At 61.0% G+C, this 57,671-nt stretch carries 50 protein-coding genes (1 of these 50 running past the window's edge); 40 read left to right on the forward strand and 10 right to left on the reverse strand.

The annotated features are described in order from the left end of the window. From V7E26_RS03615 to V7E26_RS03630, 4 genes are all read left to right on the forward strand, one after another. Positions 1-1,184, forward strand: a 1,184-nt coding sequence (locus tag V7E26_RS03615) for a pyridoxal-phosphate-dependent aminotransferase family protein (RefSeq protein WP_324413573.1), incomplete at its 5' end; no start/stop codon positions are given. 33 nt (positions 1,185-1,217) lie between these two features. Continuing rightward, a complete protein-coding gene (locus V7E26_RS03620) occupies positions 1,218-2,015 on the forward strand; it encodes an enoyl-CoA hydratase/isomerase family protein (protein ID WP_324413575.1) in 798 nt (265 codons plus the stop codon). A 19-nt stretch (positions 2,016-2,034) separates the two neighbouring features. Continuing rightward, the gene (locus tag V7E26_RS03625) at positions 2,035-2,481 is read left to right on the forward strand and encodes an arsenate-mycothiol transferase ArsC (protein WP_324413576.1); all 447 of its coding nucleotides are present in this window, start codon (positions 2,035-2,037) and stop codon (positions 2,479-2,481) included. Then, positions 2,478-2,918 carry an NUDIX domain-containing protein gene (locus tag V7E26_RS03630; protein ID WP_324413579.1) on the forward strand — a complete coding sequence of 147 codons (441 nt, stop codon included), beginning with the start codon at positions 2,478-2,480 and terminating at the stop codon, positions 2,916-2,918. The genes V7E26_RS03625 and V7E26_RS03630 overlap by 4 nt, the downstream gene beginning before the upstream one ends. Positions 2,919-2,998: 80 nt before the next feature. Here the strand turns inward: V7E26_RS03630 and V7E26_RS03635 are convergent, their stop codons facing one another. Beyond that, complete coding sequence (locus V7E26_RS03635; protein ID WP_324413581.1) at positions 2,999-3,373, reverse strand: hypothetical protein; 375 nt, start codon at positions 3,371-3,373, stop codon at positions 2,999-3,001. Positions 3,374-3,643: 270 nt separating this feature from the next. Here V7E26_RS03635 and V7E26_RS03640 point away from each other — a divergent pair, with 270 nt between their 5' ends. Further along, on the forward strand, positions 3,644-4,588 hold the full coding sequence (locus V7E26_RS03640; protein ID WP_442893350.1) for a tripartite tricarboxylate transporter substrate binding protein: 945 nt from the start codon (positions 3,644-3,646) through the stop codon (positions 4,586-4,588). Positions 4,589-4,602: 14 nt separating this feature from the next. Here V7E26_RS03640 and V7E26_RS03645 read toward each other — a convergent pair whose 3' ends face one another. Further along, positions 4,603-5,253, reverse strand: a complete 651-nt coding sequence (locus tag V7E26_RS03645; RefSeq protein ID WP_324413585.1) for an L-fuculose-phosphate aldolase — start codon at positions 5,251-5,253, stop codon at positions 4,603-4,605. Positions 5,254-5,344: 91 nt separating this feature from the next. Here V7E26_RS03645 and V7E26_RS03650 point away from each other — a divergent pair, with 91 nt between their 5' ends. From V7E26_RS03650 to V7E26_RS03670, 5 genes are all read left to right on the forward strand, one after another. Beyond that, positions 5,345-6,220, forward strand: coding sequence for an S-methyl-5'-thioadenosine phosphorylase (locus tag V7E26_RS03650; protein ID WP_324413587.1), 876 nt, complete (start codon positions 5,345-5,347; stop codon positions 6,218-6,220). Next, on the forward strand, positions 6,217-7,320 hold the full coding sequence (gene mtnA / locus V7E26_RS03655) for an S-methyl-5-thioribose-1-phosphate isomerase (protein WP_324413589.1): 1,104 nt from the start codon (positions 6,217-6,219) through the stop codon (positions 7,318-7,320). The genes V7E26_RS03650 and mtnA overlap by 4 nt, the downstream gene beginning before the upstream one ends. Before the next feature lie 60 nt (positions 7,321-7,380). Beyond that, positions 7,381-7,923, forward strand: a complete 543-nt coding sequence (locus V7E26_RS03660) for a tripartite tricarboxylate transporter TctB family protein (RefSeq protein ID WP_324413591.1) — start codon at positions 7,381-7,383, stop codon at positions 7,921-7,923. Between the two features lie 36 nt (positions 7,924-7,959). Then, positions 7,960-9,471: a tripartite tricarboxylate transporter permease gene (locus V7E26_RS03665; protein ID WP_324413593.1), complete on the forward strand. Its 1,512-nt coding sequence runs from the start codon at positions 7,960-7,962 to the stop codon at positions 9,469-9,471. 904 nt (positions 9,472-10,375) lie between these two features. After that, positions 10,376-10,741 carry a hypothetical protein gene (locus tag V7E26_RS03670; RefSeq protein ID WP_324413595.1) on the forward strand — a complete coding sequence of 122 codons (366 nt, stop codon included), beginning with the start codon at positions 10,376-10,378 and terminating at the stop codon, positions 10,739-10,741. 1,932 nt (positions 10,742-12,673) lie between these two features. On the opposite strand, the gene V7E26_RS03675 is transcribed toward V7E26_RS03670, so the two are convergent. Then, positions 12,674-12,964 carry a hypothetical protein gene (locus V7E26_RS03675; protein ID WP_324413597.1) on the reverse strand — a complete coding sequence of 97 codons (291 nt, stop codon included), beginning with the start codon at positions 12,962-12,964 and terminating at the stop codon, positions 12,674-12,676. 240 nt (positions 12,965-13,204) lie between these two features. Here V7E26_RS03675 and V7E26_RS03680 point away from each other — a divergent pair, with 240 nt between their 5' ends. Then, positions 13,205-13,444 carry a hypothetical protein gene (locus V7E26_RS03680; RefSeq protein ID WP_324413599.1) on the forward strand — a complete coding sequence of 80 codons (240 nt, stop codon included), beginning with the start codon at positions 13,205-13,207 and terminating at the stop codon, positions 13,442-13,444. Between the two features lie 1,154 nt (positions 13,445-14,598). Here V7E26_RS03680 and V7E26_RS03685 read toward each other — a convergent pair. The 6 genes from V7E26_RS03685 to V7E26_RS03710 form a co-directional block, all read right to left on the reverse strand. Further along, positions 14,599-14,805: a hypothetical protein gene (locus V7E26_RS03685; protein ID WP_324413600.1), complete on the reverse strand. Its 207-nt coding sequence runs from the start codon at positions 14,803-14,805 to the stop codon at positions 14,599-14,601. 250 nt (positions 14,806-15,055) lie between these two features. Further along, positions 15,056-15,715, reverse strand: coding sequence for a hypothetical protein (locus tag V7E26_RS03690; protein ID WP_324413602.1), 660 nt, complete (start codon positions 15,713-15,715; stop codon positions 15,056-15,058). 15 nt (positions 15,716-15,730) lie between these two features. Next, entirely contained in the window at positions 15,731-16,207 is a 477-nt protein-coding gene (locus V7E26_RS03695; protein WP_324413604.1) for a type II 3-dehydroquinate dehydratase, read from the reverse strand. A 54-nt stretch (positions 16,208-16,261) separates the two neighbouring features. Then, on the reverse strand, positions 16,262-17,542 hold the full coding sequence (locus tag V7E26_RS03700; protein ID WP_324413606.1) for a TRAP transporter large permease subunit: 1,281 nt from the start codon (positions 17,540-17,542) through the stop codon (positions 16,262-16,264). 27 nt (positions 17,543-17,569) lie between these two features. Further along, positions 17,570-18,094, reverse strand: a complete 525-nt coding sequence (locus tag V7E26_RS03705) for a TRAP transporter small permease (protein ID WP_324413607.1) — start codon at positions 18,092-18,094, stop codon at positions 17,570-17,572. 2 nt (positions 18,095-18,096) lie between these two features. Then, on the reverse strand, positions 18,097-19,104 hold the full coding sequence (locus tag V7E26_RS03710) for a TRAP transporter substrate-binding protein (RefSeq protein ID WP_324413609.1): 1,008 nt from the start codon (positions 19,102-19,104) through the stop codon (positions 18,097-18,099). A gap of 186 nt (positions 19,105-19,290) precedes the next feature. Between V7E26_RS03710 and V7E26_RS03715 the strand changes: the two genes are divergently transcribed. Beyond that, positions 19,291-19,965: a GntR family transcriptional regulator gene (locus V7E26_RS03715; protein WP_324413611.1), complete on the forward strand. Its 675-nt coding sequence runs from the start codon at positions 19,291-19,293 to the stop codon at positions 19,963-19,965. Between the two features lie 92 nt (positions 19,966-20,057). Here the strand turns inward: V7E26_RS03715 and V7E26_RS03720 are convergent, their stop codons facing one another. After that, on the reverse strand, positions 20,058-21,251 hold the full coding sequence (locus V7E26_RS03720) for a CaiB/BaiF CoA transferase family protein (RefSeq protein WP_324413613.1): 1,194 nt from the start codon (positions 21,249-21,251) through the stop codon (positions 20,058-20,060). Between the two features lie 300 nt (positions 21,252-21,551). Between V7E26_RS03720 and V7E26_RS03725 the strand changes: the two genes are divergently transcribed. From V7E26_RS03725 to V7E26_RS03860, 28 genes are all read left to right on the forward strand, one after another. After that, positions 21,552-24,668, forward strand: a complete 3,117-nt coding sequence (locus V7E26_RS03725; RefSeq protein WP_324413615.1) for a M10 family metallopeptidase C-terminal domain-containing protein — start codon at positions 21,552-21,554, stop codon at positions 24,666-24,668. Between the two features lie 151 nt (positions 24,669-24,819). After that, positions 24,820-26,631: an asparagine synthase (glutamine-hydrolyzing) gene (asnB, locus tag V7E26_RS03730; RefSeq protein WP_324413617.1), complete on the forward strand. Its 1,812-nt coding sequence runs from the start codon at positions 24,820-24,822 to the stop codon at positions 26,629-26,631. A 73-nt stretch (positions 26,632-26,704) separates the two neighbouring features. Continuing rightward, on the forward strand, positions 26,705-27,904 hold the full coding sequence (locus V7E26_RS03735; RefSeq protein ID WP_324413619.1) for a glycosyltransferase family 4 protein: 1,200 nt from the start codon (positions 26,705-26,707) through the stop codon (positions 27,902-27,904). 135 nt (positions 27,905-28,039) lie between these two features. Beyond that, positions 28,040-28,681 (forward strand): winged helix-turn-helix transcriptional regulator, encoded by a 642-nt coding sequence (locus V7E26_RS03740; RefSeq protein WP_324413621.1) that lies wholly within the window; start codon positions 28,040-28,042, stop codon positions 28,679-28,681. After that, complete coding sequence (gene nusG / locus V7E26_RS03745) at positions 28,678-29,193, forward strand: transcription termination/antitermination protein NusG (RefSeq protein WP_324413623.1); 516 nt, start codon at positions 28,678-28,680, stop codon at positions 29,191-29,193. Before V7E26_RS03740 ends, nusG begins: the two co-directional genes overlap by 4 nt. 140 nt (positions 29,194-29,333) lie before the next feature. Beyond that, the gene (locus V7E26_RS03750; protein ID WP_324413625.1) at positions 29,334-30,329 is read left to right on the forward strand and encodes an NAD-dependent epimerase/dehydratase family protein; all 996 of its coding nucleotides are present in this window, start codon (positions 29,334-29,336) and stop codon (positions 30,327-30,329) included. Between the two features lie 37 nt (positions 30,330-30,366). After that, positions 30,367-32,238 carry an asparagine synthase (glutamine-hydrolyzing) gene (asnB, locus tag V7E26_RS03755; protein WP_324413627.1) on the forward strand — a complete coding sequence of 624 codons (1,872 nt, stop codon included), beginning with the start codon at positions 30,367-30,369 and terminating at the stop codon, positions 32,236-32,238. A gap of 148 nt (positions 32,239-32,386) precedes the next feature. Next, positions 32,387-33,181, forward strand: a complete 795-nt coding sequence (locus V7E26_RS03760; RefSeq protein WP_324413629.1) for an ABC transporter permease — start codon at positions 32,387-32,389, stop codon at positions 33,179-33,181. 4 nt (positions 33,182-33,185) lie between these two features. After that, complete coding sequence (locus V7E26_RS03765) at positions 33,186-34,460, forward strand: ABC transporter ATP-binding protein (RefSeq protein WP_324413631.1); 1,275 nt, start codon at positions 33,186-33,188, stop codon at positions 34,458-34,460. A 5-nt stretch (positions 34,461-34,465) separates the two neighbouring features. Next, complete coding sequence (locus V7E26_RS03770; protein ID WP_324413633.1) at positions 34,466-35,254, forward strand: class I SAM-dependent methyltransferase; 789 nt, start codon at positions 34,466-34,468, stop codon at positions 35,252-35,254. A gap of 3 nt (positions 35,255-35,257) precedes the next feature. Beyond that, complete coding sequence (locus tag V7E26_RS03775) at positions 35,258-36,382, forward strand: lipid II:glycine glycyltransferase FemX (protein WP_324413635.1); 1,125 nt, start codon at positions 35,258-35,260, stop codon at positions 36,380-36,382. 110 nt (positions 36,383-36,492) lie between these two features. After that, on the forward strand, positions 36,493-37,323 hold the full coding sequence (locus V7E26_RS03780) for an FkbM family methyltransferase (RefSeq protein WP_324413637.1): 831 nt from the start codon (positions 36,493-36,495) through the stop codon (positions 37,321-37,323). Between the two features lie 18 nt (positions 37,324-37,341). After that, complete coding sequence (locus V7E26_RS03785) at positions 37,342-38,844, forward strand: hypothetical protein (protein WP_324413639.1); 1,503 nt, start codon at positions 37,342-37,344, stop codon at positions 38,842-38,844. Positions 38,845-39,108: 264 nt separating this feature from the next. Further along, a complete protein-coding gene (locus V7E26_RS03790; RefSeq protein WP_324413641.1) occupies positions 39,109-40,515 on the forward strand; it encodes a glycosyltransferase family 4 protein in 1,407 nt (468 codons plus the stop codon). An 8-nt stretch (positions 40,516-40,523) separates the two neighbouring features. Beyond that, positions 40,524-41,282: a sulfotransferase family protein gene (locus V7E26_RS03795; protein ID WP_324413643.1), complete on the forward strand. Its 759-nt coding sequence runs from the start codon at positions 40,524-40,526 to the stop codon at positions 41,280-41,282. 118 nt (positions 41,283-41,400) lie between these two features. Continuing rightward, the gene (locus tag V7E26_RS03800) at positions 41,401-42,321 is read left to right on the forward strand and encodes a class I SAM-dependent methyltransferase (RefSeq protein WP_324413645.1); all 921 of its coding nucleotides are present in this window, start codon (positions 41,401-41,403) and stop codon (positions 42,319-42,321) included. A gap of 17 nt (positions 42,322-42,338) precedes the next feature. Then, entirely contained in the window at positions 42,339-43,154 is an 816-nt protein-coding gene (gene cysD, locus V7E26_RS03805; RefSeq protein ID WP_324413647.1) for a sulfate adenylyltransferase subunit CysD, read from the forward strand. 39 nt (positions 43,155-43,193) lie between these two features. Next, a complete protein-coding gene (gene cysC, locus V7E26_RS03810) occupies positions 43,194-45,056 on the forward strand; it encodes an adenylyl-sulfate kinase (RefSeq protein ID WP_324413649.1) in 1,863 nt (620 codons plus the stop codon). 48 nt (positions 45,057-45,104) lie between these two features. Next, the gene (locus tag V7E26_RS03815) at positions 45,105-46,235 is read left to right on the forward strand and encodes a DegT/DnrJ/EryC1/StrS family aminotransferase (protein WP_324413651.1); all 1,131 of its coding nucleotides are present in this window, start codon (positions 45,105-45,107) and stop codon (positions 46,233-46,235) included. A gap of 176 nt (positions 46,236-46,411) precedes the next feature. Next, complete coding sequence (locus tag V7E26_RS03820; protein ID WP_324413653.1) at positions 46,412-48,547, forward strand: glycosyltransferase; 2,136 nt, start codon at positions 46,412-46,414, stop codon at positions 48,545-48,547. Continuing rightward, on the forward strand, positions 48,544-49,674 hold the full coding sequence (locus V7E26_RS03825; RefSeq protein ID WP_324413655.1) for a class I SAM-dependent methyltransferase: 1,131 nt from the start codon (positions 48,544-48,546) through the stop codon (positions 49,672-49,674). The genes V7E26_RS03820 and V7E26_RS03825 overlap by 4 nt, the downstream gene beginning before the upstream one ends. Positions 49,675-49,681: 7 nt before the next feature. Then, complete coding sequence (locus V7E26_RS03830) at positions 49,682-50,542, forward strand: NAD-dependent epimerase/dehydratase family protein (RefSeq protein WP_324413657.1); 861 nt, start codon at positions 49,682-49,684, stop codon at positions 50,540-50,542. 78 nt (positions 50,543-50,620) lie between these two features. Further along, positions 50,621-51,835 carry a glycosyltransferase gene (locus V7E26_RS03835; protein WP_324413659.1) on the forward strand — a complete coding sequence of 405 codons (1,215 nt, stop codon included), beginning with the start codon at positions 50,621-50,623 and terminating at the stop codon, positions 51,833-51,835. Positions 51,836-51,870: 35 nt separating this feature from the next. Further along, positions 51,871-53,406, forward strand: coding sequence for a glycosyltransferase family 4 protein (locus V7E26_RS03840; RefSeq protein ID WP_324413661.1), 1,536 nt, complete (start codon positions 51,871-51,873; stop codon positions 53,404-53,406). An 18-nt stretch (positions 53,407-53,424) separates the two neighbouring features. Further along, on the forward strand, positions 53,425-54,606 hold the full coding sequence (locus V7E26_RS03845; RefSeq protein WP_324413663.1) for a glycosyltransferase: 1,182 nt from the start codon (positions 53,425-53,427) through the stop codon (positions 54,604-54,606). A gap of 216 nt (positions 54,607-54,822) precedes the next feature. Beyond that, the gene (locus V7E26_RS03850) at positions 54,823-56,127 is read left to right on the forward strand and encodes a nucleotide sugar dehydrogenase (protein WP_324413665.1); all 1,305 of its coding nucleotides are present in this window, start codon (positions 54,823-54,825) and stop codon (positions 56,125-56,127) included. 23 nt (positions 56,128-56,150) lie between these two features. After that, positions 56,151-57,089 carry a Gfo/Idh/MocA family oxidoreductase gene (locus V7E26_RS03855; protein WP_324413667.1) on the forward strand — a complete coding sequence of 313 codons (939 nt, stop codon included), beginning with the start codon at positions 56,151-56,153 and terminating at the stop codon, positions 57,087-57,089. A 5-nt stretch (positions 57,090-57,094) separates the two neighbouring features. Then, on the forward strand, positions 57,095-57,671 hold the 5' portion of the coding sequence (locus V7E26_RS03860; protein WP_324413669.1) for an acyltransferase. It continues 5 nt past the right edge of the window; 577 of the gene's 582 nt are visible here — the first part of the coding sequence; it begins with the start codon at positions 57,095-57,097; its stop codon lies beyond the right edge, outside the window.

Consider the following 57,671-nt stretch of genomic DNA (forward strand, 5'->3'; position numbering starts at 1 on the left):
GAAGGCATTTTCTGCAGATTCCGGGACCGACCAACGTGCCGGACCGGGTGCTGCGCGCCATGGATATGCCGACCATGGACCATCGGGGTCCGGAATTCGCCGAGGTCGGGCACGCGGTGCTGGCGTCCATGCAGCGGGTTTTCCGCACCAGGCAGCCGGTCATCATCTATCCGTCGTCCGGCACCGGCGCCTGGGAGGCCGCCCTGGTCAACACGCTGCAGCCCGGCGACAAGGTGCTGATGGCGGAAACCGGCCAGTTCGCCGTGCTGTGGCGCGGTATCGCTGAGAAATTCAAGCTCGACGTGGATTTCATCCCGGGCGATTGGCGCCATGGCGCCGACCTCGAGCAGATCGAGGCGCGGCTGTCGGCCGACAAGGCGCACAAGATCAAGGCCGTGTGCGTGGTCCATAACGAGACCTCGACCGGCTGCGTCACCCATCCGCAGGACGTCCGCAAGATCCTCGATCGCGTCAACCATCCGGCGCTGTTGATGGTCGACACCATCTCCGGTCTCGGCTCGCTGGAATATGAACACGATGCCTGGGGTATCGACGTGTCGGTGGCCGGATCGCAGAAGGGCCTGATGCTGCCGCCGGGCCTCGGCTTCAACGCCGTCTCGGAAAAGGCGCTCGCGGTCGCCAAGGCCAATCCGGCGATGCGCTCCTATTGGGACTGGCAGGAAGTCATCGCCATCAACAAGGCGGGCACCTGGCCCTATACGCCGGCGACCAACCTGCTGTTCGGCTTGCGCGAAGCGGTGAAGATGCTCGAGGAGGAGGGGCTGGATAATGTCTTCGCCCGCCACAAGCGCCACAGCGCTGCCACCCGCGCGGCGGCCAAGGTCTGGGGTCTCGAAACGCAGTGCCAGGAGCAGGGCGCGCATTCGCCGGCGCTGACCGGTGTCGTCATGCCGGAAGGCCATGACGCCGATAATTTCCGCAAGGTCGTGCTGGAGAATTTCGACATGTCGCTCGGCACCGGCCTGAACAAGATCAAGGGCAAGGTGTTCCGCGTCGGTCATATCGGCCACTTCAACGACCTCATGCTGATGGGCACGCTGTCGGGCGTCGAGATGGGCCTCGATCTCGCCAAGGTGCCGCATCGCGGCGGTGGCGTGCTCGCTGCCATGGAAGTTCTCAAGGGACGTGACGCCGTGTCGATGCCGAAGGCGGCCGTTGCCTGACCGTTTGACCTGACAAGAACAGAGAGAGCCGCCATGAACGCTCCGGTAGCTGCGACCGAAGACCTGATCTATTCCGTCGAGGACGGCATTGCCCGGCTGACGTTCAACCGTCCGCAGGCTCGCAACGCGCTGACGTTCGCCATGTACGAGCAGATGGCGGCGATCTGCGAGACCATCAACAACGACCGCTCGATCAAGGCGATGATCCTGACCGGCGCGGGCGACAAGGCGTTCGCATCGGGCACCGACATCTCCCAGTTCCGCGCCTTCAAGACCGCGCAGGATGCGCTTGACTATGAGGGGCGGATCGATCGCGTGCTCGGTGCGCTGGAGTCGTGCAGGGTACCCACCATCGCGGCGATCGCCGGCGCCTGCACCGGCGGCGGCGCCGGCATTGCGGCGTGCTGTGACATCCGCATCGGCACCGAGTCGACGCGGATCGGCTTTCCGATCGCGCGCACGCTCGGCAACTGCCTGTCGATGTCCAATATCTCCCGGCTGGTGTCGCTGGTCGGCCCTGCCAGGACCAAGGACCTGATCTTCAAGGCCCGGCTGGTCGAGGCGCCGGAAGCGCTGGCGCTCGGCCTGCTCAACGAGATCGTGCCCGATGTCGAGACGCTGCAGCGCCGCGCCGACGAGACGGCAAAGCTCGTTGCAGGACACGCGCCGATCACGCTCGAAGTCACCAAGGAAGCGGTGCGCCGCATCCGCCGGACGTTGAGCCGCGACGAGGGCGAGGACCTGATCCTGCGCGCCTATATGAGCGAGGATTTCCGCGAAGGCATGGACGCGTTCCTCAACAAGCGATCGCCGAACTGGAAGGGCAAGTAGGTTTGAAGCGGCGGTCGGCATGGATGCGAAGAGCCAGATTCTGTTTCTTTGTACCGGGAATTATTACCGAAGCCGCTATGCCGAAGAGCTCTTCAATTTCCGCGCCAGACGCGACGGATTAGCCTGGTCGGCGTTCTCCCGTGGATTGGCTGAAAAGGGTTCGCCCGACAATGTCGGGCCGATGTCTCCCTTTGCGCTTGAGGCGCTTTCGGCAAGAGGTATTGAGCCCGAGGGCACGCGGCGTCTGCCGATCTCCTGCTCCGCGGCTGACTTTACGGCGGCCGAGCTTATCATTGCCCTGAAGGACGACGAGCATCGACCGTTCGTCGCGAGCCGGTTTCCCGACATGCTTCCGCGGGTCGTTTTCTGGGACGTCGACGATGTGGCGTTTGCGCCGCCGGCGGTCGCGCTGGCGCAGATCGATGATCTGATCGATGGTCTCATCTCGGGATTGCGCAAGGCATGAACCGCGACGGCGTACGAGAGAGCGCCGCAGCCATCTTGCTTGATGAGGACGGCCGTCTTCTCATGCAACTGCGCGACAATGTTTCGGATATTCGCGAACCGGGAAAGATCGGGCTGTTCGGCGGTCGGCGGGAAGGCAACGAGAGCTTTCTCGATTGTATCGTGCGCGAAATCCGGGAAGAACTCGGCTATTATCTGCCGCCGGCGCGGTTCGAGCACCTCGCGCGATGGTCCGGTCCGGACTACGCGTCGCCGGACGGCACCATTCACGCCGAGCTCTTTCTCGCGCGCGAAGTGCCTGTTGCAGAGCTGACGATCGCGGAAGGCACCTTGAAGATTGTTGCAGTCGATGAGTTGGAACTGGTTCGACCCTTGCTGTCGCTGCCGACGCGTTATGCCCTCGATACGTTTCTGCCGCGCATGCGATCGCATAAGTGAATGCGAGCGCGCCGCCCTGGTCGGATCGACCAGGCGCAGCGCTTCATGTTGTCGTCTGGGTTGTGTCGGGTTGGTGACGTCTACGGCTTTTTCAGGCAAAGCCCAACGGTGGGCGTTGTGCCGCACTTTGCGCCATCGGGGGCGCCGCCGGATGGACAGAACACCGACACCAGGGTTTCGCTTGCTTCGCAACTGATCTGGCCGTCGGCCTGCACCGACCGCAGCGAAGCGCCGGCCGGTCCGGGATCGCCCTTGGCGCCGGGGGCACCCTGCGGTCCCTGCGGCCCTTGGGGACCCTGTTGTCCCTGCGCGCCAGCCACGCCTTGCACGCCCTGTGCGCCCTGCGGGCCGGCAGGTCCTTGCGGGCCGGCTTCCCCTTTCGGCCCCGGATCCCTGCCGCAGCCAGCGAGCATCACTGCCGCGCTGACCGCAACGGCAATTAGAATACTTCTCATCGCGTCTACTCCTCCAGATTGCTCGGGAACATTAAACGGTTGCACCTTCAGGCTTGCAACCGAAAAGCCGGCGCAGATCGCTTCGCGGAGCGGAGCCAACTTTCCATCTAATGCGAAAGTAATAGGCTGCGCGTTGCACCGCAGCTTGAACTGGTGGTATTTCGCTCGCAGGATGATGCGAGAGGTCAAATCTCGTTTTCCGGGCCCTAGAAAACTACAGGGAAGAAGCACGTGGGACATATTCTGAAAGTGGCAGCCGCTGTGACGGCGATGATTGCAAGCGCTCCGGCGCTCGCCTGGGAGCCGACCAAGCCGGTTGAAATCGTGGTTGCGGCGGGCGCCGGCGGCGCCTCGGACCAGATGGCGCGGATGATGCAGGCGGCGATCCAGAAGAACAATCTGATGAAGCAGCCGATGGTGGTCTCGCTCAAGGGCGGAGCGTCCGGCGCCGAGGCGTTGATGTACATGAAGTCCAGCGACGGCGATGCCAACAAGGTGCTGATCGCCTATTCGCTGATCTACATGCTGCCGCTGTCGGCCAAGATTCCCTTCAACTGGCGCGACCTGACGCCGGTGTCGGTGGTCGCCCTCGATCAGTTCGTGCTGTGGGACAATGCCGAAGGACCGAAGACGGTGAAGGACTTCATCGCCGCCGCGAAGGCTGCGGGTTCGCCGTTCAAGATGGGCGGCACCGGCTCCAAGCGCGAGGACCACGTGCTCACCGTGTTCATGGAGCAGAAGACCGGCGCAAAATTCTCCTATCTGCCCTACAAGTCCGGCGGCGAGGCGGCGACGCAACTGGTCGGCAAGCACACCGAGGCCAACGTCAACAATCCGTCCGAGAATCTCGAAGTCTGGCGCGCCGGCCAGGTCCGCGCGCTCTGCGTGTTCGACAAGGAGCGCATCTCCTACAAGACCAAGGTCACGGAGACGCAGTCCTGGAACGATGTCCCGACCTGCAAGGAGGAGGGGCTCGACGTGCAGTACCTGATGCTGCGCGCGATGTTCCTGCCCGGCAAGGTGACGCCTGAGCAGCAGGCGTTCTATGTCGATCTGTTCCAGAAAGTGACGCAGACGCCGGAGTACAAGGAATACATGGAGAAGCAGGCGCTCAAGCCGATCTTCCTTACCGGCAAGGACATGCTGAAATTCCTCGAAGAGGACGACAAGCTCAACGCGCAACTCATGAATGAAGCGGGCTTCGTGGCGAAATAACGCCACGGCGATCGTTACTCCTCCGCGTGGCCGTAGCCGGCCATGCGGAGGCGAACCTTCTCGATTTCCTCCTTCGACAGCAATGGCGGCGTGCCGATCTGCAGGCAGCCGTGATATTGCCGCGCCAGCGTCTCGACCTCGACCGCCAGCCACATCGCCTTTGGCAGCGAGGGCCCCATCGCGATCATGCCGTGGTGCTCGAGCAGGCAGGCCAGCCGCCCCTCCAGCGCGCGCACGGCATGCTCTGACAGTTCCTGGGTGCCGAAGGTCGCATAGGGCGCACAGCGGATCGTGTCGCCGCCGGCGACCGCGACCATGTAGTGAATCGGCGGAATCTCCATGCCCATGATCGCCAGCATGGTGCAGTAGGGCGGGTGGGCATGGACGATCGCCTGCACCTCCGGCCGCGCCTTGAAGATGTCGCGATGAAATCGCCACTCGCTCGACGGCCGCTGCGACGGATCGTGGTTGCCGTCGAGGTGCATGTAGACGATGTGGTCGGGCTTCATCGCTTCGTAGGGCGTGCCAGTCGGGGTGATCAGCATGCCGTCGCCATGGCGCAGGCTGATATTGCCCGACGTGCCCTGATTGATGCCTGACGCATTCATGCGCAGGCAGGCATCGATGATCGACTGGCGTTTTTCCCGGTCCCTGGTGGCAGGCATGTCGAACCCTCTTGCAGGCTGCGGACAATGCTTGATTATTGCGCCGCAGTATAGTCGAACATCGGGGTATGATGGCTGACCGGGAGTGATCATGACGCGCGCTGTGCTTGGCATCATCGGCGGATCCGGCATCTATGATTTGCCGGGGCTGGAGAATATCAGCGAAGAGGCCATCGACAGCCCGTGGGGCGAGCCGTCGGCGGCGCTCACACGGGGCGTCATCGCCGGGCTGCCGATCGTGTTTCTGCCACGGCACGGCAAGGGGCATGTATTGTCGCCCTCCGAAATCAACTACCGCGCCAATATCGATGTGCTGAAGCGGGCAGGCGTCACCGACCTGGTTTCCCTCTCGGCCTGCGGCTCGTTCAAGGAGGAGCTGCCGCCCGGCACGTTCGTGCTGGTCGATCAGTTTGTCGACCGAACCTACAAGCGCGAGAGTTCGTTCTTCGGCAAAGGCTGCGTCGCCCATGTCTCGATGGCTCATCCGGTGTCGCCGCGTCTGCATGTGCATCTCGCCGCCGCCGCCGAAGCCGAGGGGATCACGGTGGTGCGTGGTGGCACCTATGTCTGCATGGAGGGCCCGCAATTCTCCAGCCTGGCCGAGAGCGAGATGTACAGGAGGCAGGGGCATGCGGTGATCGGCATGACCAACATGCCCGAGGCAAAACTCGCCCGCGAGGCCGAGATCTGTTACGCCAGCGTGGCGATGGTCACCGATTTCGATTGCTGGCATCCGCATCATGATGCGGTCACCGTGCAGGACATCATCCGCGTGCTGAACGCCAATGCCGGCAGGGCCAAGGCGCTGGTGGCGTGTCTTGCCCGGGATTTCCCGCGCGAGCATGAGCCGTGCCCGATCGGTTCGGACAAGGCGCTCGATACCGCCCTGATCACGGCGCCGGAGGCGCGCGATCCAACATTGCTCGCCAGGCTCGACGCGGTGGCAGGCAGGGTGCTGAAGTCATGAAGGTGGACGGCCGCCATTTCCGCAGCATCTGGCTCGAAGCCGACGGATGGACGGTCGGCGCGATCGACCAGCGCCGGCTGCCGCATGAATTTGCGATCGTTCGCCTTGAGACTGCCGACGCGGCCGCGGATGCCATTCGCAGCATGCTGGTGCGCGGCGCCCCCCTGATCGGCGCCACGGCCGCTTTCGGCATGGCGCTGGCGGTGCGGGACGATCGTTCCGACGCCGCTATCGATCGCGCCCATGAATTCCTGATCGCGACGCGGCCGACGGCGATCAACCTGAAATGGGCGCTTGACGAGATGAAGCGCGTGCTCAAGCCGGTGCCGCCTTCCGAACGCGCGCAAATCGCCTATGCCCGCGCCGTCGAGATCGCCGAAGAGGATGTCGCGATCAACCGCGAGATTGGCCGGCACGGCCTGGCGCTGATCGAGCAGATCGCCGCCGCGAAGCCGCCGGGCGAGCCCGTCAACATCCTGACCCATTGCAACGCCGGCTGGCTTGCGACCGTCGATTGGGGCACCGCGACGGCGCCGATCTATCTGGCGCATGATCATGGCCTGAAGGTCCATGTCTGGGTCGACGAGACCCGGCCGCGCAATCAGGGGGCGTCGCTGACCGCCTGGGAACTCGGCCATCACGGCGTGCCCCACACGGTGATCCCCGACAACACCGGTGGCCACCTGATGCAGCACCGCATGGTCGATCTCGCCATTGTCGGCACCGACCGCGTGGCGGCCAATGGCGATGTCTGCAACAAGATCGGGACCTACCTGAAGGCGCTTGCCGCGCACGACAATAGCGTGCCGTTCTATGTTGCACTGCCGTCGCCCACCATCGACTTTAGTATCGACGACGGTATCGGCCAGATACCGATCGAGCAGCGCAGCGCCGACGAAGTGTCCATGATGACCGGGCGGACCGCCGACGGGCGGATGGAGACCGTGCGCATTGTTCCCGAGGGATCGCCAACGGCCAATTATGCCTTTGACGTGACGCCGGCGCGGCTGGTGACGGGACTGATCACCGAGCGAGGCCTGCTTCGGCCCGAGCGTGCTGCACTTGCGAGCGCATTCCCGGAGCGCAGCACCGGACATTGACGGCGGCGACGTCGGCACGTATCCCCCTCCGCAAGCGTCGCACCGGGGTTTTTCGTCTCCATGTCCAATACCGATATCGAAATCGTCGTCGACGATCCGACCGCGCCTGAGGCCAATTCGCCGCAAGTTGCGAGCGTCCGGGTGGTCGACGTGGTCGTCTCGCTGCTGCTGCTCGCGCTCGCGATCACGCTCGGTCTCGACAATTGGCGGACCGGGGCGGGATGGGAATCCACCGGACCGCAGCCTGGCTATTTCCCGTTCTACCTGTCGATCGTCCTCGGCGGCGCCAGCCTGTACGGGCTGGTCGCCGCGTTCCTGTCGCGCCGGGAGGCTTCCGAAAGCTTCGTGACGCGGGCGCAGCTTCGCCGCGTGCTGGCGGTGTTCGTGCCGACGCTGCTGTTCGTCCTCGCGACGCAGTTCCTCGGGCTCTATGTCGCGAGCTTCCTGCTGGTCGCAGGCTTCATGCGCCTCGTCGGCAAGATCGCGCTGTGGAAGTCGCTGCTCACCGCCTTCGTGTTCACCGCCGTGATGTTCGTGACCTTCGACGTCGCCTTCGATGTCATCATGCCGAAGGGCCCGCTCGAAGCGGCGCTCGGCCGCTGACGAACCGATGGGATTGACCTGATGGAAGCCCCGTAAATGGAAGCTTTGGGCCTCTTGATGCACGGCTTTGCCGTGCTGCTGACCTGGAAGACGCTGCTGTTGATGATGACCGGGCTGGTGCTCGGCATTTTCGTCGGCGTGCTGCCCGGCCTCGGCGGTCCCAACGGGGTCGCGATCCTGCTGCCGCTGACGTTCACGATGGACCCGACCTCGGCCATCGTGATGCTGTCCTGCATCTATTGGGGCGCGCTTTTCGGCGGCGCCATCACCTCGATCCTGTTCAACATCCCGGGCGAGGCATGGTCGGTCGCGACCACGTTCGACGGCTATCCGATGGCGCAGCAGGGCAAGGCGGCGGAGGCGCTGACTGCGGCCTTCACCTCGTCCTTCATCGGCTCGCTGGTCGCGGTGATGCTGATCACCTTCCTGGCGCCGATGATCTCCTCCTTTGCGCTGAAATTCGGGCCGCCGGAATTCTTTGCGGTCTATCTGCTCACCTTCTGCTCGTTCGTCGGCCTCGGCCGCGAGGCCAAGCACAAGACGGTGATTTCGATGTCGCTCGGCCTGCTGCTGGCCGGCATCGGCATGGACACCGTGTCCGGCCAGTTGCGCATGACGTTCGGCTCGGCCGAACTGCTGCGCGGCGTCAACTTCCTGGTCGCCGTCATCGGCCTGTTCGGCATCAGCGAAATCCTGCTCACCATGGAGGAACGCCTGGCGTTGCGCGGCCACGCCGCCGGCATCTCGCTCCGCGTCGTGCTGTCGGTCTGGAAGGACCTGCCGAAATACTGGGTGACGCTGGTGCGCTCCTCCTTCATCGGCTGCTGGCTCGGCATCACCCCGGGCGGCGCGATCGCCGCGTCCTTCATGGGCTACAACCTCGCCAAGCGGTTTTCGAAAGACCAGGACAATTTTGGCAAGGGCCGCATCGAGGGCGTGTTCGCGCCGGAAACCGCGGCGCATGCGTCCGGCACCGCGGCGTTGCTGCCGATGCTGGCGCTCGGCATTCCCGGCTCCGGCACCGCGGCGATCCTGCTCGGTGGGTTGATGGTGTGGGGCCTCAATCCCGGACCGCTGCTGTTCGTCGAGCACAAGGATTTCGTCTGGGGCCTGATCGCCTCGATGTATCTCGGCAATGTCGTCGGCCTCGTGCTGGTGCTGACGACGGTGCCGATCTTCGCCTCGATCCTGCGGGTGCCGTTCGCGGCGGTGGCGCCGATGATCGTGGTGTCCTGCGCGATCGGCGCCTATGCGATCCAGAACGCGATGTTCGACATCTGGCTGATGCTGGGCTTCGGCATCGTCGGCTACGTCTTCAAGAAGATCGGCGTCCCGCTGGCGCCGTTCACGCTGGCGCTGGTGCTCGGCAACCGCGCCGAGGACGCGTTCCGCCTGTCGATGATCGGAGCCGGCGGCGATCTGAAGGTGTTCTGGTCGAACGGCCTGGTCGGTTCGATCACGACGCTGGCGATCGTGCTGCTGTTCTGGCCCATCATCGACAAGGCCTTCGGCAGCGTCGCGCGGATGTGGCGGCCGGCGAAGGCGTAGTCGAGGACGTTCGACGAGGAACCAGCCTGTCATCCACTCCGGCGGAGGATCAAGTACGCCGCGGCTCCTCGGTTCAATCACAGAGGTCTCTGGAGCCCTGGGTCGCCGGTCAAGCCCTATTGGACGCACACATCTCTTGCTAGGCGAATATGTCCGCACCACTTTGCGTGAGGTTCACGAACGTGCCGCTCTCAGACAATTTCAGCCAGCTGCGAGCTATCGCAAGCTCAAGGCCGGCGGTGCATTCAGCGAACGTGGCCTTATCGCCGAAGAGAAGAGGCCGTTGAGCTTCTCGGTGTAGATTCTGCCATCCTGGACGGTCTCAAAGGGCTTGTGCATGCTCCATGAGGCGCCGAGCTGCCTGCTCGGGGATCGGAATAGGGCGCGATTGGCCGTCAATTTTACTGGCGATTCTCATCGTTTCCAATGCTTGGAAAATGGCACGGCATGGCTGATTCTGTCATGCCAGTTTGGCACGATGTTCACAGAACCTGCGGCGCCGCATCTGCTGCAGACCAGGCGCCGGCCGATTATCGACTAAGGCAGATCACGGGCAGGTGTCCAGATGGACATCAACCATGCGGCGGTCGCATTTACCACCCGAACACTGGATTGCAGGTTACATGGCCGCGAGCCATTCCGCCGGGGGATTATTTGCCAGTCGATCGGACGTGTCGCTGTTGCTGAGCCTTCGGCTATGATTCCACCGGCGACGGAGACTCGCGAGTTGTCCATCTATTGGGATCGGGAACTGTCGCGAGGTACAGGCCGTTGTGGTACCACGGCCGGTGGAAAACATCGCATTCGGATCATGGCCCTATGAAGCAAAGCCTTTTCGTTATCCTGGCTTGCCTTGCCTTGCCTTGCCGCGACGCTTCCGGTCCGGTCCTTCGCGCAGGATCGTGTGACAGATGATTCCAACAGGCAAGCCCGCGAGCACTGGCAATCTCGCGTCAACGCGGACCGTGAACGGCTAGAACAGCGGCGAAAAGAACTGCGGCTCGAACGCGAGAAGCGACTTGCGCCAAAGCGGGAGGAACTGCGGCTCGATCGGGAGAAGCGAATTGAACCGAAGCAAGAGGAGCTCAGACTCGATCGCGAGAAGCGACTGGGGGCAAAGCAAGAAGAGCTCAGATTGGATCGCGAAAACAGGCTCGGGCCGAAGCAAGAAGAGATCAAGCAAGATCGCGAGAACCGCATTGAACCGAAGCATGAACAGTTGAAGCGAAAAATCGAGAAACAGGACGACCTGCGGCAGGGAGTACGTTAGCGGCACACGTTCCGTCCGCCCTGTTGTTTACAAACAGACGTACCGGGCGGAGGGACCTGGGGCGGCTGGACCGGCAAGACGGTGGGCCCTGTCACAGCGCATGCCTGTGCTGGGCAAGTTGCTGGGACTGAGTCGCCAGGGCCGGAACATACGGATCGCATCCACCCATTGAAGCATTGGCAGCTGCATTTCGCCTGGGCATTTGTTGCGTAGGCAAGCCAAACACTCAAAGCGGCGATTGTCAGAGAACGCATCATTTTGATTGCTCCAATCGGTGTAGATAGGCCTCATGCGAGAGCATTCCTTGGTACGCGTCGACACAATTCAAACTAATCCGAGAGTCAGTTGCCTTCGGCTGCCTTTATGGGTTTCAACAAAATCCTGGACAGCAGGTGGCACATCGCACATGCGAAGATCGCAGCGGCGCCGGAGTTCTGACGCGACGTCTTGCGAGACATCTTCGGACCAGCGCTCCCCGGTGTTGAAGGCGATTACACGAATCGGATTCGTGTATTGCCCGGACATTCCCGGATGACCGTCTCAAGATCGGTGCCTTCGTAATCCGCCTCAGCGCAGGCTCTGCCAATTCGACCAAAATCATAAACAACCAAATAGACCGTCTGATCATCCCGCTCGGCACAATGGAGGGCATCCAACTCCTAGGCACAATGAACTCCCCGCTACAAAACGGGGATTCAAGCCGACGCGCGCAGATTCGTTCCGCTGATCGGCGTCACCCTTCCAGTGCCTGGTAAACGGGACGGCTCACCCGATTCTGTCATGCCAGTTTGGGGCGCGGTTCACAGATCCTACCGCACCGCATTCCTTGCAGACAAGGCGAGCACCGATCTTCGACCAAGGCAGGTTTTGAGGCAGCGTTTCCAGGTGGACATCGACCATCGACCGTGCGGCGATCGCAATTACCGCCCGAACATTGGATGTTGCAGGTTTCATGGCCGTCTGCGATCCAATCCGCCGGGCCGCCTGGTGGGTATTTGTCTGTCCGTCGTGTGGGTCGTGGCGAAGCCATTGCTGGTTCCGCAACTGACGGCAGACCGCAACTCACCCATTTGTAGGGATGAGGAACCGGTCAAGGCACAGCCTGTGTAGTACGGAGAACATTCAATAACTTCATTCAAAACACCGAGAGCGTGATGCATATTCTTATGATCGCTGTGGTTACTCCGGTTGCCAGTGTTCCGGTCGCGTGCTTTGCGCAGGATCGCGCCACCAGCGATCCGAGCAAGCAGAGCCGAGAGGAATGGTAATCTCTGGTCAACGAAAATCGTGAACGACTGGCACAGCGCCGCGAAGAATTAAAGCGCGCGGAACGGCTTGGACCCAAGCGGAAGCAGTTGAGACTCGCTCGCGAGAAGCGACTTGAGCAAGCAAGAAGAGCTCGGATTGGATCGCGAAAAAAGGCTCGGACCGAAGCAAGACGAGATTAAGCAAGTTCGCAGGAACTACATTGAACCGAAGCGTGAACAGTTGAAGCGAGAGATCGAGAAACAAGACGACCTGCGGCAAGGGGTCACGTTAACGGCACACGCTGCGCCCGCCCTGTTGACGACAAGCAGATGTACCGGGTGGGGGAACCTGATCAGGCTGGATCGGCAGTAGGTGGGGCCCGACACCGCGCACGCTTGCGCCGGGCATGTTGCTCGCCAGGACCGGAGCAGACGGATCGCATCCATCCATTGACGCACTGGTAACCGCATTTCGCCTGCGCCTCGCTTGAGTAGATCAGACCTGGACCCAACATGACGATGGTCAAAAACCGCGTCACTAAGCAATTCCGATCGCGCCGGCCCATCGCGAGGTACCGCGAAGTCACCACGGATGATTCCGCGGCCGGCGGCAGGACGCAAATTATCTACCCGTGGTGGATCGGAGTGGGGCTGAGGTACAGCGACCCGGGGGTCATGGTGCGACTCAAAGAAAATGCCGTAGCCGCGCGACCTCGGGCACAATATCTTCCGTCAAAATTGCTTGCACCAAGGGAGGCTGAGCCTGCGTATGTATCTCGTAGAGATGCCGCGCTCCAGCCGGCTTCGCCATGAATTCACGAATACATTCATCCAGCGTGCCATCGAGCAACAGATAGGGACCAGGAGCTTGATGGCTGCGCTGGTTATTCAATGAAGGCCACTTCCGAAGAACAGCTGGCGCGTCAAAATTGACGTGATGGCCGGGACCGGTCGCGGGCGGATCGCTGTCTATCACTCATTCACCCAGATCGACGCATTGCATTGAAGGCAGCAAAGAACGCAGATGGTGGATTGTTTTTTGATGCTCGGCATTCGCAGGTACAGAGGCGGGACGCCATCGCATTTGGGACACTGGCTCGGTGCATCGCGCGGTAATGGCTGCACAGCACATCTCCATTCGATAGGGGGGCGGCTGGATTTACTGTTTTTCCTATGTACACGCCTCAAAGTGGGCTCATGATCGTGGGGACGAGTCATGAAGAACGAGTTGGAACAAATGTCGACCGATGATCTGTTCGCACTTCACGAACAGATGGTGGCGGTCCTCAGATCGAGGTTGGCGACAAAAAAGGTCGCGCTCGAACGTCGATTGCAGCAACTCAATCAGCAATCAAAGCTAATGGAGACGGTGAAGCCCGGCCCGTGGGGGCTACTAATGACCCTCGGACACTTCGGCTGCGCGTGGAAGCTTCTGCCGTTTTTATCGAATCTTTGAGCCTCTCGATCTCTGCTCTTCGAGTGAGAAGATCGGCTGCCGTCTGGAAAAGGTATTGCTCGTCGAAAACCCGGACTACTTTTTTCATGTTTAGCCCCTTACGCCCGCACTGCACCAAACAGTGCAAAAATAACCATCGGCGGCCACGAAATATGTGTGCCAGTTCACTATATGGCTGAAAAAAGGCGGGCGAATGCAATGACGCAGCGCAACCTGCACTGGAATCAAGCAAAATAAACTTGTGCCCACCATTTGTTCCGTATTCGGAACAACTCCGTAGTCTTACGGGTTAGCTAGCCAATCCAAACTACGGAGAGACTGATGACAACCCTGCAAGCAATTGCTTTTGGCGCCATGCTCGCCTGGACTCCATCGCTCGTTGTTTTGGCGGCCTCTCTATGGGACGCCCCCGAACTCGATGGAATGGATTGATCGCAGTGCCATTCACTGCGTCAGGGCAAGCAAGCCGCGCTCTGCCCTTCAATTTACCCCACAATCCATCCGATGCGGTGTCAATCGGCGTTGGAATGGGACCCTCGTATTGCCGCACTTGCGAATGTTATCCTGACGGTGCCATTGCGACTGACGACGCGATGACGATTGATCGACCAGGCCGGGTGGTTTTCCCGGCTTGCTCGACGAGAGGGGCTGTGGGCGGATCGGGCCCTACATAGCCCGAGCCGTCCGCAACCCCCGGGCAATGGGCAGCGGTCCGCCGAGCGGCGCCTCGACCAACGGTTCGGCAGCCTTTCGTCTAAGCGCCCTCAGTAGACGCTGCACGATCGAATGCTGTCTCGTCCCGAACTCCTCAAGGTATTTCTCGCTCAGCCGGCCGACGATGGCGAGTGCGGTCAGCTGCGGCTGTGCGGCTAACTAGTTCTCGATCATAGCAATATGTGGGTCGAGCTTGGACGGCATGCGAACCTTGGTCTTATAAGGTCGACGGGAGGTGCGTTGCGCGCGGCTCGCCGACCTTCATCGTCGTGCCGAGCGTCTTCGCAACAGTCGCTGCGGTCGTCGGTGAGTGCGTTGCAGGCTGCGCGACTGTCCGGCACGACGGTCGACACGATTGCCGAGTTCCTCTTGGGTTGCGGGAATCTCGGCCAAGAGCGCAACAGGATCGAGCGAGCGATACTGATCGCGCAGCCGCGTCTTCACGGCCGCGGCCACCTGGGATGCGCCAGCGCGCGCTGGTAGGGCGTCAACGGAGCATGGTAGCGCTTGATCACTTTCGCCCCTTCGCGACGCATCTCCTTCAGCTTGAACGACGGCTGGAAGAAGTTGACGTAGAGCCGTGCCGCCGCATAGAGGCGGCCCATCGCGCGCGCCGTCCCGAGGCCGTCGAAGCGGCCGTAGCCCATCAGACGAGCGGAATTATGCCGTTGATTTGGGTGGGGACGGAAGCGGGATATTTTTGAATTTGGGGATTGACATGATTTCGGAAAACCAGAAGTTGTCCGTCGAACAATCACAGATGTCGTAGAGGGTGGGCAAAGCGACCTGTCCGCCGTAGCTCGAAGAGCGAAGGCGGAAGCGTGCCCACCATTGCAGGGTCAATGCGGATGGATGGTGGGCACGTCGCTGGCGCTCCTTTACCCACCCGGCGGTTCGTCATCCCGGCAGCATTCGCTTCGGCAGGCTGAATGCTAGTCGGTAGAGCGGCAGGCTTTCGATAACGGTGTGGTGCTCGGCGGGAAGCGCCTTGCGTAGATGATGCAGGGCGTCGCGGACGGCGGCTTCGTCGAGGCCCTCGATCAGCAGCAGCGCGGCGAAGGAGCCGTCATTGTCCCGCATGCCCTTCTCTTTGGTTTTGATCGAGGTCTGCGCGGTGTCGGTGAGCAGGAGCCGCGCGGCGATGATGCGGTCGAGGCGCGCCAGATCGGCGACGAACGCCGCGGCGTCCCAGGAGGGGATGGCGTCGAGGCGCAACGGCGCGACGATGCCGCCCTGGCCGACGCCGGCCGCCGCCGCGACGCGGCCGCCGCCGCGCGCGAAATTGCCGAGCCGGGGCATGACGCGTTGCGACCACGGCGTCGGCGCGTTCAGCCGCGCCAGATAGTCCGCGCCGCCGACGACACGTTCATCCTCGAGCTCGTACAGGATGAAGTAGCGGTTCACCGATGCGCCAAGCGCGCGAAAGATGCGGCAGGCCAGGAATCCCGTGACGCCGACCCGCTCGGCGGCGTGTTCGCGGGTGATCCAGTGCGCCCAGTCGGTTTCATCCTGCGGCGCGAGATCGCTCCAGATGGCGAGATAGCCGGCTCCCTGCATGTCAGCCTCCATTCTTCAGGTTGGGCCGACGCGCACGGGCGCGGGCAGTGACGCCGGCAGTTGGCCCACAGCCTGCAGCGCGGCCTGCATCGCGACGATGTAGCCGTAAGGGCCGAGGCCTGCGATCACGCCTTTCACCGCCGCCGAGAGTTTTGAGTGGCGATGCAACTCGTCGCGGGCGTGGATGTTGGAGATATGGACCTCGTAGATCGGGCCTTCGAAGATCTTCATGGCGTCGTAGATCGCGATCGAGGTGAAGGAGTAGGCGGCGGGATTGATGATGAGGGCGTCGGCCGTGCCGCGCGCAGACTGGATCAGGTCGACCAACTCGCCCTCATGGTTCGACTGGTGAAACGCCAGTTGCGTGCCGGTAAAGGCGGCGAACTCCTCGCAGGACGCCTTGATGGCACCCAGCGTAGTCGAGCCGTAGATGTGCGGTTCGCGGATGCCGAGCATGTTCAGGTTCGGGCCGTTGAGGATCATGATGCGCATGGAATGCCTTTCATGGGAAAATGACGGGGCAGTGTAGCGGGTCGCGGCGGCATGTCAGCCGGCAAACCATTTCGCCGGAACGGTGACGAGCGCCGGAAACAGGATCATCAGCAGCAGCACGATCAATTGGGCAATCATGAACGGCCAGACGCCCTTGATGATGTCTTCCATGCTGATGCGCGACACCCCGCAGACGACGTTGAGGACGATGCCGACCGGCGGGGTGATCAGTCCGATCGAGTTGTTGATAATGAAGAGCACGCCGAAATAGACCGGGTCGATTCCTGCCTGCTTGACGATGGGCATCAGGATCGGCGTCAGGATCAGGATGGTCGGCGTCATGTCGAGCGCGGTGCCGACGACCACGACCAGCGCCATGATCGCGAGCATCAGCAGCGTCTTGTTGCCCATGAACGGGCGGACCAGATCGACCACCTGCGTGGCGATCTCGGAGATCGTGATCAGCCAGGAGGAGACGAGGGCGGCTGCGACCAGGAACATGACGACGCTGGTGCTGAGCGCGGCCGAGACGAAGACTTCGTAGAGTTCGCCGAACTTCAGCTCGCGGTAGACGCAGGTGGAGACGAACAGCGCGTAGACGGCGACGACCACCGCGGCCTCGGTCGGCGTGAACACGCCGAAGCGGAGGCCGAAGATGATGATCGCGGGCAGCATCAGGGCCCAGAAGCCGTCGATGAAGGCCCAGACGATCTCGCGCAGCGACTTGCGCGGCGGGCTGGCGATATTTTCCCCGCGGGCGACCCACCACCAGGCGAAGCAAAGTCCGATGCCGAGCATCAATCCCGGAAAGATGCCGGCCAGGAACAGTTTCGAGATCGAGACGCCGCCGGTGACGCCGAACAGCACAAAGCCGATGCTTGGCGGAATGACCGGCCCGATGACGCCGCTGGCGGCGACAAGCCCCGCCGCATGCGTCTTGCGATGGCCGGCCGCGACCATCATGGGCACCAGCAGGGCGGCGAGCGCGGCAGCGTCGGCGGCAGCCGAGCCCGACAGCGAGGAAAGCACGCACGCCGCGAGGATCGTGACGTAGCCGAGACCGCCCTTGACGTGGCCGACCAGCGCCAGCGCGACATTGACGATGCGCCGGGCAAGGCCGCCACGGTTCATCAATTCGCCCGCGAGCATGAAGAACGGCACCGCCATCAGCGGAAAGCTGTCGGCGCCGTTGATGATGTTCTGGGCGACGATCTGGGAGTCGAAGACGCCGAGCGAGTGCATCAGCGCGACGCCGCAGACGATCAGCGCGAAGGCGATCGGCATGCCCAGCGCCATGGCGCCGAGCAGGGAGAAGGTGAATACGGCGAGCGTCACGCGCGTCTACCCGATGCCGGAGCCCGGTCAGACATTCTCTTCGCTTTCCTTCACCGATATGAGGTCTTCCTCGCTCGCGGCGCCTGACAGCACGCGGAACAGATCCAGCAGCAGGATCACCGCGGCGGAAACGCCGAACACGAGGCCGGAGGAATAGAAGAACAGCCCGACCGAAATGCCGGAGGCGGGCGCGCTGTCGCCGAAGGTGATCACCGCCTGTTTCCAACTCCCCAGCGTCAGCAGCCAGTCGGCGTAGAGCATCAGGAGATAGCTCGCGACGAAGCAGATCTTCCTGCCGAGCGGAGGGAGCGCGCGAACCAGGGTGTCCACGCCGAGATGGGCGTGCTGGCGCAGCGCGACGATCGCGCCGAGGAAGGTGAGCCAGACCAACAGCCAGCGCGACAGCTCTTCCGATGTCGCGATCCCCGAGTTGAAGAGATAGCGCAGCGTGACATTGGTGAAGACCAGCACCACCATCGCCGCCAGACAAAGCGCGATCGCGACCTTGAGCAGGCGGCAATAGAGGTCGATCAGCCGTTCGACGGCAGCCACGGCTATTTGCCGCCGCGGATGCGCGCCAGTTCGCTGCTGAAGAGCTTTACCCGCGCCGGATCATATTCTCCGGAGAATTTCTCGATCACGCCTTTGGTCGCGTCCTGCATGCGGGCATATTCGGCCGGCGCAATCTCGTTGAACTGCATTCCCTTCGCCTTGAGCTCGCCAAGCGACTTTTCCGCGGCCGCGACGGTCTGGTCGCGCTGGTACTGGCGGGTGTCGGCGAAGGTATCGCGGAACATCTTCTGCTCCTCAGGCGAAAGGCCGTCCCAGAACTTCTTGCTGACGATGATGACGTTCTGCGTGAAGGTGTGGTTGGTCGCCGAGACGTATTTCTGCACCTCGAAGAACTTGTTGGAGAGGATGACGCTGTAGGGATTCTCCTGGCCGTCGACCGTCCGGTTCTCCAGCGCGGTGTAGAGTTCGCCGAAGGCCATCGGCACCGGGTTGGCCTTCAGCGCCTTGAAGGTTTCGAGATAGACCGGGTTCGGGATGACGCGCAGCTTCAGCCCGGCAAAATCCTCGACCTTGGCAATCGGCCGGCTCGAATTGGTCGCGTTGCGGAAGCCGAGCCCCCAATAGCCGAGACCGATCAGCTCCTTCTCCGGCAGCGTGTCGAGCATCGCCTTGCCGAAGGCGCCTTGCGCCAGCGCTTCGGCCTGTTCGAAGGTGCTGACGATGAAGGGGAAGTCGAACAGGCCGAGGTCCTTGACGACGCTGGCGAGCGAGGTCGTCGAGGCCGAGAGGATTTCCTGGGTGCCGCCGCGCACCGCCGACTGCTGCTGCATCTCGTTGCCGAGCTGGGAAGCGGCGAATTCACGGATTTTCAGCTTGCCGCCGCTCTTGGCCGCCAGCACCTCGGCGAACTTCTGCACACCGAAGCTGACCGGGTGGTCCGTGTTGTTGAGGTGACCCCAGCGGATCGTCCGTTCCTGCACCTGGGCTGAAGCCGGTGTGACCAGCAGCGCGCACAGGCTGGCGGCTGCGCAGAACATTCCCATCCGCATGGCGGTTTTCTCCCATTTCGCGATCTCAGGTGTCGCGGTGGGAAACATAATTCATATGGCAAAGGTAAAGTCAAAATATAAAATCAGTGTCATCATATGAAATAGAACGTGTATGATGCTTGGATGAGGCTTGAGAGGAATCGGCCGGCATGGCACTGCCGGGCCGCAGCGCGCGCAGGAATCGGCATGACACTGATCGATCGGACGGATGAGCAGGAAGCGGTCGGCGACGACGGCTATCGCCGTATCCGCACCGACATCGTGTTCGGCCGGCTGCGTCCGGAGCAGAAACTCAGGCTCGAAGGCCTGAAGGAGGACTATGGCGTCAGCGTCTCCACGCTGCGCGAGATCCTCAGTCGCCTTGCCGCGGAAGGCTTTGTGCTGGCGGAAGGCCGCCGTGGGTTCGAAGTCGCGGCCGTATCGGCCGCCAATCTGAGAGAGCTCGCCGAGCTGCGGCTATTGCTGGAATCGCATGCGATGCGGATTTCCTTCGGCCATGCCGACGTCGAGTGGGAAGGGCGCGTGGTCTCCGCGCACCACAAGCTGGCGTCCACCGACCGGTTGATGGAGAAGGGGCTCGGCGAGCTCGAGAAATGGAAGCGCTATGACGGCGAATTCCACCAGGCGCTGATTTCCAACTGCGGCTCGCGCACGCTGATGGAGACGCATGCGCTCGTGTTCGACAAATACTTCCGCTACCAGATGGTCGCGTTCAGCTACCGCGGCAGCGAGCCGGCCGAGCAGCACAAGGCGCTGCTGGATGCCGCGCTGAAACGCGACGCCGAGGCGGCGGTCGCGACGCTACAGGTGCATGTGAACAATTGCGTCGAGCACGCGCTGGCGACGGCGGCGCTGAAGTAGCGGTTGAACCCCTTGAGCGGCAGGGTCACCAAGTAATTCGTCTTGCACCGCAAGGGGATAGACGGGTTGCTTCGCTGGGCGTGAGAGTAGTTTTATACCACCTTGCGCTGGCGCAGTTCCGCGATTTCGTCCTTGGCAAAACCGAATTCTTCCAGCACTTCCTCTGTCTGCTCGCCGAATTCCGGCGGCCGCGCGGCCATCTTGCTCGGCGTGCGCGACAGCGTGACCGGCTGGCCGACGAGCTGGATGTGGCGGTTCTCGTCGTTCGGCACGTGCTGGGCGATGCCGAGATGCCTGACCTGGGCATCATCGAACATCTGGTCGATCGAATAGATCGGGCCGCACGGCACGCCGGCCTCGTTCAATTCCCGGACCCAGGTCTCCGTCGATTTCTTCTCGGTGAGCTTGCCGATGGCGGCGTTGAGCGCATCGCGGTTCTTCGAGCGGAGGGGCGCGGTGGCATAGTCGGGGTTGGTGATCAGTTCGGGCGCGCCGATCGCCTGCGCGCAGCGTTCCCAGATCCGCCCGCCGGTCGTGGCGATGTTGATATAGCCGTCGGAGGTCTTGAAGACGCCGGTCGGGATCGAGGTCGGATGGTTGTTGCCGGCCTGTTTGGCGACTTCCTTCTCCATCAGCCAGCGCGACGCCTGGAAATCCAGCATGAAGATCTGGGCCTGCAGCAGCGAGGTCTGCACCCACTGGCCCTCGCCGGAGACGTCGCGCTCCAATAGCGCGGTGAGGATGCCGATGGCGCAGAACAGCCCGGCGGTGAGGTCGGCGACGGGGATGCCGACCCGCATCGGGCCCTCGCCGGGCGCACCGGTGACCGACATCAGCCCGCCCATGCCCTGCGCGATCTGATCGAAGCCAGGCCGCTTGTGGTAGGGCCCATCCTGGCCGAAGCCGGAGATGCTGCCATAGACGATGCGGGGGTTGATCCGGCGCAGGCTCTCATAGTCAATGCCCAGCTTGGCCTTCACATCGGGGCGGAAGTTCTCGACCACGACGTCCGCCTTGGCGGCGAGGCGCTTGAACACCTCGAGGCCCTTCGGGTCCTTCAGGTTCAGCGTCATCGCCCGCTTGTTGCGGTGCAAATTCTGGAAGTCCGAGCCGCGGCGCGGGCCGCCCGGCTGCTCGCCACCGCTATCCTCGAGCAGCGCGTCGACCTTGATGACGTTGGCCCCCCAGTCCGCCAACTGCCGGACGCAGGTCGGTCCGGAGCGAACGCGGGTGAGATCGAGCACGGTGAAGCGGGAAAGGGCCTGCGAAGCGCGTGGGAAAGGCATTGAGAAACCTTGTTTTTTTGAATTTTCGCGGGTGGGGAGAGCAGCCCGGTGCGACTTAAACAAATCTTGCGCCGATTTCCAACAGCTTGTTCGGCATTCCACCGAAGGGGCGGCGGCACACGGATGGGTTGTTGATCGGTGGCCTGCTCGGTTTTAGCTTCCGTAAAAATACGGGGTTTTGTCCGGGCGGCGGTGCATGGCAAAGCAGGGCCGATTGGTGGATAAGCATTGATGGCGCAGTCCTGCCGTGTAGGTTGGCGAATCCTTGGTAATCGAATGAACGGCAGGCGGACCTGATCGATGAAGAACAGCCTTTTCGATGGCGTCTGGCCTCCTGCAGCTGATGACACCGACAACGGGGTGATCATTGCGGCTCGCGACGGGTTCGGGACCGACGACGGCGGCTCGCTTCCCTCGGCGGCCGGGGGCGCGGCTATGACGACGGTCAGTGCCGCCAAGCCGGTCGCGTCGATCGCAACGCTCGCCGACTACCTCATCACCGGCTTCTGGCAATACAATGCCACCGTCGCCCATTTCTTCCCCTCCAGCACCATCAGCTACAACATCACCGGGTTGAACGCGTCGGAGCAGTTCCTCGCGCAGACGGCGCTGCAGGCATGGTCCGAGGTCGCCAGCATCACCTTCGTCCAGACTTCGGGCGCGGCGAATATCACCTTCACCCATAACGGCACGATGCAGGCCTACACCACCGGCAACTGGCCGGGCGGTTCGATCACCGACCAGTTCGTCAACATCTCGACCGACTGGGTGACCAACGACGGCGGCGCCAACGACGGCAAGACCGGCATCGACAGCTACGCCTACCAGACCTATTTGCACGAAATCGGGCATGCGATCGGCCTTGGCCATCAGGGTCCGTACAATGGCAGCGCGTCGTATTCGACCGACGCGCTCTATGCCAACGACACCTGGCAATATTCGCTGATGTCGTATTTTTCGGAGCCCAACTACTCCGGGAGTTCGTACCGGTACGTGGTCACGCCGCAGATGGCCGATATCTACGCGGTGGCCTTGATGTACGGCGCGGCTACCACGACCAGGGTCGGCAATACCGTTTATGGCTTCAACAGCAATGCGGGCGCGGTATTCAGCTTCGGCAACTACAGCCCGGCGCCGGCGCTGACCATTTATGACAGCGGCGGCAACGATACGCTCGATTGCTCCGGCTATTCATCGGCCCAGACCATCGACCTGCATCCCGGCGCATTCTCGTCGATTGGAGGGCTCGTCAACAACATCGGCATCGCGCTTGGCACGGTCATCGAAAAGGCCATCGGCGGCAGCGGCCGCGACACCCTGATCGCAAGCGACCTGAGCTGCACGCTGTCGGGCGGTGGCGGCAACGACACGCTGATTGGCGGTGCGGGATCTGACACGCTGATCGGCGGCTCCGGCGTCGACACCATGACGGGTGGCGCCGGCGGTGACACGTTTGTGTTTCGGCCGGGCGATACATCGGCCGCGAGCGGCCAGCATGATCGCATCACGGACTTCGTGTCAGCTCTGGATCACGTCGATCTCAGCGGCATCGACGCGATCAGCGCAACGGGTGGCTACGATCAGTTCCGCTTCCTGGCCACTGCAGGCTTCGACGGCATCGCCGGCGCGCTCGATTATTTCTACAACAGCGCTCTCGGCGTGACTACGCTTCAGGGCGATACCAATGGCGACGGCATCGCCGATTTCTCGATCGATATCTCGGGCAATGTGACGATCAGCGGCGCCGATGTGATCGGCACCGCCGCTGCCGTCGCCCTGGAGTCGTTCGGCGCGACGTCTTTGACCTTCTACGGAAGCTACTATTATCTTTACGCCGATGGCACCTCGACCGGACCTTCGCTGAAATATGCCGGCTCCCCGTTTGTTTCGGGACAGTTCGGCGCCATCACACCGATCGCCGGCGAGCAGACATCGGGCGGTTACGTCGTTGCCTGGAAGGTCCCCGGCGCCGACCAGTATGTGGTGTGGACCACCGACGCCAACGGCAACCAGATTGCGAATGTCACCGGGGTCGTTTCCGGAAGCAGCGAGGTGCTGCAAGGATACGAGACCACGTTCCACCAGGACCTCAATGGCGACGGCACCATTGGCGTCGCCGGGACGGTGATCGAATCGTTCGGATCGACCAGCCTGGTCAAGGTTTCAAGCAACTATCGTCTCGGCAGCAGCGGCCCGACCTTGAAGTACGGCGGCGCAGCCTATGTTGCCGGACAGTTTGGCGCCGTTGCACCGATCGGTGCCGAGCAGACCTCCGGCGGTTTCGTCGTTGCCTGGAAGGTGCAGGGCGCCGACCAGTACGTGGTGTGGACCACCGACGCCAACGGCAACCAGATCGCCAATGTCACCGGCGTCGTGTCAGGAAGCAGCGCCGCGCTGCAGGGATATGAGACCACGTTCCACCAGGACCTCAATGGCGACGGCACCATTGGCCCAGCCGGGACGGTGATCGAATCGTTTGGATCGACCAGCCTCGTCCAGATGGCGGGCAACTTCTATCTCGGCAGCAGCGGCCCGACCTTGAAATACGCCGGCGCTCCCTTCGTCGCAGGGCAGTTTGGCGCCACTACACCGATCGGTGCCGAGCAGACCTCAGGCGGTTTCGTCGTTGCCTGGAAGGTGCCCGGCGCCGACCAGTACGTGGTGTGGACCACCGACGCCAACGGCAACCAGATTGCGAACGTGACCGGGACCGTTTCAGGGTCCAGCGCCGCGCTGCAGGGCTACGAGACCACGTTCCACCAGGACCTCAATGGCGACGGCACCATCGGCGTCGCCGGGACGGTGATCGAATCGTTTGGATCGACCAGCCTGGTCAAGATCGAAAGCAACTTCTATCTGGGCAACAGTGGCCCGACCTTGAAGTACGCCGGATCTCCCTTTGTTGCCGGACAATTCGGCGGCGTTACGCCGATCGGTGCCGAGCAGACCTCGGGTGGTTACGTCGTTGCCTGGAAGGTGCCCGGCGCCGACCAGTACGTGGTGTGGACCACCGACAGCAACGGCAACCAGATTGCGAACGTGACCGGGACCGTTTCAGGGACCAGCGCGGCGCTGGAAGGATACGAGACCACGTTCCACCAGGATCTCAACGGCGACGGCACCATCGGCGTGCCTCCCGGACAGGCTGCGCCTGGTCAAGCGACGATCGCTCAGGACAGTGCAATCGTCACAGGTTTCGGATCTGGCCAGGCCTTCACCTTCCCGTCGCTGTCCGATTTGAACGTGATCGGACATTCCGGTGCAGCGATCGACAGCGCAACGCCCGCCGGTTTGGAGCCGCTGTCAGGTCAAAACGATGCGCACCCCGGCCTTGCCGGCAATTTCCACGACGCTGCAACGACCAATCCGGATTGGCTTGCACATCTTCTACACCAGGGCGACTTCCATCTCGTGTGAACGACGCATCTGATCGCGGCTCAAGCCGCGTTCCCGCGTTCGAAATGCGAGCCGGAGCGGAATAGCCTGGACCGAACTGGCCTATTTGCTTCAGGCACCCGGTCGACTAAAAGCCACTTCCATAGCTGCGAACGAAGAGAGACACGCGACTGTGTGTGGCATATTCGGCATCGTCGACAGGAACGGCGCCGTCAGCGAAGACCGGGTAAGGGAACTGACCGACCTGGTCGCGCATCGCGGGCCGGACGGGTCGGGCACGCATGTCAACGGCAATCTCGGGCTCGGCCATCGCAGGCTCGCGATCATCGATCTCAGCAGCGACGGAATTCAGCCGATGCGCCATCGGCGGCATCCGCTATGGATCACCTATAATGGCGAGATCTACAACTACATCGAGCTTCGCACGGAGCTGCAGGAGCTCGGCGTCGTCTTCGAGACCGCGACGGATACCGAGGTCCTGCTCAATGCGTATCTGACGTGGGGCGAGGACTGCGTCAACCGCTTCAACGGCATGTGGTCGTTCGCCATCCATGACGAGCGCGACAACACGCTGTTCTGTGCCCGCGACCGCTTCGGGGTGAAGCCGTTCTATTATGCCGACACGCCGGTGGCGTTCGCCTTCGGCTCGGAGATCCGGCAGCTTCTGCCGCTGATCGGCCGGCGGATCGCCGACGACCAACTGGTCAACGACTTCCTGGTTTGCGGATTGACCGATCACACCAGCAGGACCTTCTTCAGGGGGATCGAAAAGCTGGCGCCGGGGCATTGGCTGCGTGTCGATGTCGCCACCGGCCATTTCAGGATCAATCGCTACTATTCTCTCAAGACAAATCCGCGCGCGCTCAGCGAGAACGAGGTGCCACGCCTGCTTCACGATCTGCTCGATGACGCGACGCGCCTTCGTCTGCGTTCGGACGTGCGGGTAGGGACCTGCCTGTCGGGCGGGCTGGACAGTTCGAGCGTCGCGACGTTGGCCGCCGCGCGCCATGCCGCCAATTCCAGCGAGCCATTCTTCGCGATCACCGCGGTGAGCGAACAGGCCAGCAACAACGAGGAAAAATACGCGGTCAGGATCGTGGAGCAGTCGCGGCTCGGCTGGAAGCGCACCCGGCCGAGCTATGAGGAATTTGCCGCGACGGTCGACACGCTGATCGATGTCCAGGAGGAGCCGTTCGGCGGCCCCTCGATCATGATGCAGTACGAGGTGATGAAGGCCGCGCGTGCCAACGGCGTGACCGTGCTGCTCGACGGCCAGGGCGGCGACGAGACATTGCTGGGCTATCAGCGTTACTATGCCGCCTGGCTGCTCGACCGGCTTCGACAGGGCGGTGTTGGCGGATTTGTCTCGGCATTCCTGGCCGCGGCAGCGGTGACGCCGGTGCGAAAGCTCGCGATGTATCTCGCTGGCGCCAGCTCCGCCACGGTGCGGGAGCAGGCTTATCGCTGGAGCTATGGGTTTCTGAAAAACCCCCGGCTTCCGGATGCGCTCAGGCGGCTTGCGCGCGGCGCAGGAAACGCCGAGGTGATGCAAGCGCTCGAAATCACCGAAACCAGCCTGCCCATGCTGCTGCGGTTCGAGGACAAGAACTCGATGCATTTTGCGATCGAGACCAGATTGCCGTTTCTGGATTACAGGCTGGTGGAGTTCGGGCTTGGCCTTCCCGTCGCCGTCAAGCTGAACAAGGGCTGGACCAAGTGGCCGCTGCGCGCCGCCATGCAGAAGGATCTGCCTGAAGATATCTGTTGGCGAAAGGACAAGGTCGGCTTTGCCGCGCCAGACCAGATATGGCTGAACCGGCATGCGGATGTTATGTACGAAAAAGTGCTGGCGAGCTCGCTGGTCGGACGGTTCGCCGACCTAAAGGTTCTGCGGAAGCGCTTTCATCGTCTGGATACGGGAATGCGGTGGAGATTGTACTGTATAGCGCTCTGGCAGGAGCGATTCCGGATCGAGGCGGTGTGACGGTGGGCGTGATTTCCGGGCGCATCCAGCGTCATCGCTCTTGCGAAGGCTTCGAATTCCCGCGGGCCGGCGCATGAACATCTGGCTGCTGCATCCCTTTGCCGGAGGGCCGGGGCTCGGGCGCCATTGGCGGCCGTACCTGCTCGCGGAAGCCTGGGGCCGGATGGGCCACAAGCCGATCGTGATTTGCGCGAATTTCCATCATCTGCTGGTCGGTGGAACGCGGCCGCCCGGACCGCAGCGGATCGGCGAGGTCGATTTCTGGTTCGTCGATACGCCGCGCTATGCCGGCAGCGTCGGCCGTCTACGAAACAACATCTCATTCGGCTTGAGAAGCAGCCGCGATGCCGCCGCGATTTCGCAGCAGTTCGGCAAGCCGGATCTGGTCATCGCGTCCACGCCGCATCTGTTCTTCGTTTCCGTCGCAGGGCGGATGGCGCGGCGATTGGGCGCGAAATTCTGGGTTGAAGTTCGCGACCTCTGGCCGGAAAGCATCGTGGCGCTTGGCCTGATGCCGGCACGGCATCCGCTGATCACGCTGCTGGCCTGGCAGGAGCGTCTTGCCTACCGCTCGGCGGATCGTGTGGTCTGCCTGCTCGGTGGCGCGGAGGCCTACATGAATTCGCGGGGGCTCGCGCCCGGCCGATTCCGCTGGATACCGAATGGCGTTTCGGAAAGCGAGATCAGGCGTGCGCGAGAGCCGGCGGAAGTCACGCTTCCGTTCATCGAGCGAATTCGCGACCTGAAACGGCAGGGCAAGCGCGTCGTGCTGTATGCCGGCTCGATGGGGCCGCCGAATGCGGTGGAGTACCTGGTCGATGCCGCGGCCTTGCTCGCCGGCAGCAATCCCGAAATCCAGTTCGTGCTGGTGGGGTCGGGCACCTCGCGCGAGGCGCTTCAGCAGCGCGCAAGCGGCCTGGCCAATGTCGAGTTTCATGAAGAGGTCGATCGGCCCGTTGCGCATGCGGCTCTGCGGTTGTGCGACTGCGCCGCCGTGTCGTTTCACAACAACCGGCTCTACGATTACGGCATCAGCCCGAACAAGATCTTCGACTACTGCCTGTTCGCGCCGCGCAGCGTCATTGCTTGCGCGCCGAAAGCGCTGACCGGCCTCGAGGATCTGGTGACGCTGCGATGCGCGCCGGATGACCCCTCGGAGCTTGCGCAGGGCCTCCTGTCCGCGCTGGCCGGTCCGGAGCAGAAGCTGGAGAAGCGCGTCGCCGCGGTCGAGCGTTTCAGCTATTCGGCACTCGCCGCCCGGTATCTGGCTTGATCCGTTATTCCGGTCCAGTTCCGATTCTTCCCGGCCGATGTTCATAAAATATGATCATTATCAATGGCTTATATGTGTTCATGATTTGAACAAGGTGCTTGACGTTCACGCGCTGAACGCGCTAAGAGCGCCGATATGGGGATTCAGCCGACAGACAACCGCGACAGCGATCGCATCGTGCTTGGTCTTTTGACCTCGGTCGAAAGCGATGGATCGCGATCCCAGCGCCGCATGGCCGCCGAACTGGGCGTAGCCCTCGGCCTCGTCAACGCCTACCTCAAGCGGTCGATCCGGAAGGGACTGGTGAAGGTCGGGCAGGCGCCGGCGCGTCGCTACGCCTATTATCTCACCCCGCAGGGTTTTTCCGAAAAGTCGCGGCTGACGATGGAGTATCTGTCCTCGTCGTTTTCGCTGTTTCGCAAGGCAAAGGACGATTACGGCCGGCTGTTCACGCGCGCCCACGCGCTTGGCCTGAGGCGTCTCGTCCTCGCCGGAAAATCCGACCTTTGCGAAATCGCCATTCTTTGCGCGGTCGACAGCCCGATAACCATCGTTGCCGTCGTCGATCCCGATGAGACCGCGGGGCGGTTCATCGGCGTCGATGTCGTGCCGGGCTATTCCGACGTCGCCGAATCCTTCGACGGTGTCGTCGTGACGGATTTGCAGCGCGCGAAGAATGTATTCGAAGAGGCGGTGGCCCGGTTCGGCAGCGACAAGGTCTTCGCGCCTGAGCTGTTGGGGTTGCGCCCGTCACCGGAACAGGACGTCGCGCCATGAACAACGAAACAGGCCTTCGCTGGTATGTTGTGCAGACGCACATCAATGCGGAAGCAAAAGCCGCCGCGAATCTTGCGTTGCAGGGTTTCAGCCTGTATTTGCCGCGCTATCTCAAGCGTCGCAGCCATGCGAGAAGAGTCGAGACCGTGGCGCGCCCGCTGTTTCCCCGTTATCTCTTCGTCGCGATGGATGTAGCCGCGCAGCGATGGCGGTCGATTCAGTCGACAATCGGCGTATCGCATCTCGTCTGCCGGGGCGTGACCCCTGCGTCCGTCGACGACGGCGTGGTCAACGCCCTGAAGGCGCGGGAAGACGAAGGTGGCTTCGTCAGGCTCGAACGGCGGGCGCCGTTCTCTCCGGGCGACAGAGTGAGGGTGGTCGATGGCGCGTTCGTCGATAGCCTGGCGCTGGTCGAGGGCGTTGCCGATCGCGAACGTGTCTCCATTCTGCTCGACTTCCTGGGCCGCAAGGTGCGCGTGCTCGTGGGCGCGGAGCTGATTGCGGCGGCGTAAGGTCGCCTGCCTTGCGAGGCAGGTGAGTGGTGCAGTCCGGTGGACCTCGAGTCACCCGGAGTGCGGTAGCATGTCTGAAACAGGCCTGGAGCAGCGCCTCCGGGCCAACGTAGTCATCCAGGAAATCGAGAGCTGAACAGATGGATATTCGGGGAAAGCGCTTTGTCGTGATCGGTGGGGCTGGACTGATCGGTTCTCATGCGATCGATCAGCTCATTCAGCAGGACGTCGGCGAGATCGTGATCTACGACAATTTCGTGCGCGGCACGCACGAGAACCTCGCCAATTCGTTGCGCGATCCCCGCGTCAAGATCTTCGAGGCCGGGGGCGATATCACCCACACCGATATCCTTGACGCCGCGCTGAAGGATGCGGACGGCGTATTCCAGTTCGCGGCGCTGTGGCTGCTGCAGTGCCATGAATTTCCGAGGACCGCCTTCGACGTCAACGTCAAGGGCATGTTCAACGTGCTCGATTCCTGCGTTCGCAATGGCGTCAAGCGGCTGGTCTGGTCGTCGTCGGCGTCCGTCTACGGCGACGCCATCGAGGAGCCGATGACGGAGGATCATCCGTTCAACAACAAGAATTTCTACGGTGCGACCAAGATCTGCGGCGAGGCGATGGCGCGCGCCTATCACTTCCGTTACGGGCTGGATTATGTCGGGCTGCGCTACATGAACGTCTATGGCCCGCGGCAGGACTATCGCGGCGCCTACATCGCCGTGATCATGAAAATGCTCGATGCGATCGACAGGGGGCAGGGGCCGACGATCCTCGGTGACGGGTCCGAAGCGTTCGATTTCGTTGCCGTGGAGGATTGCGCCTCGGCCAACCTTTGCGCCATGAAAGCCACCGCTACCGATCGGTTCTACAATGTCGGTACCGGCAAGCGCACCTCGCTGAAGGAGGTTGCCGAGAAGCTCCTCAACCTGACGGGCTCGAACCAGCCGATCAACTATGCCCCGCGAAGCCAGGCGACGCTGGTGCGCAACCGGATCGGTTCGCCGAAGCGTGCGCAGGAGGAGATCGGCTTCACCGCCGGCATCGACCTCGACGAGGGGCTGCGCCGGCTGATCGAGTGGCGCAGGCTGCACATCGATGAGGTCGAGCAGCGCCGCGCGAAAGCGCAGGTCTGAAGCGCGATTGAGCGCAACCGGGATCGGATAGGTCGCCATGTGTGGCATTGCCGGAATATTTCATCGGGACGGCCGGCCGGCGTCGATCACGTCGCTGAAGGCGATGACCGACGTCATCGCGCATCGGGGACCTGACGGCGAAGGCCAGTATTGCGACGGGCCGATCGGGCTCGGGCATCGGCGGCTCTCGATCATCGACCTGACCGATGCCGCGCGTCAGCCGATGGAAACCAAGGACGGGCGGTACGTCCTCACCTACAACGGCGAGATCTACAACTACAAGGAACTCAAGCTCGAACTGTCCGCCCGCGGCCACAAGTTCAATTCATCGGGTGACAGCGAAGTGCTGATGCAGGCCTTCGCCGAATGGGGGCTCGATGCCCTGCTCAAGCTGAACGGAATGTTCGCGTTCGCGATCTGGGACACCAGGGAACGCAGGCTGACGATTGCGCGCGACCGTTTCGGGGTGAAGCCGGTCTATTACACCGAAGTCAACGGCGCCCTGCTGTTTGCGTCCGAGCACAAGGCGTTCCGGGCCTTCCCCGGCTATGCGGCGCGGATGGACCCGGAGGGACTGACCGAATACCTCTCGTTCCAGAATTTCTTCACGGACCGCACGCTGTTTGCCGGCGTGAAGCTGCTGCCCGCGGGCTGCTACATGCAGATCAGCCTGGGCGACAAACCTGCCGCGCCGGTCCGGTACTGGGACTTTCATTTCGAAGAGCCGCAGGGAGCCTTCGACGAGGCGGATGCGCTCGACGAGCTCGATCGGCTGTTCCAGCAGGCTGTCAACCGCCAGCTCGTCAGCGATGTCGAGGTCGGATCGTATCTGTCGGGTGGCATGGATTCCGGCTCCATCACGGCGCTGGCGGCCGCTCAGCTCCCCTTCATGCGAACGTTCACCGTCGGTTTCGACCTCAGCTCCGCCTCGGGCGTGGAGCTCGGCTACGACGAGCGGTCGAAGGCCGAGTACATGTCGTACCGCTTCAAGACCGAGCATTACGAAATGGTGCTCAAGGCCGGCGACATGGAGCGAGCGCTGCCGAGCCTTGCCTGGCATCTCGAGGAGCCGCGGGTCGGACAATCCTATCCGAACTTCTACGCGGCCAAGCTGGCGTCGAAGTTCGGCAAGGTCGTGCTGAGCGGCACGGGAGGCGACGAACTCTTCGGTGGCTATCCCTGGCGCTACTACCGCGCGGTCGTGAACGACGATTTCGACCACTATGTCGAGAAATATTTCGGCTTCTGGCAACGAATGGTGCCCGGCGGAACGCTGCCGAAATTGCTGGCGCCGATCTGGCCGGATGCGAGCCGCGCCTCGCCGGTCGAGATATTTCGCGGCGTCTTCAGGGAGCATGCCTCGCAGCTGACGCGGCCGGAAGACTACGTCAATCACTCGCTCTACTTCGAGGCAAAGACGTTCCTGAACGGACTGCTCGTGGTCGACGACAAGCTCGCGATGGCGCACGGGCTGGAGAGCCGTGTGCCGTTCCTCGACAACGACCTGGTCGACTTCGCGATGCGGCTGCCGGCCAAAGTGAAACTGGGCAACCTGTCGGAGGTCATCCGGCTCAACGAAAACGAGCCGGGCGGAAAGGCGCAGCGCTATTACGAGCGGACCAGGGACGGCAAGCTGATCCTGCGCAAGATGATGGGCCGCCATATCCCGTCTGAAGTGGCCGATCGGGAGAAGCAGGGTTTTTCGGCGCCCGATGCCAGCTGGTTCAAGGGCGAGAGCATCGACTACGTGAAGCGGCGGCTGTTCAACAAGAAGGCTCGAATCTACGACGTGCTCGATCAGGATGCCGTCCGCGCGCTGGTCGATGACCACCTCCAGGGCAAGGAAAACCGCCGCCTGCTGATCTGGTCGTTGCTGAATATCGAGCAGCTGATGGAAGGCTACTTTTGATGAGATCATCGAACAGTCAGCCGGGTGCCGGTGCTTTGGTGTACTTGGCTGATAAAGTAATATCGGTGTGTGAACAGCCATGAGTCGATTCATCTCAGCCACTCGGTCAGCAGGAATTGGGCTCTCTCTGCGGCGGAACGGAAGAGCCGTGCGAGCCACGATCGATAGTGTGGTGCGCTATCGGGAATTGCTGAGGGAGATGGTTGTTCGCGATATGAATTCCGCCCATGCATTGCATCGACTCGGGTGGATATGGATCTTCGTACACCCCCTCGTGATGGTCGCCACGTATCTCCTGATCTTCGGCTTCGTATTGGGAACCAAGATCGCGGTTTCAGGAGAGTTTCCGGGAGATTTTCCAGGTTATATTCTGGCCGGCCTGGTGCCCTGGCTGATGATGCAGGCCGCGATTGTTCGTGCCCCGAGCGCCTTGATCGGTAATGCAAACCTTGTGAAGCAAGTTGTCTTTCCGATCGAGGTGCTGCCGATTACAACCACGATTGCATCGACCATCCCTCACTTGCCCGCGATTGTTCTTGTCATTCTTTATAAGCTGGTGGTGGGGGGTCTAAGCTGGGGTTTTCTGCTGTTGCCAGCCGCGTTCGCCCTCCATCTGTCATTGGCGCTGGGACTCTCGTTCGCGCTGGCGGCGTTGACGCCATTCTTCCGCGACTTGCGTGAGATCGTGACGGTGTTCACCTCGGTCGTGATGTACCTGATGCCGACGGTGTATCTCCCCGATTGGATGCCACCTGTCCTGCGGCCCATAATCTATCTCAATCCCTTCAGTTATCTGATCTGGGTCTATCAAGATGTGCTGTTCTTTGGAGCGATACGTCATCCGTTCGCGTGGGTCGTGACCGTGCTGCTGGCTTTGCTCGTCCTGGGAATCGGCTACCGCGCCTTCGAGAGGTTGAAACCGTACTATGGCAACGTCCTCTAATGAAATGTCGGTCGAGCCACAGGCGTCGGCCGGATCATCAAGTCTGGCCATCCGTGTCAACGGCCTGGGGAAGGCGTACCGTAGCTACGCCAATCCGTTCGATTTCTTTCGTGAAGTTCTTGGCGGCACGAAGCAGCATTCGGAGCACTGGGCTCTTGACGATATCTCTTTCGAGATTCCACGCGGACGCGTGGTCGGAATCATCGGTCCAAACGGCGCGGGCAAGAGCACGCTGCTGAGGATCATCGCAGGCCTGCTCGATGCGACCAAAGGTACGGTGGAAATCTTCGGACGCTTGTCGGCGATCCTCGAACTGGGAAGCGGCTTTCATCCCGATTTTTCGGGACGAGACAACATCACAATGGGTGGGCTCTGTCTCGGGATGACAAAGGACGAAATCGAGGCGAAGGTTCCGTGGATCATCGATTTCAGCGAACTGGAGCACGTGATCGATCAGCCGTTCCGCACCTATTCGAGCGGGATGCAGGCACGGCTCACCTTTGCGACGGCAATCAGTGTCGATCCCGAGATATTCATTGTCGATGAGGCTTTGGCCGCTGGCGACGCGGCTTTCGTTCACAAGTGCATGCGTCGGGTGCGGCAAATCTGTGAGTCTGGAGCGACCGTTTTGTTTGTCTCGCACTCGGAGGGACTGATTGCAGATCTTTGCGATGAGGCCATTTGGATCGATAACGGGCGTGTCGTCCTGCAAGGAGGCGCAGAACCCGTTACAAAGGCTTACCATCAATGGGTTTGGGATCGCGAGATGAAGCGTAATTCAGACGCGAATGGGGATGCCTACGAGCGGACAGTTCAGACAAGTAAATATGAACTCGGTGGAGAAGGAATTCGTGTTACGAAAGTGACCTTGCTAGATATTGATAACAGGCCGACCACCGGCGTGATGAATGGCGAAACATTGCGCATCGCCGTCGACTGGGAAGGCAATACTGTCGACGACAAGATTTATTGCGGCTATCGGATCGATAGCGATCGCCTGCAAGCTGTCTCCGGCTTCGATGCCTACCAGTTTGGAGCGTATATCAACGAAGGGCGGCCGCTGTCCGGTAGTGGAAGAGTTGTATACACGATTCCGAAAGCGGAGTTTGGTGAGGGACGCTATCATGTTAGCGTGTCTCTCTGCCGCTTCATGTTGCCAAAGGGCAACGAAGCCTATCTGCATTATGTAGAGAAGGCTGCTACTTTCTCGGTTAAGCGCCGCGTAATGTATCCAGCAAGTCTTCTTTACGAACCCCAAATTCAAGTGAGCTTTGAGTAGGATTGATGGTCTCTTCAGATTGGAAGCTTCGTCTCGAACGTTTTTTCTATGATCAGGCGGCAAAAGTCGACGGTGTCCCGACGCTGCTTGATCATTGCAGGGTTAGTGGAAAAGATCCAAGGCTATCGGCTCGGCCCGACCTCCACAGAGATCTGATTGCGAGCATTGAAAATGCTCTGAATCTGGATAGCACCTCGAATGTGCTCGAAGTTGGTTGTGCGTCGGGTTACATCGCCTGCGGGCTTGCTCCGCGCGTCGCTCAATACACCGGAATTGATATGTCGTCTCTGCCTTTGGCAGTTGCAGGTCGAATGAATATGGCTAACGCCAGGTTCTTCAAGGCGGATGGAGAGGCGTTGTCCTTTCAAGACGAGTCGTTCGACGCAGTTATTGCGAATGATGTGCTTCAGAATATTCCCTCCTTCGATGAAGCTATGCCGCTGGTCCGCGAGATGCTGCGCGTAGTTAAGCGCGGCGGTCGCGTTATGATCGGGTCTGTAGCGGACAAGAGCAAAGCTGCACAATATCAGGTGCGTGTTCACGAGTACTCGAAATGGCTTACTGCCGAATACGGGCCGCCTCCGGTGGCGGGGCCGGGCAAGCTGACGTCAGCAGCGTCGGAGGCGGTGAGCGCGGCGCCTGACGTGCCGGGAGAGGCTATATTCTATTACTATGATTATGATAACTTCTTTGACTTGGGTGCATCATTAGGTGCCGATGTGCGGATGGAGGATGTGCATCCGTTGAATCCGTATCGCGGATACCGTCACAACTTCATTCTTACCAAAAGATAACGCATGAAGTTTATATCGATTTCTGAGATTTCGGTTTCGGACTGGGATGGGCTATGCTCTCAATCCGAGCAGGGCTGGATATTTCATAGCCGCGGCTGGATCGAGATCGAGGCGGCCCAAAGTCGATCGGAAAATCGATCGTTCGGGATCGTAAGCGGTGGACGGCTTGTAGCGGCGGTTCCGCTTTTCATCTCCAATCTTGGGCTGAACGCGTTCGTTGAATTGCTGGTTCACAATGGATTGCACCGTCATACGGGATTGGTGCTGGCCCCCGATCTCACCAGTTCTGAGGTCAAGGAGATCCAGGGCCGTGTGCTTCGAAACATTTTGGATATTGCTCGGGGCGCAAATGCGGATCGTATTTACTTGGGGGAGCAAAACTTATCCCGAGAAAACCTTTCACCCGCGCGACGCGAAATTCCGTTCTGGGTAACTGATTTTGGCTTTCAACTGGGGAACAGTTTCGGTCCATTGGGGCTGGCTCCCGGACCGGGGCTTGCGTCTACGGTCGTCGATCAGATCGTCGTGTTAGCAGAACCCGAAGATAAGTTATTTTCCGCACTGACCAAAAGTTGTCGATACACAGTGAGGGCAGCACAGGACGCCGGCTTTCAAACTGTTGATCTGACCAGTTCCGACGATTGTATTTCCGAGTACTATCGCTTGGCTACGTTGTCAGCTCAGCGTACGGGAGAATCGCTTCCGAACGCGAGTTATTTTGAAGAGATTCGAAATCTGTTGTTGCCGCGCCAAATGTGTTCGTTTCTTTTCGCGACCTTCAACGGAGAGCGAGTGGCTGCCGCGATTTTACTTCATGACAAGAGGTCTGCGTATTATTTTGCCGGAGTTTCGGACCCAGCGCATTTGCCCAACGGAGTGAATGATTTTCTGCAGTGGAGGGCGATTGGATTCCTGAAGAGTTTGGGAAATTCGCATTATCGACTCGGTCCCTATTTTCCGAGTTTGCCGTCTGACTGGTCTGTTTCGAAAGTTACGCGTTTCAAGAGCAAATTTGGTGCTCAACCCTTCTCTATCGTGCAAGGCAGCAAATTTCTTAAGCCGCAACGCTATGCTCGACTTGCCCAGGACTACATAGCCAATCTTTGCTTGGAACTTACAGAAAAATGATATCGAGATATGCGCGAAGTATCGTGGGCGAGATGATGCGCTTAGTTGCTACTCTTGCAGGAGTGATTCCACGGCATGCCACGCGTCTCGCGACCCGCTGTTGGCCCTTCGTGTACAAGCAAATTTCGTTTCTCAACCGCCTGGTGCCGATGTCCGGCCCGCTGCGCGACAGGTTCGAGGACCTCGTTTTCACGCGGCATTGGCATCGCTGGTACAGGGGCGCCTATGTCCCGGAGAACAGGGACCTGTTCTTCGAGCATATCGTGACGTTCTTCTATCGTTATCCGATCCAGAAGGGTGACGTCGTCGTGGAGGTGGGGGCGAGTTCAGGTGAGGAGGCCTCGCGCTTCGCACGCGCGGTCGGTCCGAACGGACGCCTGATCGCGGTCGAACCGGAGGCGGGTAATCTCGCCAAGCTTGCGGCATGTTTTCCGAAGGACCGCTTCCCTCAGGTGACGATCGTCCCGAAGGGCGCCTGGAAGGAAACGACCGAGCTGCAGTTCTTTACCGGAGGCGAGAAGGAGCATCGCCTGGCCGATCTCGGCGCCAAGGAATTGAGCTACGAATGGTGGGGCGTGACCGACCATCTGCAGGAGCGGCGCTACAAGGGCACGACGACGGTCAAGGTGGATACGGTCGACAACATCGTCGCGGAAGCCGGCTTGAAGTCGATCGATTTTGTGCTGTTTGAAACAAACGGCGCCGAACTCGAGGGTGTGATGGGAATGGATGCGTCGCTGGCGATTACCAAGCGGATCGCGGCGCGTGGACACGTCATGCGCGACGGCGTTCCGATCTACCGGGAAATCGAGAGCTATCTCAAGACCAAGGGATTCGAGACCGCCGTCACGTCCGAAGGCATGGTGCTCGCGCAACGGCCGGTCGGCTGGCGGATGCAGCTCAAGACAACCGGCGCGCCTGATGCGCCCGTGATGTCGTAGACGAACGAAGAGCTTTCGGTGCCGCACCAAACCAACCTCGCGCACGGCCTGTCGGATACTGCCTCCGACAGGTCCAACTGGCGCCGTGATCTGGCGATGGTCCTGCGCCGCTATGGATTGCTCGGGCTCGATGCCGACGGAAACAGCGTCACCAGGCGCTTCTCGATCGTCAACGCCGGCTTCGAGAGCGTCGTGTTTTCCGCGGACCGGCTTTCGGTCGTTGTGGTGGACCGGCCGGGCTCAAGCGCGATCGACGGCCTCGAGGCCCGTGCGGAAGCCGGCGGCGGATTTCTGTACCGGAATCGTTCCTCCTGGTTTCGAAAGCGTGTTCCGGCCTACCGGGCCTTGTTGCCGCATGTCAGTTTCTCCGGAAAATCGCTGACGCCGGTGCTGATGACAGCGGACGGCCGCACCGTGGTGGGCTGGTGGGATCACGAGGGACGCCAACATCTGATTATCGGCCTGAGCGTTGTCGAGGAAACCGTCCGCTATACCCAGGGCGACCCGCAGAAGGTTTTCACCGCAAAGGACAAGACGCTCTGGGGCTCCGGGCACGAACGTTCTGCCTATCTCTACGAAGACAATATCGTTCCGAAGTTCGAGATGGTGCCGTGGGCCGACCGGCTCGGCTTCCTTCTTGCGCGATTGATCGCCGATGCGAGCGGGCTTCCGCTGCTCGAGCCGCTGCCCGGAGGCGCCCGGGGAGCGATCCTGCTGACGGGGGACGATGATCAGGCCTTCCTCGAAAAATACGACGAGCAGCTTGGCCTGCTCGGCGATTTTCCGATGACCTACATCATGCTGCCTCACACCAAGCATACGGCGCAGACGCTCTCTGCGATGCCTGCGAATATCGAATTCGGAGTTCATATCGACGCCTTGCCCGACCCGGCGGGCTATCCGTCGGTATGCCGGGCCCAGACCGAGGCGGTGCGCAGCCTGGTCGGAAAGCCGGCCCGAACGGTTCGCAACCATGGTCATCTGAACCAGGGATACTGGGGCTATCTGCCGAGCTGGGAGGAATGCGGCCTCGTGCTGGACTTGAACACCCGCGGGCTCGACGGGACTTGTCCGATGGGTTCCTACCTGCCGTTCCGGTTTCTGCGTCAGGACGGCTCATGGTCGTCTCACAGAAGTCTGTTCTCGACGTTCAGCGACAGCATGTACTATCTGCAGAAGTGGTCCACGCGCCAGCAGGTCAAGCGCATCAGCGGTCTTGCCGAACAGATCGATGGCAGCGATCCCGGCGTTATCGTTATGAACCTGCATCCGCAAAACGTCAGCGACTTTCACGACGTGCACCGCACCGTCATCGAGCTCGGCCGCCAGAAGGGCTGGACGGCGCTGGGGGCCGAAAGCTACATCGACTGGCTCACGACCCTGGATGCGGTTTCGCTGGTCGAGAGCGGAAGCGGTCTTGAACTGCATTGCGAGATGCCGATCGAGAATCTGACCTATCGTTGGCCGGGGCAGGGCGAGGCTATCGTCTTGCCCGCATGGAAACGCGTGGTCTCGCTGTAGATGAGGTATTTTCAGGCCCACAGCAGTGTTTTGCGTTTCATCAACCTTCTTTCGCGGATGGGAGCGGCGTTTGACCGGTCGGCGCCAACTCCGGAATCGGCCCTTACGGATGCGCTGAGAGGCCGCTCTGTCGAAGAGCGAGCTGCGCTTCTCACTGAAGAATTACGTCCCCGGAATTGCTGGCATAGTTTTGACCGCACGCCGTGGTGTCACCCCTGGCTGACGTCGGAGAACCTGAAGGCCACGAGGGCTTTCGAGCGCGCGATGACGCGTGAGCTTATTGAAAATTATGGAGGGCGCTCGGCGCGCGCGGGTCGCTACGCATTTGTCGGGAACCTCGCCAACAACATGGCCATCCGCGCGTTGCCGATGCGCAGAGAGGGATATTCGATCGACCTCTATCCGTCGCCGGGGGACCGATATGTCATGAGCCACCCGGGTTGGGAGCTGGCCGAGACGACGTTGATCGAGGGAGAAAGCACGATCGACGAATTGGAGCAGCGCGGCAGCAATCTTCCCGAAGTGCCCAATCTCTACATCACGCCCGTCGATGGCGGCGAGCAACTGGATCGGCTGATCAAGGCAGCGAACTTCACGCCGTCAAGAAAATGGCCGCCACGTTCTGTTCCCAAGTTCATCCGTCAGACCGACTTGCTGTTGTGGCCGGAATTTTTCGGTTATCTGCCGATGCTCAAGGCGCTGCAGAAATACGACTGCCTGTTTGCGGCGCAGTCTCCCTATCTGGCCTATCTTGCAAACCGACCCTACCTCGTGTCGCAGACCGGCGGTGAACTCTGGTTCGAGGCCTCCCGCAATGATGGCCTTGGCAATCTGCAGCGGCGCGCCTATGCCAACGCCTCGGCCTTTCTCGCAACCAACCCGTGGGCCTACTCCAATGCGCGCCGGTTTGGATTCCGCCATGTCATCTACGCTCCCCTGATGATCGATATGGAGGCGTATTCGCCAGGTCCAAGCCCGGCCCGAGAGGCGTGGCGGAAGGAGGTTGGCGGAGAGTTTTTTGCGCTTGTGACCGCACGGCTCGACCGCCAATGGAAAGCCTCGCATATCGGCATCGATGGCTTCCTGCAGTTCGCCCAGCGCCATCCCCAGGCGCGATTGGTGCTGGTCGGCTGGGGCGAGGACAGCGCCCGTGACATTGAGATACTGGAGCGTGCCGGCCTGCAAGGTCGCCTGGTCCGCCTTCCGGTTTCGGGCAAGCGCAAGCTGACCGAATATCTGCGCGCCGCCGATTGCCTGATCGATCAGTTCGCGATCGGCTATTATGGCGCTACCGCGCTGGAGGCCATGTCGACCGGCCTTCCCGTGATCATGAATCTTCTGACCGAGCAGTATGACGCGCTTTGTCCGACGGGCGCGCCTCCGGTCCTCAACGCTTCGACGCCGCAAGAGGTGGCGGATCAGCTCACGCGCCTCGCCGCTTCGGAAGAGCAACGTCGTCACTTCTCGAAGGCTTCGCGGCGCTGGATCGAGCAGAACCACAGCGTCGAGGTCTGGGGAGAGACCTACGGCGCTCTGCTGAACGCCGTCGCACGCGGAGCGAATCTCGATTTCAGCGGGGCGCCGCTCGCAGCACCGCTCGTCGCCGATGAGAGGGCCTATCATGCGGATATGCTCGCGAGCGCGCCGGCTTTCCCGAATTACTCGATCTGAGGCTTGTGATGCTGCCAAATTTCCTGATCGTCGGCGCGGCCCGCTCGGGCACCACCACGGTCTACAGTCACCTGAAGGACCATCCGGACGTCTATCTTCCGGTGAACAAGCGGCCGGAGCCGCATTTTTTCTTCAAGAGCGCCGAATATGCCCAGGGGCTGGGCTACTACGAAGAGAGGTTCTTCTCCGCGTGGCGGGGCCAGCGCGCCGTGGGCGAGGCGTCGACCTCCTATCTGTTCGGACCCGACGTGCCCAGGCGCATCCGCGGCAGTCTGCCCGATGCCAGGTTCATCTGCATCTTGCGCGATCCCGTGGAACGGGCGTTCTCGAACTACTGGCATACGGTCAAGAGCGGGCTTGAAACGCTCTCGTTTGACGACGCCATTGTGCGGGAGGCCGAGCGCAAGAACGAGATCGCGGGCACGGCGCTGGGCGAGTTGGCGCCGTTCGCCTACGCGGAGCGCGGCCTCTACCATCTGCAATTGTCGCGCTGGCTCGAGGAGTTCGATCGTTCGCAGTTGAAGATCGTGATCTTCGATGACTTCGTCGCCGATCCAGGCGGCACTCTGCGAGAGATCGCCAGCTTCCTCGATATATCCCCGGACGGTCTCCCCAATCGGGCGGTCGAGGTGGAAAATAGGTCCGTGCCGGAGGACCAGCGAATGTTGCCGGCCACGCGCGAGATGCTGCTTGAAACGTTCAGCGAGGATGTGACCGCGCTCGGTCGCTTGCTCGGCCGGGATCTTGGCCATTGGCTCAGGGCCTGACTGCGAAGGAATTCCGATGATACTCTGTCCGAAACATCACGTGGCGCTTGCTGCCGGAGAAGGTGGCAGCAGGTGGGTTTGCAGCAGTGGTTGCAGCTTTCCATCACCTGGACCTGGCGTGGTCGATCTGCTGTCGGAGCAGCGGACGGATGGTCAGACGTCGGATCACTATTCGTTGCAATGGGGCGCCGAAGTGGACTTCGCCTCGTTCTACCGCTCGAATCCCGGCGCGCTGTCGGTGATGACCAGCAAGCAAATGGGATGGCCCGGCCTGATCGAGAGGATTCGCCGGCAGGCGGACTCGAAACCCGTCAAGCTGCTGGATGCGGCGTGCGGCTATGGCGGTCTGTTTCAGGACCTGTTCGCTTCCCCCGCTCCGGACGGGTTGACCTATCTCGGCGCCGACATCCACGGCTCGCTCTCGACGATTCAGCGTCCCGCCGGCGTTGATTCAAGCCGCGCGCAGTTTGTTCGCTGGAATATCTCGGACCCCGTCCCGACGGACGACTTGTTCAATTTCGTAATTTGCCGGGCCGCCATCCATCATACGGAAAACCCGCGCGCGACGTTTGCTAGCTTGGTCAAGCGCCTCGCGCCCGGGGGAACCATCGCTATCACGGCATATGCAACCAAGGCGCCGATGCGCGAGGCCAGCGACGATGCGCTGCGGGAGCGGATCGTCCCGATGCCGGCCAGGGAGGCTTTCGACCTGGCGCGGCAGTTTACGTTGCTTGGCCGCGATCTGCAGAGTTGCGCCGGCAAGATCGTGATCGCTCAGGACCTGCCATTTCTGAACGTCAGGGCCGGCGAGTACGACGTTCAGTCGTTCATCTACGATCACTTCCTGAAATGCTGGTTCAACCCGGAATTCGGCGAGCGCTACTCGGATGTCGTCAATTTCGACTGGTACCACCCGCAATACGCATATCGCTACGAGCCGCAGGAGATACAGGTCTGGTTCGATGAAAACGGCATCAAGGTAGATCAGGTCTCGTCGACCAAGGCTCAGCACTATTTCGAAGGCCGCCGTGAATCCTGAACTGACATACCCGCACAATGAAATCTGATCATCCCCGCATGTCCTATCTCAGCCAACTCGAGCATGAAACCATCTTCATCCTGCGCGAGGCGTTTGCCCGTGTGAAGCCGACCGCCATGCTGTGGTCAATCGGCAAGGACTCGACGGCCTTGCTCTGGATCATCCGCAAGGCTTTCTTCGGCCACGTTCCGTTTCCGATGGTGCAGCTCGATACCGAGATGGAATTGCCGGAAGTCTACGAATTTCGCGATCGCATCGCCACGGAATGGAAGCTCGATCTGCGGATCGAACTCTGCCCTCCGGAGGACGAGATGGACCCGACGCTCGCGCCGGCCTCGCGGGCTGCCGCGCGAAAGACCGCGGGTTTGCGAAACCTGATCGGTCGCGATCGCTTCAAGGGGATCATCCTCGGAATTCGCCGCGACGAACAGAGCATGCGAGCCAAGGAGCGGGTCTTCTCTCCGCGCGCGACGGACGGAGCCTGGGATTTTCGCAATCAGCCGGCGGAATTCTGGGATCAGTACAAGACTGAAATCCCCGAGGGCCAGCATCTGCGGATCCATCCCCTGCTGCACTGGACCGAGATCGACATCTGGAAATACACTCTGCGGGAGAACATTCCGATCGTTCCACTCTACCTGTCCCGCTCAGGCTACCGCTATCGCTCGCTCGGCGAGAAGAATATCACGTCGCCGATCAAGTCTGACGCCAGCTCGATCGAGGAAATAATCGCGGAGCTGGAGGCGACGAACGTTCCGGAGCGTGCCGGTCGTCTGATGGACCACGATTCGGAAGACAGCTTCGAGCGCCTGCGCGCCTCGGGATACATGTGATACATGCCTCAGTATAATCAGGGTCAAGAAGCCGCGACGATGGCGGCTGAATCGAGCGGCAACCTGCGCATCGTGGTTGTCGGCCACGTCGATCACGGCAAGTCGACAATGATCGGCCGCTTGCTCCATGACACCGGGAGCCTTCCCGAGGGCAAGATCGAGGAGTTGCGGCAAATGAGCGAGCGGCGGGGAATGCCGCTCGAATGGTCATTCGTGTTGGACAGCTTCCAGGCCGAGCGCGATCAGGCCATCACGATCGACACCACGCGCATCTGGCTGCGGACACCCGGCCGCGATACCGTGATCATCGACGCGCCCGGTCACCGCGAATTTCTCAAGAACATGATCTCCGGGGCATCCGACGCTGATGCGGCGGTGCTTGTGGTCGACGCCGTGGAGGGAATGCGCGATCAGACCCGCCGGCATGCGTTCCTTCTGAAGCTTCTCGGTTTTTCGCAAATCGCCGTTGTGATCAACAAGATCGATCTGCTCGATGATCCAAAGGCGAAATTCACGGCGCTGTCGGAGGAGGTGCGGGATTATCTCGGCAGTCTCGATCTCGTTGCCCGTTTCATCATTCCGATTTCGGCCTACCGTGGCGACAATCTGGTCAACCGCTCGGACCATACAGGCTGGTATTCCGGGCCGACGCTGACCGAGGCATTGGACCACTTTCAGCCGCAGCGCTCGGCGACCGACCGTCCGCTGCTCATCCAGGTCCAGGATGTCTACAAGTTCGACGAGCGACGGATCATTGCCGGTCGGGTCACCTCGGGCACCGTGCGCAACAAGGACCGGCTGCTGTTTTCCCCGGGCGATCGGACCGCGTCCGTTGCCCGGATCGAATCGTTCGGCCATTCAGATCCGCCGACTTCGGCAACGGCGGGCGAGTCGGTCGGCCTGATTCTGGATGAACAGATTTTCGTCGAACGCGGCCAGGTGGCCAGCCTCGTCGACAGCGCACCCCCGTTATCGGATGTGTTCCGCGCCCAGCTCTTCTGGCTTGCAAATCAGCCGATGAAGACAGGTGCAAGCTATCGCATCAAGCTTGGAACGGCGATCGCAAACGTCACAGTGAAGGCCATCGAATCGGTGGTGGACCTTGATACGCTGGATGTCCGGCATACCGACCGGGTCGAGAGGAATGACCTGGCAAATGTGGTGCTGCGCGCGAGCACGCAGTTGCCGTTCCCAGGTGAGCGGCATGATCCCGCGCTCGGCCGCTTCGTCCTGCTGGACGGATTTGACGTCGCGGGCGGCGGTCTTGCGAGTCTCGAGGGCTTCCCTGATCAACGCCGTAGCCATGTCGTGGCCGGCAGCAACATCAAGAAGGTGGAGAGCCTGGTTACGCGTACCGAGCGCGAGGCTCGAAGCGGCCATCGCGGCATTGTCATCTGGTTGACCGGGCTTTCCGGAGCCGGGAAATCGACATTGGCGCAGGGCGTGGACCGGCTGCTGTTCTCGCGCGGATTCAACTCGTTTGTGCTGGATGGCGACAATTTGCGGCAGGGCCTGAATTCAGACCTGGGTTTCGCGCCGGATCAGCGAGTGGAAAACATCCGGCGCGTGGGCGAGGTCGCCGCACTGTTCGCCTCGGCCGGGACGATCGTGCTCTCGGCGTTCATTTCGCCCTATCAGGTCGACCGGGCGCGCGCGCGGGCCGCGGCTGCCGGATCCTTTCACGAGATCTATGTCAAAGCCTCGATAGAGACTTGCGAGAAGCGGGATACCAAGGGACTCTATCGCAAGGCGCGAACGGGTGAGATCAAGGAATTTACCGGCGTGTCGGCGCCCTATGAGGTTCCTGTCATGCCCGACTTGGTCGTCGACACCGACATGGATGACGTGAGTTCGAGCGTCACCCAGCTCGTCGAGTACATTACGAGAGTTTCAAGAGTCTAGACATCAGGAGCGGACGGGTTGTTCGCTCGGCGTTGGCCGGAGTTGCACATGAATCTGACCGAACCCAGTTTCGATGAAAACGAAATCATCGCCTTGCGTGAATGCCTGGATTCAAAATGGGTAACGCAGGGGCCCATGACCGAACGCTTTGAAAAGCTCATCGCGGACAAGCACGGGGTCAAGCACGCCATCGCGTGCACCTCGTGCACCGCGGCGCTTCATCTGGCTGCGTTGGCCCTCCAGTTGGGGCCGGGGGATGAGGTGATCGTGCCTGCATTCACCTGGGTGACGAGCGCGCATTCCGCCGAATATGTCGGCGCAAAGCCGGTGTTTGTGGATGTGGATCTGTCGACGTTCAATATCGATCCGGCCGCACTGAGGGCGGCGATCACCCCCCGAACCCGGGCGATCGTTGCCGTCCACTTGTTCGGGCTGGCAGCCCCCATGGATGAGATCAACGCGATCGCCAAGGCGCATGGCATCGCGGTGATCGAGGACGCGGCGTGTGCGATCGGAACCACCTACAAGAACCAGCTGGTCGGCGGGCTCGGCGATATCGGCTGCTTTTCGTTCCACCCCAGAAAGGTCGTTACCACCGGCGAGGGTGGGGCGGTCACCACGAACCGCGACGGCCTCGCCGCCATGGTTCGTTCGCAACGCAATCACGGGGCGAGCGGGGCACCCGACCCGTCGCTGGAGGAACCGGGCCCATGGACGATGGCGAAATTCGATAATCTGGGGTACAACCTGCGGCTGTCCGACATTCAGGCGGCGGTCGGGGTGGCGCAAATGGCCAAGCTGGAAAAACTGCTTGCGGAGCGGCGGCGACTCGGATTGCGTTATTCTGAATTGTTGTCGGAGGTAAATTCAATCGCCAGGCCATTGGGCGGAGACGTCGCCGGGCACACGTATCAGTCCTATGTCATCCGCATGCTCGAAGGAGGTAGGAAGCGCCGCAACGATCTCATGAAAGTGCTCGCCAAGGAGCAGATTCAGACGCGTCCGGGAACTCACGCCGTTCATCGTCTCGGATATTACGCTTCAAAGTATGGCACCAGGCCTGAGCAGTTCCCGAATGCGGCGCGCGCCGAGGATACCACCATCACCCTCCCGATTTTTCCGGGAATGACAGATGACGATCAGATGAAGGTCGTGCGGATCGTGCGATCGGTGGGATGATGATTGGCAGTTCGCACAACCTGTAATGCGTCAGTAATCCAAGTCGGGAGGTGGTGTGCAAGTGCGTAAGCGACTCGTCGCTCGCTGACGAGATGGCATGATGCAGCAAGGCCAAGAGCCGGCCTTGTTGAACATCGAGAGCCGTCGTTGCAAAAGAGCAAAAATAGATTCAGACGATGACCGATAGAAAGAAGTATGTGCCGGTAGAGAGTACCCAAGCAGAAACTTCGCTTGATTGGCTGAGGGCGTTCGAGCGTTCCAACGGTCGACCGCTGCGGGTGCTTCACATCGGCAATATTGCAAATAACGCATACAACAACGCCAAGATACAAAGGACCTACGGCATCGAAGCCGATGTTCTCTGTTACGATTACTACCATGTCATGGCCACCCCGGAATGGGAGGATGGCAATGTCCGCGCCAATGTGGACACGTTCCTTCCGGATTGGTGGTCGACGGAACTTCGGGGGTTCCGGCGCCCCGAGTGGTTCATTCAAGGGCCGGCGTCGCTTTGCATTGACTACATGGTGGCGCGCTCGAGAGGGCAGAACAGACTCGCAAGGCTTCGTCGCTGGGGAATTGAAGGAGCCTATTGGGATCTTCTCGAACAAAATGCGGTCCGGACGGGCAGCGAACGCTTCGCTTCGTCGAAGATCAGACTTTTTCGCGCCCTCAAGTCATGGAAGTACAAGCTTCTCCCCTACGCCATGGGTTGCGATTCGTTCAACTGGATGAAATTCAAGGGCCGGCCGGGAGGGCGGCTTGGAAAATGGAGACCCAAACTCAAGTCATATGCCGCGAGTTTCGACCCGTGGAAGACCCTTACCCAGCGTCTTCATTCCTTGCGAGGCTCACTTCGGGCTCGCGTCCTCGTACCGTTGCTGGTTGCCGAGTCCAAAGACCAGCGCGCCAATCGATTGGCGCATGTGATACTTTCGCTGTGGCGCCGGTTTCGAAAGTCCCGCGGTGCTGCGACCGTCGACCGACGGGAAGTTCTGGCGGCTCTGTCTGATAAGCAGTCGGGTTCAACGTTCCCCCTGATCGCGGTTGCACGCAGCCTCTTTCTGATGGCGGCTCGCACGGTCTTCGAAGTAGGCCTCTATGTATTATTCTTCCCGGTGCGGCTACTCATCAAGAGCGGGGTGGTTCATCAGGAGGATATCAACGAACGAACGGCAAGAGCCGACGGGTTCATCGCCATGTTCAAGCGACAGGAGCTCGATGTTCCGGAGGAGGTCTGGAAGGAATTTCATTGTTACCTGACGAGCCATGTGTTCAGGTTCCGGCCCATTCTCGCGAAATACGACATTATTCAGGGCTACTCGATCGATGGAATTATTCCGCTTGCCAATGAATTCCCGGCGTTCACGGCCTATGAGCACGGCACCCTGAGAGACATACCTTTTGCAAACACGTGGCTTGGCCTGGTTTGCAGATTGACCTACCGCAACGCGCCATCGTTTTTCATCACGAACTCGGATGTCTTGGGCGCCGCCGCGCAATTGGGCCTGAAAAGGGAGAGCACCTGCTATCTTCCTCACGCATTTGACGACCGGAAGCTCGACAATTTTCGTCAAAGCAACGCCTGCGTTGTTCCCGATCCCGATCTTGTTCATTTCTTTTGTCCCAGCAGGCAGCATTGGCGGGATCAGAACCCATCGTTGACGAAGGGCTCTGACCTGATGCTGAAGGCGGCCGCCAATGTGGCGGCCGAGGGACGCCGGTTCCGACTCATTCTGGTGGAATGGGGCGTCGATATCGACGCCAGCAAGGCGCTGATCCATCAGCTCGGGCTTGACGAATTTGTGTCGTGGGTACCGCCCATGAACAAGAAGTCGCTGTGGCATCAGTATTGCCGCAGCCATGCTGTTCTGGATCAATTCTCGCTGCCGGCCCTGGGAGGGGTAGGCTTCGAGACGCTCGCGCTGGGACGCAGGCTCATCACGAAGATAGACGTGGAGCAGTTGAGGTTGTTCTTTGGATGTCCGCCCCCTGTGTTGCCTGCGACAAATGTCGCGGAACTGGCCGACTCGATAAGGTCGGTTGTCCGTGATCCGGACGACAAGGCAGGCAAGGGAAAGGCGGGGCGGCAATGGATCAGGGATTATCATTCGGCTGAGCGAATCGTATCTCTTCAAGCCGATGTCTATCGCGCCTTGATCGAAAAAAGAGCTGAAACGGTATCGTTGCAGGACAATCTGTCTGAGTCTCAAGAGATGCTGGCTGGCCGGAATGGACCGGTTGATAGATCCGGGGATTTGCCGTTAATCCATCAAGGCAGTGGTTTTTCTCTCCAAGGACGTAGATCGTGATTTCTGAGAATTATGCATTCCTGTCGCCCGTCAACGCTTCGGGGCGGCTTGAACTTGAGAGTTTTGCGGTCGAGGGCGAGCATACGGTCGAGGGCGTTCTTCGAACCGCCGATCCCGCAGTCTGGTATCCCGTTGTCAAAGGCGTGCCGTCCTTCCTGACCGGAGCGATGCAGCCCGACCTTTCGGATTTCTGTGCCAGGCACAAGCTCGCGGCGCCGTCGGCGAGCCGCTCCCGTTCGGGCGCGGACGAGCAGGCCAAGACCAACAAGACCTTTTCCGACAAATGGCGGCGCTTCAAGCAATATGGACTGGAGCCCGAGCACAAGGAGTTTCTGTTCGGCTGGTACTGCAAGAAGCTGGGCGTGCCGGATCTGGAGGCGCTGAAGGCATTCTACGCCGGCAAGCAGCGGGTATTGGAGGTTGGGCCGGGTTCCGGGTTCAACACGCGCTTCATTGCAGAAAACTGCCCGGGCTCGGTATTCGCGCTGGACGTCTCCGATGCTGCGTTCACGACCTTCGAGAATACGCGCCACCTCGGCAATTGCTGCGTTGTGCAGGCCGATCTGATGGAGGCGCCGTTTCCCGATCAAACGTTTGACTTCATCATTGCCGATGGGGTGCTGCACCACACGCCGAACACGCGGGCCGCGGTGGAGGCGCTCTACAGGAAGGTGCGTCCCGGCGGTCAGTTCTTCTTCTATGTCTACCGCAAGATGGGCGCGGCGCGCGTCTTTTCGGACAATCACATTCGCGAGAACTTCATGCCGCTCTCGCCGGAGGAATGCTACGCGGCGTGCGAGGGGATCACCGAGCTTGGCCGCGAATTGTCGCGGCTGAATGCAACGATCACACTGGAAAAACCCATTCCGGTGCTGGGCATCCCGGCCGGAACGCACAATGTGCAGCGGCTGTTCTACTACAATTTCCTGAAATGCTTCTGGAACGAGGCGTTCGATTACGAGACCAACAATATGGTCAATTTCGACTGGTACCATCCTCATAACGCCTGGCAGCATACCGACGAGGAGGTCGAGGGCTGGCTGAAGGATCTGGGGGTGAAGGATTACGCGTTCAACGATTCAAATCCGAACGGAATTTCGGTTCTCCTGACCAAGCCTTCTGCATAATCCAAGCATGCGTATTCTGGTAACAGGCGGCACCGGGTTCGTGGGCTCCGCGCTTGTCCCGCGCTTGATCGAGGCCGGTCATGACGTCTTCTGCGCGTGCCGCCCTGGATCGGTTGCGCCGTTCGGGCAGACCGTTGGCTGGAACATGACAGGTCCGACTGCGACGGCAGGGCTGCCGGAGGCGGTCGACGGCATCGTCCACCTCGCTCAATCGCGCAGCTACCGCAATTTCCCGACGGACTCCCGCGAGATGTTCGAGGTCAACGTCGCCGCGACGATGTCCTTGCTGGAATGGGCGGCGCGGACGAAGGTGGCGAGGTTCTGCCTGGTATCGTCAGGGACCGTCTACGAGCCGTTCAGCGGCCCGTTGCACGAAGATGCGGCCGTATCTCCGAATTCATTTATGGGTGCGAGCAAGCTTGCCTCGGAAAATATCGCCAAGCCCTTTTCCAGTATTTTCGGCTTGAGCGTATTGCGGCTGTTCTTTCCATTCGGACCGAACCAGAAGGATCGCCTCATCCCCGATCTGATCAGGCGGGTTCGAACCGGTGAAGCCGTTCACGTCACGTCCGAGGGCGAGGGCATGCTGCTGACTCCGACATTCGTCGACGACATCGTGGAAGTAATTCTGACCGGTCTCGAAGAGTCCTGGACGGGCACCAAAAATGTCGCAAGTCCCGAAGCTCTCTCGATCAGGCAAATAGCGGATGCAATTGGGCGGCAGCTCGGGAAGGCGCCCAGGCTGGAGGTATTCCCGCGGCAGCCCGTCAGCATCGTACCGAGCCTGGACCGGCTCGCGGAACGCTTTGACCTCCGCCGTTTCGCCCGGTTCGAAGACGGTCTGGCGCGGACGATCGGGCGGGTATGAAGGCAAAATTCATGCGCATCATCCGCTGGGGGCGGTGGATGACTATCGCAGGCCATGAGGCCAGCCATCTCCAACTGCATGTTTGATGCTCTCGCAAGACGGGCTCGCGCGGCAACGGAGCGGCGGATCGCGAAAGGTGAGGTTCGCACGCTTTGGGCGTCGACGCCGATCCTGACCTTGCCGATCCTTGCCCGGTGCGATCGCCTGCTCGGGCTTCAATCGTCATCGCTGGTCTTCAATACCTACTACATCACGCGATCATTCGACATAAACCTGATCCTGCTGGAAGGCGCTTTTCGGCTGACGCGAAGCCGCTGGTGCCTGAGCGTCTTCCGCCGCCTGGTGTTCGCCTGGGCGTTGTTGCGTTTCGACGTCTTTCACTATTTCTACGATCGCGGCCTCATGCTGAGCGAGGGGCGATACGGCATCAATTCCGAGGAAGTCGACCTGTTGCGCAAGTCCGGCAAGCGACTATACACCTACGCCTATGGCGCCGACGTGCGAACCCGGGAAACGACGCTGGGGCTGGGGCAGCCAAATCTGTGTCAGGAATGCCCGCAGCCCGGAAAGTACTGCATCTGTTCGGAGGAATTGCTGCAGTCCTCGCTCAAGCCGCTCGCGAAAGGCGCTACCGCCCAGCTTGCCATGGGGGACATGCTCGCCTATGTGCCGGGCTGCCGGGACATGCATTACTGGCCGATCGACGCCACGAAGCTGGCTGCGCCGCCCGTTGCGTTTCGCTCCGGCGAGACGCTGAAAGTGGCTCACGCGCCGAACCATGGTCATTTCAAGGGAACGCGTCTTCTCATCAATGCGATCGAAAGGCTCGCCAGCGAAGGCGAGAAGATCGAGCTGGTTTCGGTTCAGGGAGTCTCCAACAGCAAAGTCATCGGGCTGTTTGGCGCGTCGCACATCGTTGCCGACCAGTTTGTGGCCGGATTTCACGGCTATACCGCACTCGAAGCGATGGCGTTGGGGCGGCCTGTTCTCTGCTTCATGCGAAACGACCAGATGATGATCGACCCGGCGACTTGTCCGATCATCAACACGCGCCCCGAAAAGATCTATGACGTGCTGAAGCAATGCCTGCGTGGCGAGATCGATCTGGATCGTGCCGGCCAGGCCGGAAGGCGCTATGTCGAACAGCATTACAGTCCGGAAGCGGTTGCGGCGCGCCTGGGACAGCTTTATCTCGACACCGCAAACCTTCCCGCCGATCTGAACGCGAAGCTGCGGGCGCGCGTGACCGATCTAATGAAAGGCCGCGCCGAGGCGGCGCCGGCGCAGATCTAGATTTGCCGGCGGCCTTGGAAGTTCAGAGCAGGAATGTGAGCAACGCTGCCCAGGAAGAAATGAGGGCGCTCGAGTGGTACGCGCGCTGGCAGCGGCAGATGAACCGTCCGTTGCGCGTGCTGCATCTCGGCAACATCGCCAACAACGCCTTCAACAATGCGCGCATCCAACGCCTGTACGGCATCGAAGCGTATGTCATCGCCGCCGAGAACTATCACATCATGTCTACCCCCGAATGGGAGGAGGCAAGATTCAAGGGCGACTATGGCGATGCCTTCTTCCCGGATTGGAAAAAGGTCGACCTCGCCGGATATGTGCGCCCGGACTGGTTTGCGGCGGGACCGCTGGATTTGTGCTGCGAAGTGATCGACTCCCAGGTCAACGGGCAGTCGCAGAAAACCGCGGCGCTGGTCGCCAGGCTGGCAGCCCGCCGCGAGGCCATTTGCGCGACGGGCTATGGCGGCCGGGCGACGCGATTGGCTACCAGGATACGCCGGAAACTTCGCTCCGAACTGCGCGGCCTGAAGGCGGGCGGTTCAAGCGGCGCGCCAGCGAATCCCGTCGGGTCGCGGCTGCTTGAACTCTGGAAACGCGCCAATGTGCCGCATGAGACGCCGGTCAGTGGACGAGATTTCAAGAGCTATGCGTCGCGGCTCGGCATGTTGCAACCCCTGTTTGAGAAGTTCGACGTGGTTCAGGGCTATTCGACCGATGGTGCGTGGCCGCTGTTGGCCAACCGGCCATATGTCGCCTATGAGCACGGAACGTTGCGGGCGCTGCCTTTCGCGCCGGATGCGCTGGGCAGGCTGACCGCGACCGTTTTCATGGGCGCGGAGCACGTCTTCATAACCAATTTGGACTGCATCGAACCCGCGGAGAGGCTTGGCATCTCCGCGGATCGATACACGGCGTTGCCGCACGCCTTCAACGATCGAAAGCTTGCGGAATTTCGCGACCGGAATCGCGACTTGCAACCGCCCGGCGACCACGCGGTGCTGTTTCATCCGGCCCGCCAGGACTGGCGGGACCCCAATCCAAGCCTGATCAAGGGCAATGACCGTCTCATCCGCGCCTTCGCACGGATCAGCCTGATACATCCGGCTGCAACGTTGAGGATGATCGCGTGGGGGCGCGATCTTGCCGCCAGCCGTGATCTGGTCGCGAGCCTTGGCATCGAAGGCAAGGTGCAGTGGATCGACCCGCTGCAGAAGCAGGACCTGTGGAAGGCCTATCTCTCGAGTCACGCGGTATTGGACCAGTTCGTGTTGCCTTCGTTCGGAGGCGTTACCTTCGAAGCGCTGGCGCTCGGATGCAGGGTCGTTACCAACGTCAATGTCGGCGATGCCGAGCGTTTCTTTTCCAGGGCGCCGCCGGTCTATTCGGTGTCGAGCGAGGACGAGATCGCCGCGGCATTGGAGCGGATCATTCTGGATCGGGACGACACCGGCGGGGTCGGCGAAGCGGGAGCGGATTGGATCAGGAGGTATCATTCAGCGGAAAGAATTGTGGAGCTGCAGTTCGGCGCGTATCGCCGTCTGCTGAAGTCGGCATGCTGGAAGCCGGCCGTTTGAGCGGGGGATGAGGGCGCGGTGAGAGTTCTGCATGGACCGGTCAACGTTGGTAACCAGCCATGGGCGCTTTCGCGCGCGGAACGTCGTTTGGGCGCCTCCAGCGATCTGACCGTTCGAAGCGATACTTGGCTCAAATACCCCGCCGACCTCGTGCTTTCCAGGCACGGCACGGGCTTTGTCAAGACAGCCCTTCGCAGCGTGATCTACGGGCTATCGAGGCAGTGGCGCTATGACGTGCTGCATTTCTACTTTGGCCAGACCTTCCTTTCGCCGGGGCGCCCGTTTTCCAAAGATGCCGCGATCGATGGCATGTTCAATCAGCTGTCGACGATGGATCTTCGCCTCGCGCGATTTCTCGGCCGCAAGCTGTTCATGACCTTGCAGGGCTGCGACGCACGGCTGGCAGGCGAGGGCAACAGGCGAAACCAGTGGACGATGTGCGCGCCGGAGCACTGCACATTGTATCAGACCTGTCTGGATGTGCTTGATGGCCGGCGGCGCTACATGATCGACAAGGTGCTGCCGTTCTTCGATCGGGTTTTCTATCTCAACCCGGAACTCGGCCATGTCGTGCCGAACGGGCAGTTCCTGCCATACGCCAATGTCGAGATTCAGAAGAGCGAGGTTGTGCTTCCTTCCGCTTACGGCAAGCCGAGAATCGTTCATGCGCCGAGCGTCGGGCAGATCAAGGGCACCTCGATCATCCTGGACGGCTTGCAGCAGCTTCGCTCGAAGTACGACTTCGAGCTGATCCTGGTGGAAAACAAGTCGCATGAGGAGGCGCTGGCGCTGTACCGGTCGGCGGATATCGCCATCGATCAGGTGCTGGCGGGCTGGTACGGGGGATTTGCGGTCGAGATGATGGCCATGGGCAAGCCGGTCGCCTGCTATATCAGGGAAGGCGACATGCAGTTCGTGCCGAAAGCGATGCGGCATGAGATGCCGATCTACAGGATCGATCCGGGGAACCTCGTTGAAGGGTTTGCCGCGATTCTCGACCAGCGACCGGAGTGGACCGCGCGAGGACGAGAATCGCGCGCCTATGTCGAGAGATGGCACAATCCCGATCTGGTTGCGAGAGCGATGCTTGAGGCCTATCGCAGGCCCGACAGCCGCTTTGATCTCGATCCGGAATCCTCGACCCAGCGGCCGTCGCAAGAGCGGCCTCACGGTGATCGACCGGTGAAATCCGTTCCATAATGTAGGTATTGAAGTCAGGGCGGTTGGCGGCTATTGCTCTGCCGGCCCAGACAGTTGAGTGGACACCGATTCACAGCCCGGGGGGCCGATTTCGTTGGGTAGCCGGTGCCGCTGCTGCGCGGACACGGGCTTGTTTGCCTCTCGATGTGACGGAATGAAAATGAGCTGACATCCATCCGATGGATGCCAATACTGCTGGATCTATGGGCGTTTCGTATGAACTCTGAATTGATAGCCAAGCTGGACCGGAAGACCGCGACGATCGGGATCGTCGGATTGGGGTATGTCGGCCTGCCGCTGATGCTCCGCTATTGCGAGGTCGGGTACAAGATCGTCGGCTTTGACATCGACCAGAGCAAGGTCGACGCGCTCAAGGCTGGAAAATCCTATATCGAACATATTTCCGCTGAGAGCATTCAATGGGCGCTGGCTCACAATTTCGATGCAACTACCGATTTTTCCCGCACCGCTGAAGTCGATGCGCTGATCCTTTGCGTTCCAACTCCGCTCAACAAGTACCGGGAGCCCGATCTGAGCTTCGTTCTCAATACGGTCGAATCCGTGCTGCCCTATCTGCATGCCGGCATGATCGTATCCCTCGAGAGCACCACCTATCCGGGCACGACGGAAGAAGAACTCAAGCCGCGGATCGAGACGCGCGGCCTTGAAGTGGGGCGCGACATCTTCCTGGTGTTTTCGCCCGAGCGCGAGGACCCCGGCAACCAGAACTTCACGACGCGGTCCATTCCAAAGGTGTGCGGAGGATGCACGCCGGCCTGCCTCGAGGCGGGACTTGCGCTCTATCGGCAGGTCATCGACAGGGTCGTTCCGGTCAGTTCGACCCAGGCGGCCGAACTGACGAAGCTGCTGGAAAATATCCATCGCTCGGTCAACATCGGCCTCGTCAACGAGATGAAGATGGTGGCCGACAAGATGGGTATCGACATCCATGAGGTGATACGCGCCGCGGCGACCAAGCCGTTTGGCTTTGTTCCCTATTATCCCGGCCCGGGAATTGGCGGGCACTGCATCCCGATCGACCCGTTCTATCTCACCTGGAAGGCGCGCGAATACGGAATGCACACGCGCTTCATCGAGCTGGCCGGCGAGATTAACTCCTCGATGCCGGACTACGTGATCTCGAAGGTCGCTTCCGCGCTCAACGGGAAAAGCAAGTCGATCAACGGCAGCAGCATTCTGGTTCTTGGTATCGCCTACAAGAAGAATGTCGACGACGTGCGCGAGTCGCCGTCGGTCTTCCTGATGGAGAAGCTTCGCGACCTCGGCGCAAAGGTCGCCTACAGCGATCCGCATGTTGCGGCGTTTCCAAAGATGCGCGCGCATCATTTCGATCTGTCGAGCGTCGCACTGTCGGCCGAGAGCATCGCCAAATTCGATTGCGTATTGCTGGCGACCGACCACGACAAATTTGACTACGAGTTGATCCGCAAGCAGGCCCCGCTGCTGATCGATTGCCGGGGCAAGTTTCTCGCGCCGGCCGACAATATTGTCCGCGCATGAATGGTGCAAAACTGGAGGCGACCTTGACATCGTATGCTTTGATCGGCGCTGCCGGTTACATCGCCCCGCGGCATATGCGCGCCATCGCGGAAACCGGCGGCAATCTGCTGGTCGCCTACGATCCGAATGACTCGGTCGGCATCCTCGACAGTCACTTTCCCGATGCGCAGTTCTTCACCGAGTTCGAGCAGTTCGACCGCCACATCGACCAGATTCGCCGTTCCGGCCGGGCGATCGATTTCGCTGCGATCTGTTCCCCGAATTACCTTCACGATGCGCATTGCCGGTTCGCGATGCGCGCGGGCGCGGACGCCATCTGCGAAAAGCCGCTGGTGCTCGATCCCGCCAGTATCGATGGCCTCGCTCAGATCGAGCGCGATACCGGTCGCAAGATCTCGACCATCCTGCAGTTGCGGCTGCACCCCGCGATCATCGCGCTGCGCGAGCGGTTTGCCAACAGCAACAAGCGGCACAAGGTTGAACTCACCTACATAACCTCGCGCGGCCAATGGTATCATGCCTCGTGGAAAGGCGAGGAAGGCAAGTCGGGAGGCGTCGCGATGAATATCGGCGTTCATTTCTTCGACATGCTGAGTTTCGTCTTCGGCGGGGTTAGCCGCAACGAAGCCCATCTTCGCGAGCCGGAGCGGGCCGCCGGTTCGCTCGAATGCGAGCGCGCCGATGTCAGCTGGTTCCTCTCGATCAACCGGAACGACCTGCCGGAGAGCGTGCGCGGCAAGAAGACCACCTTTCGCTCGATCAAGGTCGATGGTGAGGAAATAGAATTTTCCGAAGGGTTTACCGATCTGCACACCCGCAGCTATGAAGAAATCCTCGCAGGACGCGGCTTCGGGCTCGACGACGTCCGGACATCGATCGACATCGTATCGGACTTCCGAGGCCTGCCGATTACGAAGGCCAACGGCGTGCATCCGTTTGCGATCAAGGCCAATCGGCCGTGAGCGAGATGAGGGAAGACCCGCGGTTTCCCGGCGCGCTCATCCATGTCTCGAGCTTCGTCGATGACGGCGCGGTGATCGGGCGCGGCACCAGGATCTGGCACTTCTGTCATATTCTGCCCAAGACCGTGATCGGGGAAAATTGCTCGATCGGCCAGAACGTGATGATCGGACCGAACGTCCGCGTCGGCAATGGCTGCAAGATCCAGAACAACGTTGCGATCTACGACGGGGTCGAACTGGCAGACGACGTGTTTTGCGGTCCGAGCTGCGTCTTCACGAACGTGAATAACCCCCGCGCGAACGTCTCGCGCAAGGACGAATTCCGCAGGACGCCGATCGGGCGGGGCGCTTCGATCGGCGCGAATGCGACGATCGTGTGCGGCCACTCGCTGGGCATGTTCAGCTTCATCGGAGCCGGCGCCGTGGTGACCCGGGATGTACCTGACTTCGCCCTCATGGTCGGAAATCCTGCGCGGCGGGTCGGCTGGATGAGCCGGGCGGGCGAGCGCCTGAAAGACGATCTGATCTGCCCGCGCACGCAGGTGAAGTATGCGCTTCGCGATGGCGTGCTGGTGGAGAGCG

The sequence above is a fragment of the Bradyrhizobium sp. genome, assembly GCF_036735945.1.
Lineage (GTDB): Bacteria > Pseudomonadota > Alphaproteobacteria > Rhizobiales > Xanthobacteraceae > Bradyrhizobium.

What these genes read in the sequence shown, in the direction of transcription:
- V7E26_RS03795 (WP_324413643.1), top strand. Translation starts at nt 40,524, where the DNA reads ATGCTGCCAAATTTCCTGATCGTCGGCGCGGCCCGCTCGGGCACCACC.
- V7E26_RS03740 (WP_324413621.1), top strand. Translation starts at nt 28,040, where the DNA reads ATGGGGATTCAGCCGACAGACAACCGCGACAGCGATCGCATCGTGCTT.
- V7E26_RS03690 (WP_324413602.1), bottom strand. Translation starts at nt 15,715, where the DNA reads ATGCAGGGAGCCGGCTATCTCGCCATCTGGAGCGATCTCGCGCCGCAG.
- mtnA (WP_324413589.1), top strand. Translation starts at nt 6,217, where the DNA reads ATGAAGGTGGACGGCCGCCATTTCCGCAGCATCTGGCTCGAAGCCGAC.
- V7E26_RS03770 (WP_324413633.1), top strand. Translation starts at nt 34,466, where the DNA reads ATGGTCTCTTCAGATTGGAAGCTTCGTCTCGAACGTTTTTTCTATGAT.
- V7E26_RS03775 (WP_324413635.1), top strand. Translation starts at nt 35,258, where the DNA reads ATGAAGTTTATATCGATTTCTGAGATTTCGGTTTCGGACTGGGATGGG.
- V7E26_RS03630 (WP_324413579.1), top strand. Translation starts at nt 2,478, where the DNA reads ATGAACCGCGACGGCGTACGAGAGAGCGCCGCAGCCATCTTGCTTGAT.
- V7E26_RS03765 (WP_324413631.1), top strand. Translation starts at nt 33,186, where the DNA reads ATGTCGGTCGAGCCACAGGCGTCGGCCGGATCATCAAGTCTGGCCATC.
- nusG (WP_324413623.1), top strand. Translation starts at nt 28,678, where the DNA reads ATGAACAACGAAACAGGCCTTCGCTGGTATGTTGTGCAGACGCACATC.
- asnB (WP_324413627.1), top strand. Translation starts at nt 30,367, where the DNA reads ATGTGTGGCATTGCCGGAATATTTCATCGGGACGGCCGGCCGGCGTCG.
- V7E26_RS03710 (WP_324413609.1), bottom strand. Translation starts at nt 19,104, where the DNA reads ATGCGGATGGGAATGTTCTGCGCAGCCGCCAGCCTGTGCGCGCTGCTG.
- V7E26_RS03790 (WP_324413641.1), top strand. Translation starts at nt 39,109, where the DNA reads ATGACGCGTGAGCTTATTGAAAATTATGGAGGGCGCTCGGCGCGCGCG.
- V7E26_RS03725 (WP_324413615.1), top strand. Translation starts at nt 21,552, where the DNA reads ATGAAGAACAGCCTTTTCGATGGCGTCTGGCCTCCTGCAGCTGATGAC.
- V7E26_RS03750 (WP_324413625.1), top strand. Translation starts at nt 29,334, where the DNA reads ATGGATATTCGGGGAAAGCGCTTTGTCGTGATCGGTGGGGCTGGACTG.
- V7E26_RS03835 (WP_324413659.1), top strand. Translation starts at nt 50,621, where the DNA reads ATGTTTGATGCTCTCGCAAGACGGGCTCGCGCGGCAACGGAGCGGCGG.
- V7E26_RS03625 (WP_324413576.1), top strand. Translation starts at nt 2,035, where the DNA reads ATGGATGCGAAGAGCCAGATTCTGTTTCTTTGTACCGGGAATTATTAC.
- V7E26_RS03620 (WP_324413575.1), top strand. Translation starts at nt 1,218, where the DNA reads ATGAACGCTCCGGTAGCTGCGACCGAAGACCTGATCTATTCCGTCGAG.
- V7E26_RS03820 (WP_324413653.1), top strand. Translation starts at nt 46,412, where the DNA reads ATGACCGATAGAAAGAAGTATGTGCCGGTAGAGAGTACCCAAGCAGAA.
- V7E26_RS03715 (WP_324413611.1), top strand. Translation starts at nt 19,291, where the DNA reads ATGACACTGATCGATCGGACGGATGAGCAGGAAGCGGTCGGCGACGAC.
- V7E26_RS03665 (WP_324413593.1), top strand. Translation starts at nt 7,960, where the DNA reads ATGGAAGCTTTGGGCCTCTTGATGCACGGCTTTGCCGTGCTGCTGACC.
- cysC (WP_324413649.1), top strand. Translation starts at nt 43,194, where the DNA reads ATGGCGGCTGAATCGAGCGGCAACCTGCGCATCGTGGTTGTCGGCCAC.
- V7E26_RS03645 (WP_324413585.1), bottom strand. Translation starts at nt 5,253, where the DNA reads ATGCCTGCCACCAGGGACCGGGAAAAACGCCAGTCGATCATCGATGCC.
- V7E26_RS03735 (WP_324413619.1), top strand. Translation starts at nt 26,705, where the DNA reads ATGAACATCTGGCTGCTGCATCCCTTTGCCGGAGGGCCGGGGCTCGGG.
- V7E26_RS03695 (WP_324413604.1), bottom strand. Translation starts at nt 16,207, where the DNA reads ATGCGCATCATGATCCTCAACGGCCCGAACCTGAACATGCTCGGCATC.
- V7E26_RS03680 (WP_324413599.1), top strand. Translation starts at nt 13,205, where the DNA reads ATGAAGAACGAGTTGGAACAAATGTCGACCGATGATCTGTTCGCACTT.
- cysD (WP_324413647.1), top strand. Translation starts at nt 42,339, where the DNA reads ATGAAATCTGATCATCCCCGCATGTCCTATCTCAGCCAACTCGAGCAT.
- V7E26_RS03815 (WP_324413651.1), top strand. Translation starts at nt 45,105, where the DNA reads ATGAATCTGACCGAACCCAGTTTCGATGAAAACGAAATCATCGCCTTG.
- V7E26_RS03850 (WP_324413665.1), top strand. Translation starts at nt 54,823, where the DNA reads ATGAACTCTGAATTGATAGCCAAGCTGGACCGGAAGACCGCGACGATC.
- V7E26_RS03640 (WP_442893350.1), top strand. Translation starts at nt 3,644, where the DNA reads ATGATTGCAAGCGCTCCGGCGCTCGCCTGGGAGCCGACCAAGCCGGTT.
- V7E26_RS03685 (WP_324413600.1), bottom strand. Translation starts at nt 14,805, where the DNA reads ATGGGCTACGGCCGCTTCGACGGCCTCGGGACGGCGCGCGCGATGGGC.
- V7E26_RS03650 (WP_324413587.1), top strand. Translation starts at nt 5,345, where the DNA reads ATGACGCGCGCTGTGCTTGGCATCATCGGCGGATCCGGCATCTATGAT.
- V7E26_RS03720 (WP_324413613.1), bottom strand. Translation starts at nt 21,251, where the DNA reads ATGCCTTTCCCACGCGCTTCGCAGGCCCTTTCCCGCTTCACCGTGCTC.
- V7E26_RS03830 (WP_324413657.1), top strand. Translation starts at nt 49,682, where the DNA reads ATGCGTATTCTGGTAACAGGCGGCACCGGGTTCGTGGGCTCCGCGCTT.
- V7E26_RS03660 (WP_324413591.1), top strand. Translation starts at nt 7,381, where the DNA reads ATGTCCAATACCGATATCGAAATCGTCGTCGACGATCCGACCGCGCCT.
- V7E26_RS03635 (WP_324413581.1), bottom strand. Translation starts at nt 3,373, where the DNA reads ATGAGAAGTATTCTAATTGCCGTTGCGGTCAGCGCGGCAGTGATGCTC.